Origin of the sequence: Shewanella aquimarina (genome assembly GCF_023349185.1) — a bacterium.
Classification (GTDB): Bacteria; Pseudomonadota; Gammaproteobacteria; order Enterobacterales; family Shewanellaceae; genus Shewanella; species Shewanella aquimarina.
Genome location: NZ_JAKIKY010000017.1, coordinates 1 through 57234, shown reverse-complemented (window position 1 = coordinate 57234; position 57234 = coordinate 1). Strand labels below are relative to the sequence as shown.

Annotated in this window: 53 protein-coding genes and 8 tRNA genes; 41 read left to right on the top strand and 20 right to left on the bottom strand. The window is 51.7% G+C overall.

All coding sequences use genetic code 11. The features are described from left to right. Nucleotides 1-80: 80 nt before the first annotated feature. Entirely contained in the window at nt 81-1505 is a 1425-nt protein-coding gene (gene miaB / locus L2731_RS17995; protein ID WP_239851931.1) for a tRNA (N6-isopentenyl adenosine(37)-C2)-methylthiotransferase MiaB, read from the bottom strand. Between the two features lie 98 nt (nt 1506-1603). Continuing rightward, entirely contained in the window at nt 1604-1906 is a 303-nt protein-coding gene (locus L2731_RS17990) for a hypothetical protein (RefSeq protein WP_249254739.1), read from the bottom strand. Nucleotides 1907-2161: 255 nt separating this feature from the next. On the opposite strand from L2731_RS17990, the gene L2731_RS17985 reads away from it, so the two are divergent. The 13 genes from L2731_RS17985 to L2731_RS17925 all read left to right on the top strand — a co-directional run bounded on the left by L2731_RS17985 (nt 2162) and on the right by L2731_RS17925 (nt 11228). Then, nucleotides 2162-3298, top strand: coding sequence for an FAD-dependent monooxygenase (locus tag L2731_RS17985; RefSeq protein WP_249254750.1), 1137 nt, complete (start codon nt 2162-2164; stop codon nt 3296-3298). A 104-nt stretch (nt 3299-3402) separates the two neighbouring features. After that, nucleotides 3403-3990, top strand: a complete 588-nt coding sequence (pth, locus tag L2731_RS17980; protein ID WP_041509040.1) for an aminoacyl-tRNA hydrolase — start codon at nt 3403-3405, stop codon at nt 3988-3990. Nucleotides 3991-4060: 70 nt separating this feature from the next. Continuing rightward, complete coding sequence (gene ychF, locus L2731_RS17975) at nt 4061-5152, top strand: redox-regulated ATPase YchF (RefSeq protein WP_239851925.1); 1092 nt, start codon at nt 4061-4063, stop codon at nt 5150-5152. A 268-nt stretch (nt 5153-5420) separates the two neighbouring features. After that, nucleotides 5421-5497 (top strand) — tRNA-Met (locus L2731_RS17970). A gap of 91 nt (nt 5498-5588) precedes the next feature. Then, nucleotides 5589-5673, top strand: a tRNA-Leu gene (locus L2731_RS17965). Nucleotides 5674-5721: 48 nt separating this feature from the next. Beyond that, nucleotides 5722-5796 (top strand) — tRNA-Gln (locus L2731_RS17960). 24 nt (nt 5797-5820) lie between these two features. After that, nucleotides 5821-5895 (top strand) — tRNA-Gln (locus L2731_RS17955). Nucleotides 5896-5915: 20 nt separating this feature from the next. Beyond that, nucleotides 5916-5992 (top strand) — tRNA-Met (locus L2731_RS17950). Between the two features lie 153 nt (nt 5993-6145). After that, nucleotides 6146-6230 (top strand) — tRNA-Leu (locus tag L2731_RS17945). Between the two features lie 44 nt (nt 6231-6274). Further along, a tRNA-Gln gene (locus L2731_RS17940) sits at nt 6275-6349 on the top strand. Between the two features lie 54 nt (nt 6350-6403). Further along, nucleotides 6404-6488, top strand: a tRNA-Leu gene (locus L2731_RS17935). Nucleotides 6489-7317: 829 nt separating this feature from the next. Further along, nucleotides 7318-9693, top strand: coding sequence for a multiheme c-type cytochrome (locus L2731_RS17930; RefSeq protein ID WP_249254738.1), 2376 nt, complete (start codon nt 7318-7320; stop codon nt 9691-9693). Between the two features lie 179 nt (nt 9694-9872). Beyond that, complete coding sequence (locus L2731_RS17925; protein WP_239851923.1) at nt 9873-11228, top strand: winged helix-turn-helix domain-containing protein; 1356 nt, start codon at nt 9873-9875, stop codon at nt 11226-11228. A gap of 80 nt (nt 11229-11308) precedes the next feature. Here the strand turns inward: L2731_RS17925 and L2731_RS17920 are convergent, their stop codons facing one another. The 3 genes from L2731_RS17920 to lolB all read right to left on the bottom strand — a co-directional run bounded on the left by L2731_RS17920 (nt 11309) and on the right by lolB (nt 13819). Further along, nucleotides 11309-12256 carry a ribose-phosphate pyrophosphokinase gene (locus tag L2731_RS17920; RefSeq protein WP_041407381.1) on the bottom strand — a complete coding sequence of 316 codons (948 nt, stop codon included), beginning with the start codon at nt 12254-12256 and terminating at the stop codon, nt 11309-11311. A 65-nt stretch (nt 12257-12321) separates the two neighbouring features. After that, nucleotides 12322-13176, bottom strand: coding sequence for a 4-(cytidine 5'-diphospho)-2-C-methyl-D-erythritol kinase (gene ispE / locus L2731_RS17915; RefSeq protein WP_249254737.1), 855 nt, complete (start codon nt 13174-13176; stop codon nt 12322-12324). A 4-nt stretch (nt 13177-13180) separates the two neighbouring features. Beyond that, nucleotides 13181-13819 (bottom strand): lipoprotein insertase outer membrane protein LolB, encoded by a 639-nt coding sequence (gene lolB / locus L2731_RS17910; protein ID WP_249254736.1) that lies wholly within the window; start codon nt 13817-13819, stop codon nt 13181-13183. 320 nt (nt 13820-14139) lie between these two features. Between lolB and hemA the strand changes: the two genes are divergently transcribed. From hemA to L2731_RS17890, 4 genes are all read left to right on the top strand, one after another. Then, nucleotides 14140-15390: a glutamyl-tRNA reductase gene (gene hemA / locus L2731_RS17905; RefSeq protein WP_239851918.1), complete on the top strand. Its 1251-nt coding sequence runs from the start codon at nt 14140-14142 to the stop codon at nt 15388-15390. 13 nt (nt 15391-15403) lie between these two features. Next, nucleotides 15404-16489, top strand: coding sequence for a peptide chain release factor 1 (gene prfA / locus L2731_RS17900; RefSeq protein WP_239851917.1), 1086 nt, complete (start codon nt 15404-15406; stop codon nt 16487-16489). Between the two features lie 38 nt (nt 16490-16527). Continuing rightward, complete coding sequence (gene prmC, locus L2731_RS17895) at nt 16528-17370, top strand: peptide chain release factor N(5)-glutamine methyltransferase (RefSeq protein ID WP_041509047.1); 843 nt, start codon at nt 16528-16530, stop codon at nt 17368-17370. A 694-nt stretch (nt 17371-18064) separates the two neighbouring features. Then, nucleotides 18065-20896, top strand: a complete 2832-nt coding sequence (locus tag L2731_RS17890; protein WP_249254735.1) for a TonB-dependent receptor domain-containing protein — start codon at nt 18065-18067, stop codon at nt 20894-20896. Between the two features lie 134 nt (nt 20897-21030). Here L2731_RS17890 and L2731_RS17885 read toward each other — a convergent pair whose 3' ends face one another. Further along, a complete protein-coding gene (locus L2731_RS17885; protein WP_249254734.1) occupies nt 21031-21462 on the bottom strand; it encodes a GNAT family N-acetyltransferase in 432 nt (143 codons plus the stop codon). A 122-nt stretch (nt 21463-21584) separates the two neighbouring features. Between L2731_RS17885 and L2731_RS17880 the strand changes: the two genes are divergently transcribed. The 5 genes from L2731_RS17880 to L2731_RS17860 all read left to right on the top strand — a co-directional run bounded on the left by L2731_RS17880 (nt 21585) and on the right by L2731_RS17860 (nt 26201). Beyond that, nucleotides 21585-21971, top strand: a complete 387-nt coding sequence (locus L2731_RS17880; RefSeq protein ID WP_249254733.1) for a SirB2 family protein — start codon at nt 21585-21587, stop codon at nt 21969-21971. Next, nucleotides 21971-22759 carry a transglutaminase family protein gene (locus L2731_RS17875; protein WP_249254732.1) on the top strand — a complete coding sequence of 263 codons (789 nt, stop codon included), beginning with the start codon at nt 21971-21973 and terminating at the stop codon, nt 22757-22759. Before L2731_RS17880 ends, L2731_RS17875 begins: the two co-directional genes overlap by 1 nt. A gap of 126 nt (nt 22760-22885) precedes the next feature. Continuing rightward, nucleotides 22886-24163 carry a DUF819 family protein gene (locus L2731_RS17870; protein WP_239851912.1) on the top strand — a complete coding sequence of 426 codons (1278 nt, stop codon included), beginning with the start codon at nt 22886-22888 and terminating at the stop codon, nt 24161-24163. Between the two features lie 71 nt (nt 24164-24234). Further along, nucleotides 24235-25083, top strand: a complete 849-nt coding sequence (kdsA, locus tag L2731_RS17865; RefSeq protein WP_041509052.1) for a 3-deoxy-8-phosphooctulonate synthase — start codon at nt 24235-24237, stop codon at nt 25081-25083. Between the two features lie 233 nt (nt 25084-25316). Continuing rightward, complete coding sequence (locus tag L2731_RS17860) at nt 25317-26201, top strand: DMT family transporter (RefSeq protein ID WP_249254731.1); 885 nt, start codon at nt 25317-25319, stop codon at nt 26199-26201. A 6-nt stretch (nt 26202-26207) separates the two neighbouring features. Here L2731_RS17860 and L2731_RS17855 read toward each other — a convergent pair whose 3' ends face one another. From L2731_RS17855 to L2731_RS17835, 5 genes are all read right to left on the bottom strand, one after another. Further along, nucleotides 26208-27647 carry a methyl-accepting chemotaxis protein gene (locus L2731_RS17855; RefSeq protein WP_249254730.1) on the bottom strand — a complete coding sequence of 480 codons (1440 nt, stop codon included), beginning with the start codon at nt 27645-27647 and terminating at the stop codon, nt 26208-26210. Between the two features lie 132 nt (nt 27648-27779). Further along, on the bottom strand, nt 27780-28442 hold the full coding sequence (locus L2731_RS17850; protein ID WP_249254729.1) for a phosphatase PAP2 family protein: 663 nt from the start codon (nt 28440-28442) through the stop codon (nt 27780-27782). A gap of 324 nt (nt 28443-28766) precedes the next feature. Further along, the gene (locus L2731_RS17845) at nt 28767-30758 is read right to left on the bottom strand and encodes a flavohemoglobin expression-modulating QEGLA motif protein (protein WP_249254728.1); all 1992 of its coding nucleotides are present in this window, start codon (nt 30756-30758) and stop codon (nt 28767-28769) included. Then, nucleotides 30745-31779, bottom strand: coding sequence for a glutathione synthase (gene gshB, locus L2731_RS17840; protein ID WP_041509057.1), 1035 nt, complete (start codon nt 31777-31779; stop codon nt 30745-30747). Before gshB ends, L2731_RS17845 begins: the two co-directional genes overlap by 14 nt. 3 nt (nt 31780-31782) lie before the next feature. After that, on the bottom strand, nt 31783-32142 hold the full coding sequence (locus L2731_RS17835; protein WP_041509058.1) for a MaoP family protein: 360 nt from the start codon (nt 32140-32142) through the stop codon (nt 31783-31785). Nucleotides 32143-32294: 152 nt separating this feature from the next. On the opposite strand from L2731_RS17835, the gene L2731_RS17830 reads away from it, so the two are divergent. Further along, on the top strand, nt 32295-33179 hold the full coding sequence (locus L2731_RS17830; RefSeq protein ID WP_249254727.1) for a LysR family transcriptional regulator: 885 nt from the start codon (nt 32295-32297) through the stop codon (nt 33177-33179). A 21-nt stretch (nt 33180-33200) separates the two neighbouring features. Here the strand turns inward: L2731_RS17830 and L2731_RS17825 are convergent, their stop codons facing one another. The 4 genes from L2731_RS17825 to L2731_RS17810 form a co-directional block, all read right to left on the bottom strand. Beyond that, nucleotides 33201-33317: a MetS family NSS transporter small subunit gene (locus L2731_RS17825; protein WP_152619090.1), complete on the bottom strand. Its 117-nt coding sequence runs from the start codon at nt 33315-33317 to the stop codon at nt 33201-33203. Beyond that, nucleotides 33314-34825, bottom strand: coding sequence for a sodium-dependent transporter (locus tag L2731_RS17820; RefSeq protein WP_249254726.1), 1512 nt, complete (start codon nt 34823-34825; stop codon nt 33314-33316). The genes L2731_RS17825 and L2731_RS17820 overlap by 4 nt, the downstream gene beginning before the upstream one ends. Nucleotides 34826-34942: 117 nt before the next feature. Further along, on the bottom strand, nt 34943-35974 hold the full coding sequence (locus tag L2731_RS17815; protein ID WP_249254725.1) for a ketopantoate reductase family protein: 1032 nt from the start codon (nt 35972-35974) through the stop codon (nt 34943-34945). Then, complete coding sequence (locus L2731_RS17810) at nt 35971-36396, bottom strand: VanZ family protein (protein WP_249254724.1); 426 nt, start codon at nt 36394-36396, stop codon at nt 35971-35973. Before L2731_RS17810 ends, L2731_RS17815 begins: the two co-directional genes overlap by 4 nt. 364 nt (nt 36397-36760) lie before the next feature. Here L2731_RS17810 and L2731_RS17805 point away from each other — a divergent pair, with 364 nt between their 5' ends. Beyond that, nucleotides 36761-37246: a YajQ family cyclic di-GMP-binding protein gene (locus L2731_RS17805; protein WP_041509061.1), complete on the top strand. Its 486-nt coding sequence runs from the start codon at nt 36761-36763 to the stop codon at nt 37244-37246. A 99-nt stretch (nt 37247-37345) separates the two neighbouring features. Here the strand turns inward: L2731_RS17805 and L2731_RS17800 are convergent, their stop codons facing one another. From L2731_RS17800 to L2731_RS17785, 4 genes are all read right to left on the bottom strand, one after another. Beyond that, nucleotides 37346-38764, bottom strand: coding sequence for an AmpG family muropeptide MFS transporter (locus L2731_RS17800; protein WP_239851902.1), 1419 nt, complete (start codon nt 38762-38764; stop codon nt 37346-37348). 137 nt (nt 38765-38901) lie between these two features. Then, nucleotides 38902-39234, bottom strand: a complete 333-nt coding sequence (locus L2731_RS17795) for a hypothetical protein (RefSeq protein WP_041509063.1) — start codon at nt 39232-39234, stop codon at nt 38902-38904. 165 nt (nt 39235-39399) lie between these two features. Continuing rightward, nucleotides 39400-39984 carry a peptidylprolyl isomerase gene (locus L2731_RS17790; RefSeq protein WP_249254723.1) on the bottom strand — a complete coding sequence of 195 codons (585 nt, stop codon included), beginning with the start codon at nt 39982-39984 and terminating at the stop codon, nt 39400-39402. Nucleotides 39985-40003: 19 nt separating this feature from the next. After that, a complete protein-coding gene (locus L2731_RS17785) occupies nt 40004-40570 on the bottom strand; it encodes a YajG family lipoprotein (RefSeq protein WP_239851900.1) in 567 nt (188 codons plus the stop codon). Between the two features lie 200 nt (nt 40571-40770). On the opposite strand from L2731_RS17785, the gene L2731_RS17780 reads away from it, so the two are divergent. Both L2731_RS17780 and L2731_RS17775 read left to right on the top strand, forming a co-directional pair. Next, the gene (locus L2731_RS17780; RefSeq protein WP_249254722.1) at nt 40771-41823 is read left to right on the top strand and encodes a DUF2804 domain-containing protein; all 1053 of its coding nucleotides are present in this window, start codon (nt 40771-40773) and stop codon (nt 41821-41823) included. A 63-nt stretch (nt 41824-41886) separates the two neighbouring features. Further along, nucleotides 41887-42789 (top strand): sterol desaturase family protein, encoded by a 903-nt coding sequence (locus L2731_RS17775; RefSeq protein WP_249254721.1) that lies wholly within the window; start codon nt 41887-41889, stop codon nt 42787-42789. 160 nt (nt 42790-42949) lie between these two features. On the opposite strand, the gene L2731_RS17770 is transcribed toward L2731_RS17775, so the two are convergent. After that, the gene (locus L2731_RS17770) at nt 42950-44119 is read right to left on the bottom strand and encodes a methyltransferase (protein ID WP_249254720.1); all 1170 of its coding nucleotides are present in this window, start codon (nt 44117-44119) and stop codon (nt 42950-42952) included. 131 nt (nt 44120-44250) lie between these two features. Here L2731_RS17770 and L2731_RS17765 point away from each other — a divergent pair, with 131 nt between their 5' ends. The 15 genes from L2731_RS17765 to dinB all read left to right on the top strand — a co-directional run bounded on the left by L2731_RS17765 (nt 44251) and on the right by dinB (nt 57095). Further along, the gene (locus tag L2731_RS17765; protein WP_415837081.1) at nt 44251-44904 is read left to right on the top strand and encodes an alpha-ketoglutarate-dependent dioxygenase AlkB family protein; all 654 of its coding nucleotides are present in this window, start codon (nt 44251-44253) and stop codon (nt 44902-44904) included. Nucleotides 44905-45033: 129 nt separating this feature from the next. Beyond that, on the top strand, nt 45034-45537 hold the full coding sequence (locus L2731_RS17760) for an ACT domain-containing protein (RefSeq protein ID WP_239851886.1): 504 nt from the start codon (nt 45034-45036) through the stop codon (nt 45535-45537). 125 nt (nt 45538-45662) lie between these two features. Then, the gene (locus tag L2731_RS17755) at nt 45663-45962 is read left to right on the top strand and encodes a BolA family protein (protein ID WP_144203703.1); all 300 of its coding nucleotides are present in this window, start codon (nt 45663-45665) and stop codon (nt 45960-45962) included. A 221-nt stretch (nt 45963-46183) separates the two neighbouring features. Continuing rightward, entirely contained in the window at nt 46184-46693 is a 510-nt protein-coding gene (luxS, locus tag L2731_RS17750; protein ID WP_239851883.1) for an S-ribosylhomocysteine lyase, read from the top strand. A gap of 567 nt (nt 46694-47260) precedes the next feature. Continuing rightward, nucleotides 47261-48595 (top strand): Na(+)-translocating NADH-quinone reductase subunit A, encoded by a 1335-nt coding sequence (locus L2731_RS17745; RefSeq protein WP_239882883.1) that lies wholly within the window; start codon nt 47261-47263, stop codon nt 48593-48595. Beyond that, the gene (locus tag L2731_RS17740) at nt 48595-49794 is read left to right on the top strand and encodes an NADH:ubiquinone reductase (Na(+)-transporting) subunit B (RefSeq protein WP_041509073.1); all 1200 of its coding nucleotides are present in this window, start codon (nt 48595-48597) and stop codon (nt 49792-49794) included. Before L2731_RS17745 ends, L2731_RS17740 begins: the two co-directional genes overlap by 1 nt. Beyond that, a complete protein-coding gene (locus L2731_RS17735; protein WP_041509161.1) occupies nt 49787-50581 on the top strand; it encodes a Na(+)-translocating NADH-quinone reductase subunit C in 795 nt (264 codons plus the stop codon). Before L2731_RS17740 ends, L2731_RS17735 begins: the two co-directional genes overlap by 8 nt. Continuing rightward, on the top strand, nt 50581-51213 hold the full coding sequence (locus L2731_RS17730) for an NADH:ubiquinone reductase (Na(+)-transporting) subunit D (RefSeq protein WP_041509074.1): 633 nt from the start codon (nt 50581-50583) through the stop codon (nt 51211-51213). Before L2731_RS17735 ends, L2731_RS17730 begins: the two co-directional genes overlap by 1 nt. A gap of 5 nt (nt 51214-51218) precedes the next feature. Continuing rightward, nucleotides 51219-51827 carry an NADH:ubiquinone reductase (Na(+)-transporting) subunit E gene (gene nqrE / locus L2731_RS17725; RefSeq protein WP_011866674.1) on the top strand — a complete coding sequence of 203 codons (609 nt, stop codon included), beginning with the start codon at nt 51219-51221 and terminating at the stop codon, nt 51825-51827. Between the two features lie 48 nt (nt 51828-51875). Next, nucleotides 51876-53123 carry an NADH:ubiquinone reductase (Na(+)-transporting) subunit F gene (nqrF, locus tag L2731_RS17720; RefSeq protein WP_220081535.1) on the top strand — a complete coding sequence of 416 codons (1248 nt, stop codon included), beginning with the start codon at nt 51876-51878 and terminating at the stop codon, nt 53121-53123. A gap of 104 nt (nt 53124-53227) precedes the next feature. Continuing rightward, nucleotides 53228-54244 (top strand): FAD:protein FMN transferase, encoded by a 1017-nt coding sequence (locus tag L2731_RS17715; RefSeq protein ID WP_249254719.1) that lies wholly within the window; start codon nt 53228-53230, stop codon nt 54242-54244. Nucleotides 54245-54378: 134 nt separating this feature from the next. Further along, a complete protein-coding gene (nqrM, locus tag L2731_RS17710; protein WP_011866671.1) occupies nt 54379-54603 on the top strand; it encodes a (Na+)-NQR maturation NqrM in 225 nt (74 codons plus the stop codon). Between the two features lie 270 nt (nt 54604-54873). Further along, a complete protein-coding gene (gene bfr / locus L2731_RS17705; protein ID WP_160797998.1) occupies nt 54874-55347 on the top strand; it encodes a bacterioferritin in 474 nt (157 codons plus the stop codon). Between the two features lie 10 nt (nt 55348-55357). Beyond that, nucleotides 55358-55825 carry a bacterioferritin gene (gene bfr, locus L2731_RS17700; protein ID WP_249254718.1) on the top strand — a complete coding sequence of 156 codons (468 nt, stop codon included), beginning with the start codon at nt 55358-55360 and terminating at the stop codon, nt 55823-55825. A 190-nt stretch (nt 55826-56015) separates the two neighbouring features. Further along, entirely contained in the window at nt 56016-57095 is a 1080-nt protein-coding gene (gene dinB, locus L2731_RS17695) for a DNA polymerase IV (protein ID WP_249254717.1), read from the top strand. Nucleotides 57096-57234 lie beyond the last annotated feature (139 nt).

Here is a 57234-nt window from a genome sequence, read left to right as displayed (position 1 = left end):
CGCTAATAGGGTTTACCGATTCGACGTCCAATAAAAAAGCGACCCCTAGGGTCGCTCTTCAATTAGGCCTTAAGTGAGGCCTAAGGGATAAACTGAGTCACCCCAAGATCGTCATCTTTCTTATGCTTGGCCAGGATGTCAGACGGGCGCAGGTCGCGGCGCAGATCCATCTCATCTTCGCCACGGATAAACTTACCGCGCAGCGAGTTGGTGAACACGTCGACGATCTCGACGTCGACGAAGCTACCTATATGCTTAGGATCGGCTTCGAAGTTCACTACACGGTTGTTTTCGGTGCGACCGCGCAGCTCCATCGGGTTCTTGACCGAAGGACCTTCAACCAGAATACGCTGCACTGTGCCGAGCATCTGACGGCTGTAGCGCATCGCTTGCTGGGTGATTCTGTCTTGCAGAATCGCCAGGCGTTCCTTCTTCTCATCGAGAGACACATCGTCAGGCAGGTCCGAGGCGGGCGTGCCAGGACGCGCGCTGTAGATAAAGCTGAAGCTGTGGTCGAACTGCACATCTTCAATCAGCTTCATGGTGTCGGCGAAATCCTGCTTAGACTCGCCAGGGAAGCCGACGATGAAGTCAGAGCTGATCTGGATATCGGGTCTTGCCTTACGCAGGCGGCGGATGATCGACTTATACTCGATGGCCATGTGGCCACGCTTCATCTGGGTGAGGATCAGATCAGAACCAGACTGTACCGGCAGATGCAGGAAGCTCACCAACTCTGGAGTGTCTTCATACACATCTATGATGTCCTGAGTAAACTCGATCGGGTGGCTGGTGGTGAAACGAATACGATCGATACCGTCTATGGCGGCCACATAACGCAGCAGCTCGGCGAAGGTACAGATATCGTCATCGTGGGTCGCACCGCGATAGGCGTTCACGTTCTGGCCTAGCAGGTTAACCTCGCGTACGCCTTGCTCGGCGAGCTGAGCGATTTCTAGGATCACATCGTCCAGCGGACGGCTTACTTCTTCACCACGGGTGTATGGCACCACGCAGAAAGAGCAATACTTGCTGCAGCCTTCCATGATGGAGACGAAGGCGCTTGGGCCCTCGGCGCGCGGCTCTGGCAGGCGGTCGAACTTTTCAATCTCGGGGAAGCTGACGTCGATAACAGCCTTGCCGCCTTGCTGGATCTGTTCGATCATCTCAGGCAGACGATGTAGCGTCTGTGGGCCGAAGATCAGGTCGACACATTGAGCTCTGTCTTTGATTGCCTTACCTTCTTGAGACGCCACGCAGCCACCTACACCTATGATAAGGTTAGGGTTCTTGTCTTTTAGCGTCTTCCAGCGACCCAGCTGGTGGAATACTTTTTCCTGTGCTTTTTCGCGAATCGAGCAGGTATTGAGTAGCAGTACATCTGCTTCTTCGGCCTCTTCGGTCAAGGTGTAGCCTTGATATTCGTCGAGCAGGTCGGCCATCTTTGATGAGTCATACTCATTCATCTGACAGCCCCAGGTTTTAATGTGGAGTTTCTTACTCATCAGTTTTGCGCCGTTGTTGCAACTACTGGGAAAAATAGCGCGACATTTTACCCTCTGCGCCGCCTGCTGGCTAGCTTTTGCACGTCATAAGGATGAATTTACTCGGTGCGCGCGGATCCTTTGACCGGGAAATCCACCAGGGCGACCTGCGCCTCGGGCGTCTGAGTAAAGAAGGCATCGGCCATCGCCTGGCTGCTGTTTTTGGCCTGACGCTGTATGCTTGTTTGGATCTCCGCCCTATAATGGCTCATTAATTCAATCGTATATTGATATAGGGCATAATCAAGCGAGTTGCGATAGGTTACAGTCATTCGCTCCATCCCAGAGGTGGGCGTGGCAAGGGCCGAAGCCGAGATTAGACTGGCGGCGGTGATTAGGCTGGCTAGCAGTAACTTTTTCATAGGACACTCCGTGACACTCAGCAGTAATGGTTAGCTGTATTGCAAGTTAGCTGTGAACTGAGAGTGTAAAGGCGCAAATGGCGTTATGCGCCGCGCCTTTGTAACTGAGTGTGAGTAGTTGCCTGCCTGGTAACATTTATACACGCAATCCGTCGATGTGACATATTTGGTAATAAGAAGTAGGGAGTCGAACCCAAGGTGAGTCAGAACCAGCGCAAGACCTTAGTGAAAGATGTTGTCGTGTTAGGCGGCGGTATGGTGGGGGCGGCGACGGCCCTCGGGTTGGCGCAGCTTGGCCTGTCGGTGGCGGTGGTTGAGGCCTATGGGCCCAAGGCCTATGACAGTGAGCAGGAACTGGATCTTAGGGTATCGGCCATCAGCGTGGCCTCAGAGCAGTTGCTCGAGCGCCTCGGCGCCCTGCCTGCACTCGGCGAGATGCGTCAGGTAGCCTACAAGGGGCTGGAGACCTGGGAGATGGAAGGCTGCATCACCCAGTTTCATAGCGACCAGATTGGCGCCTCTCATCTTGGTCATATCGTCGAAAACCGTCTGGTGCAGCTGGCCCTGTGGCAGCAATTTGACCGACATGACAATCTCAGTCTGCTTTGCCCTGCCAAGGTGAGCCAGTTTGCCCGCATGGAAGGCGGCATTCGCATCACCCTGGAGGATGGTAGCGAGATAGAGACGCGGCTGCTGGTGGGGGCCGATGGCGCTAACTCTCAGGTGCGCCAGTGGGCAGGGATCGGCGTGACGGGTTGGGATTACGCCCAGTCGGCCATGCTGATCAATATCGCCACCGAGCAGGAAGAGCAGGATGTCACCTGGCAGCAGTTTACCCCTAAGGGGCCGCGCTCCCTGTTGCCGCTGCCGGGTAAGCATGCCTCCTTGGTGTGGTACGACGATGCCAGTCGTATCGCTCAGCTGCAAAGTCTAAGTAACCAGGCGCTGTATGAGCAGATAGATGCCCACTTCCCTAAACGCCTGGCCCGTGAGTTTAAGGTGCTCTCTAAGGGAAGCTTCAAGCTGACCCGTCGCCACGCCCAGCGCTACTTTGACTATCACCTGGTGATCCTGGGCGACGCCGCCCATACCATCAACCCGCTGGCCGGCCAGGGCGTCAACCTGGGCTTTAAGGATGTCAGCGCCCTGATAGACACCTTCGCCGATGCCATCGCTAACCATAAATGCTGGTGGGATAACGAGGTGCTCAAGAGCTATCAGGCTAAGCGTTATACAGACAATCAGTTGATGATGACCACCATGGATCTCTTCTACGCCGGCTTTAGTAACGAGCTCTTGCCGTTGAAACTGCTTAGAAACGGCGCCCTCAAGCTGGCTAATATCGATGGGCCCATCAAACAGAAGGTACTCAAATACGCCATGGGGCTCTAAGCATCATGGCGTAGACCTCCCGCCCCGGATAAATTTGTTGCCGACTCGATTGAGTGCTAAAATGCCGCGTTTTTTATTGGCACTTGCGAACGGACAAGGGTGAAATGAGCAATATAAAGCTTATCGTAGGCTTGGCTAATCCAGGCGACAAATATGAGCGAACTCGGCACAACGCAGGTGCATGGTATGTCAACGAGCTGGCACGGGTTTGTGGTGTCAGCCTGGTGGCCGATAGCAAATACTTTGGCCTGACCGCCAGGGCGACCCTGTATGGTAAAGATGTACGCCTGTTGATCCCAACGACCTTTATGAACCTCAGTGGTAAGTCGGTGGGAGCATTGGCAAACTTCTTTCGTATCGCCCCCGATGAGATCTTAGTGGCTCACGACGAGCTGGATATGCCACCAGGCGTGGCTAAGTTTAAGTTGGGCGGGGGGCATGGTGGCCATAATGGCCTGAAAGATATCATCGCCAAGCTCGGTAACGACAAAGGTTTCTATCGCCTGCGTATCGGCATTGGGCATCCTGGCGACAAGAGCATGGTCAGCAACTATGTGCTGGGCAAGGCACCGCAGACAGAACAAGGCCTCATCGAAGAGGTGATTGACGAGGCGGTGCGTGCCACCGAGGTGCTTTTTAAGGAAGATATGAGTAAGGCGATGCACAGGTTGCACTCTTACAAGGCCGGCTAAGCCGAGAACTCGGCAGTGAACAGCTTCATTATCGCTTAGGCGATAAGATTAATTGAATAAAGGTAATAATATGGGTTTTAAATGTGGCATCGTCGGCCTACCAAACGTAGGTAAATCGACTCTGTTCAACGCCTTGACTAAGGCGGGTATCGAAGCGTCAAACTTCCCGTTTTGTACGATCGAGCCTAACACGGGTGTGGTACCTGTGCCGGATCCACGTTTGGAGGCCCTGGCGGAAATCGTTAAGCCTGAACGTGTTCTGCCGACTACCATGGAATTCGTCGATATCGCCGGCCTGGTAGCCGGTGCCTCGAAAGGGGAAGGCCTGGGTAACAAGTTCCTGGCAAACATTCGTGAAACCGATGCTATCGGTCACGTGGTGCGTTGTTTCGAAGATGAGAATATTGTACACGTGGCCAACAAGGTTTCGCCTGCGAGCGACATCGAGGTGATCAACACAGAACTTGCGCTGGCCGACCTGGACTCATGTGAGCGCGCCATCGTGCGTCAGCAAAAGCGTGCTAAGGGCGGCGATAAGGACGCTAAGTTCGAGGTGAGCGTACTTGAGAAGATGCGCCCCGTGCTGGACGAAGGCCACATGCTGCGTTCTATGGATCTCAGCAAAGAGGAGCTGGCGGCGGTTAACTACCTTAACTTCCTGACCCTTAAGCCGACCATGTATATCGCTAACGTTGCCGAAGATGGTTTCGAGAATAACCCGCATCTGGACGCGGTACGTGAAATCGCGACCAGAGAAAATGCGGTTGTGGTTGCTGTTTGTGCGGCGATCGAATCTGAGCTGGCCGAGATGGATGCCGAAGATCGTGACGAGTTCATGGCCGACCTGGGTCTGGAAGAGCCTGGTCTAGACCGTGTGATCCGCGCCGGTTACCAGCTGCTGGATCTGCACACTTACTTTACCGCCGGTGTGAAAGAGGTTCGTGCCTGGACAGTACCTGTGGGAGCCTGTGCGCCGCAAGCGGCTGGCGTGATCCACACCGACTTCGAACGTGGCTTCATTCGTGCCCAGGTGATGTCTTATGATGACTTCATCGCCTATAAGGGTGAGGCGGGTGCCAAAGAAGCGGGTAAACTGCGCGTCGAAGGTAAGACCTATGTGGTTAAAGATGGCGATGTGATGCATTTCCTCTTCAACGTTTAGTGGTTGACGCCGTTCTTGGCGGCGAAAACCAATAAACGCTTAAGCGGCTCGATACTCATTATCGGGCCGTTTTGCTTTCTGCAGCGGCTGAAAAAAGGCGTTAATTGCGGGTTTTTAGGGGCGAATTGCATAAGGCCTGTTCACTTTGGTGAGTTTATAGGCGAACGGCTAAGATAGTTTAAATTAGCGAAAAAAAGCTGTTGACCTGCCTACGCTGAATAAGCATAATACGCCCCGTTCCTCAGCAAGAGGGGCGCTAAATTACGATGGCTATGTAGCTCAGCTGGTTAGAGCACAGCACTCATAATGCTGGGGTCGCAGGTTCAAGTCCCGCCATAGCTACCATCCTTTCAAGATGCAAAACTGAACGAGTAGCAGGGCAGTGTCCCGATTTCAAAGGCTACCATCTCTTCAAGATGTAAAAATAGAAGCAAGTGCGGGAGTGGTGGAATTGGTAGACACGCCAGATTTAGGTTCTGGTGCCGCAAGGTGTGAGAGTTCAAGTCTCTCCTCCCGTACCATTTATTTTTGATTAGAGGTTGTCTACCTTTAGTCTTAAGCAAGAAAATTGGGGTATCGCCAAGCGGTAAGGCACCGGGTTTTGATCTCGGCATTCCTAGGTTCGAATCCTAGTACCCCAGCCATTTTCTCTTGCTTACTTTGATTCTTGGGGTATCGCCAAGCGGTAAGGCACCGGGTTTTGATCTCGGCATTCCTAGGTTCGAATCCTAGTACCCCAGCCATTTATCAGTAAGATAAATGTGGCTATGTAGCTCAGCTGGTTAGAGCACAGCACTCATAATGCTGGGGTCGCAGGTTCAAGTCCCGCCATAGCTACCACCTTATTCAAGGTAAATCCGCCGTTATCGGCGCCATCTGCTCGAGATGTTAAATTAGAGATTTGCTAGTTAGTTGAATGCTGAGTTGTTAAAGCTTAACCTTCAGACATATGACTAGAACTATCCTTGTCAGGATATAAAACATAGATGCAGTGCGGGAGTGGTGGAATTGGTAGACACGCCAGATTTAGGTTCTGGTGCCGCAAGGTGTGAGAGTTCAAGTCTCTCCTCCCGTACCATTATTTAGGCTTGCAGGTATCGCCTGTAACCCAAAAAAGCTTGTTGGGGTATCGCCAAGCGGTAAGGCACCGGGTTTTGATCTCGGCATTCCTAGGTTCGAATCCTAGTACCCCAGCCATTTTTATCTAGCTTAAGATTTAAAACTAAGCCATCTGATCAGATGTAAAGCGATGCGGGAGTGGTGGAATTGGTAGACACGCCAGATTTAGGTTCTGGTGCCGCAAGGTGTGAGAGTTCAAGTCTCTCCTCCCGTACCATTATAAAATACGAAGAGCCTGTCCAAGTGACAGGCTTTTTTGTATCTGAAGCCTGCTAGTTGTTGGCCGCTTCTTAGAGATTCGATACCAATTTATTTAAAAGAGTAGTTAATCAATGATTACTCAGCGCTTTATTGGAGCGTTCATTAAATTGAGATCGACGTCGGTATTTTCAGTAGCTAATCGATTTGTTGTCCGAGTTTAGCGCTTCTTTAGTTATATTCGCCAATAGTGCCTCTGCGCTTCCTATTTTATTCATCCCTTCATAAAGTGTCTTGTCAATAAAGAAGATAGGGGCGATCTACGCATGTTAATCGTACGAAGTGCCTAGATGATACTGATGAGGAGTAAGTGAATGAGATCTGGGAGCACAAACAATATCAGACGTGTTTAAAATTGCTTGTTATGTGTTTTGCTGTGCGCCCTTCGCAAGAAGTCTTTTTATCTTTGAGTCATGACATGGGGGCAGTGTCGGATATTGGGTACTTCTTCGAGATCAATTGTAATGGTTTGCTGGTGGGATAAGTGCTGAGCGGTAATAAATCCTAATGTTTGGTAACAAATCATCCTTTTGTTAACTTTTGTTAGCCGTTTTAGTGCTAACAATCACGCTTTTTTTGTTGTGATCAACATTTTTATAACCAATATGTTTGGGGTTGTTAACCTGTATTGGTTGGGTTGTTAACAATTTCACCTTTGTTTGTGCAGTATTTCTCGTTGAGTAATTTGTTCTAAAATGCAATCGAGACGGTCACACTTTAATTGCACTCGGTTAGTTACATTTCGCTTGCCCCAATAAAGAGGGCTAAATAAAAAGTGAGTGGAACAGATGATGAAACGAGTCAATATAAAAGTTACTGCTTTAGCAGCATTCATCGGGCTGGCCTTAACGGGCTGTGGTGGCGATGATGGCGCGCCAGGCGCAGACGGTGCTAATGGCACTGACGGTAAAGATGGTAAGCCTGGTTTAACTGTGGCGACCTCTGCAACCGACCTAGCAGTGAATGTCGATAAGGTATTGGTCGCCAGTGACAGTGAAGTGACCTTTACGGTTACTAATGAGAAAGACTTACCCGTTGTTGGCCTAGAGCACTTTGGCTTTATTTTATCTGGCCTAGAACAAGGTCAAAATGGTGATGCCAATAGCTGGAAGCTACTTAGCTCTGAGTCTTGCCCTGGCAGCAAGTATGCTAAATGTGGCACATTAACCGACAACCAAGATGGCACTTATACTTATAAGTTCCTAAAGGATGTGACTACAGAAACAGCCTTTAGTGTGACAGATGACAAGACACTACGTCTCATTGTCACAACGGGTGGCGATACACTGGGTGGAAAAACCTTAGCCTATGCCAACAAAAGCCATGATTTTCGTAATAATGGCGAAGCACCGCTTTACACTAAGAGTGTGATCAACAATCAAAACTGTACTGGTTGTCACGATGACTTCACCATTCATGGTGGTCACTACAAAGAAGTGGAAACTTGTATCTCTTGCCACACAGACAATAAAGTTAGCAGTGCCTCTAAAGTCTTTCCTATGCTTGCCCATGATAAGCATATTGGTGTGATTTCTGCGCCTGTAGGTGGTTGTGATAACTGTCACTCCGAAAATGAGCAGGCTGTCGATTACACTAACTGGAAGACAGTACCGACCCAAGAAACCTGTATTACCTGTCATACCGATGTGAACTTCAAAGAGGGCGTTAACCACTGGCCATATGAAGATAATGCTCAGTGTGCAAACTGCCATACGCCAGAAGTTGTTGAGACAGTGCATTTAGCGACCTATAAGGGACAGACCTCTCGTCGTGAAAATGTGCATCTGACTGTGACCGATGCCAAAATGGTGGCAGTACCTCAAGCTCAGAAAAACATTGATTCTGGTTTAGATACGGCTAAAACCGGTTATGTACAGCTTACCGTTGATATTCTCGACAAAGATGGTAAGTCGATGAATAAGCAACTAGATAAAGTCGACTTCTTCTATTACTCAGAGTTCTACATCAACTGGGGTGGTCAAGATATGGGAATGGAGCGTGGTAAAATCCTACGCGTATTCACCAATAAGGAGAACTTCCCTGGCTATGTAGAAGATCCTATCGTACTGAGCTATGAGAACGGTAAGACGACCTATGAGATAGGTCCTTTTGAGCTAGAAGATGAGTTCGAAGGTAGCCTAACTGATAGCTATGGTATGGTCACGCCGCGTATCTGGTTCTGTATGGATAATAAGGGGGAAAACCTCGAGTCTTGTAAGGAAACATCGAGTGTTTGGGGCCAAGGTGCCGCAGGCTTCAACTGGTTACACTTCTTTGATGATAAAGGCCTTATCCCTGAAAGACCTCGCCGTCAAATCGTTACCAACGAGAAGTGTGGTTCATGCCATGGTATGACGACTCGCGATAGCGATGGCATGGCTCAAATGACACTGAACTGTCGTAGCTGTCATGCTGTCACTAAGAATGATCCAGCATACTTCGGTACTACCTGTGCATCGGGCTCAGTGGATAACGATGGTGACGGTATTCTAGATGAGATGATTAAGCTGAAAAGCTTGTCTCCTCGTGGTGAGCGTGACTGGACAACTGCATCAAATGCCGGTGAAGAGTGCTTAGCTTGTCACAATGCGAATAACCCACCGACTCAGGTAGTACGTGACTCTCATACTAAGCAAGGTGATGCTGACTATGTTGAGCAGTTAACTATGAGCCACCCTGATCAGAAAGTATGGATTCACGCTATGCATGCAAACAACCGTGCAAACCAAGGTGGTGAAGGCTGGAAGCGTAATGTTGAGTATTCAGCTGATCTTGCTAACTGTGTGAAGTGTCACGAAGGTGATAGCTTTGATGCCAAGTACTTAGTGGGTCGTAAGCCATTGGCGCTGGATCTTGATTATATGGATACCTATGACGGTCTAGACCCTGCAAATGGTAAAGATACCAGCGGCAACAAGCGTTACGCGGTGGATGCTAAAGCTGATGCCTATGTATCACCAACCGCTGCAGTTTGCTTAAGCTGTCATGGTAAACGTGCCGCCGAAGAGGGTGAAGATCGCCGTCAAGTGCGTAAAGATGTTGTGAGTCATATGAAACAAAATGGAGCACAGTTCGGTGTGGAGCTAGGTCAGTACACAGGCGAAGAGTCATGTGCAGTGTGTCATGATTTAAATAACCTAAAGGAATCACATAACCTGAAATAAAGTTTTCATCCTGCAATATTTTTGGCCCTAGCTTTTTGCTAGGGTCTTTTTTTACGGGGATCACAAATATTAACAAAGCGTCAATTGTTTAATTGGAACTCAGCATTATGTCAGATTTAGGATTAATAAAGTGCCGTAGAATACTGCTTGGGGCTGCTAAAAGTAGTAGGGGTTAGGTTGTGAAGATTACTGAATTTCTAATTATTGATTTAGATGCCAGAGAGTTAGTCGATACTAGGTTATCGACTCGCTGCGCATTATCACTGTCTGAGCTAGAAGTACTAAAAAACTTAGTCGAGCACGTAGGTGAAGTTGTTAGTAAAGAGACTTTAAATGCCGTTGGTTGGCCAGGCAGAGTGGTCGCGCCTTCATCATTGACTCAGTGTATGAGTAGCCTAAGGAAAAAGCTGCATAGCCATACAGATGTCGAGATAAAAAATATCCCTCGCTACGGGTATAGCTTGTGCATTACTGAGACGGTAGAAACTGGATCTCCTGCGGTGGCAGCTAATGTAGGCACGCTAAGTTGTCAGGAAACTCCTGACAGAAGATCAACGACAGCGATTTCAATTCAGAGTGAAAGTGAACTTAAGTCAACCAAGCTGAGATTTTATCGTAATACAGTATTGAGTATTGTTATTGTGTTAATTGCAGGGCTGCATTTTTCAGGTGGATTAAAAGCCACCGTTAATTACCTTTCTTTGCTTACTGAACCTGATGTAGCTTCGATTACTGCAAAGCCTTTCTCATTGGCGCGAAACGAATCGTTGTTATACACAGTGCAATTAGATGACCAAGCAGAAAGTATTACCACCCAAGGTGTGATTGATAATTGGTTTAACTATGACAGTATTTTTAAAAATGCCAGCGAAAAACAGTTGTTTGCTTTTGAAAATGGTCGTTATGAATCTGTGGCGTTATGTAACCAATTTAATGGTCGTTGCACTGACAAACAGCCACTTAATTTAGTCAGATCTGTGGGTGACGTTACTCCACCTCTTGATATTCAATGGTTAGCGGATACTAAGCTCAGAATGGAGCAAGTGACCTATAACAACATCCTCTTAGATAAATTTGCACCAGCAGATAAAAGCGTGGTTGAAGACGTCTATCGAGCCGATGTTTACTACTACTCTGACAGTAAGAATATAGTTCGTGCAGATGTTCGCTTATCAATGATATTTGATTCTGCAAACCGAGGTAAGTTGGTTGCAGCAGCATGTATTACCGATGACATGCTTAAAGAGATCTCTATTCGTTATCAATTTAGTGGTGACTTTAAATTGACGCAAAGTGAAGTAGATGGCAAAGCTGTTCGCACTTTCCTTGTGGATGTAGATGATAGTTCCTTCACCAGTCCACAACAGATCTCGAAAGAGTCTGCGACTATATACCGCGAGATCCGCAAACATGTACTGCAGAATGAGCGAATGGTGTTGAGGCAACTTCATCAAGATGATGATAGCGGTGTATGGATGCTACCCTTGTGGGGGGAGACTATGGTATGGGCTCATAGGGAGCAAGTGTCACTCTAATGAAAAGAGAATTGGATTGGAGATGACACAAAAAAGCCACTCATAAGAGTGGCTTTTTTCGTCAAGCATGAAGCTTGTGATTAGTGCTTAAACATCGCAGAGATAGACTCTTCATTGCTTACGCGGCGGATAGCTTCAGCCATTACACTAGACATGGTCAGCTGAGTCACTTTATCCAGTGCCGCCATCTCTTCACTTAGTGGGATGGTGTCGGTCACGATAACTTCGTCGATCACAGACTCGGCGATGTTCTTAGGCGCGTTGCCTGAGAATACTGGGTGAGTGGCGTAGGCGAATACGCGGTTAGCACCGTGCTCTTTGAGGGCTTCGGCAGCCTTACACAGAGTACCGCCAGTGTCGATCATGTCGTCGACTATGATGCAGTCGCGGCCTTGAACGTCACCAATGATGTGCATCACCTGGGCAACGTTTGCCTGTGGGCGACGCTTGTCGATGATAGCCAGATCTGAGTCGTCCAGTAGCTTGGCTACGGCGCGGGCACGTACGACACCGCCGATATCGGGTGAAACCACGACTGGGTTGTCCAGCTGCTTGGCCAGCATGTCTTCCAGCAGCACAGGGCTACCGAATACGTTGTCTACAGGTACATCGAAGAAGCCCTGGATCTGCTCGGCGTGCAGGTCACAGGTCAATACGCGGTCAACACCAACGCTCGATAGGAAGTCGGCGACTACCTTAGCGGTAATAGGTACACGAGCACTGCGTACACGACGGTCTTGACGAGCGTAACCGAAGTAAGGAATAACCGCAGTAATACGGCCAGCAGATGCGCGACGTAACGCGTCTACCATAACGATAAGTTCCATCAGGTTATCGTTAGTAGGTGCACACGTAGATTGAATGATAAATACATCCGCCCCACGTACATTTTCGTTAATCTGGACACTGATTTCACCGTCACTGAAAACGCCAACCTCAGCGTCTCCGAGTTTACAAAATAGGCGATCTGCTATCTTCTTGGCGAGACTGGGGGTTGCGTTACCAGCAAATAGTTTAATGTCAGGCACTGTATGGACCTCAGGCGTATGCTTCATTGTAATTGTCGGGATAACCTAGGCTATCCCGCATGAACTTAGCGCTGCGTTAACCGCAACGCTAATGGTGATTTATTTGTCCCCTTGGCGATGAAACCGCACAAACCCGCCGGCAATTTGGCAAAAACCTGCTCTGCCTGCTGGCGTGTGTCGAAGATACCGAATACACATGCTCCGGTTCCCGTCATTCTGGACGGCGCATATTCTATCAGCCACGCCAATGCTTTGGCAACTTGGGGGTATCGCTCGGCGACTCTGGGTTGGCAATCGTTGTGCCAGTCACTGCTCATTAAATCATCCATGGAGAGCTTAGGCGTATCCCGTGGTAGCAGGGGATCGTTAAACACCTCGGCGGTGGAAACGTGAACATCCGGGGTCAGGATCAGGTACCAATTTTCCGGCGCCTCGACCGGGATCAACTTCTCGCCGACCCCTTCGGCAAATGCCGCTAAACCATTAATAAAAACAGGGACATCAGCGCCGAGAGCTAGACCAATTTTAGCCAGTTCATCCTGCGACAGTTGAGTATTCCAAAGATGATTCAATGCGACCAGTGTGGTCGCCGCATCGGATGAGCCACCGCCTATGCCGCCGCCCATTGGTAGTTTTTTATCCAACCAGATCTCGGCGCCCTGGTGGGTGCCGGTATAGTCCTGCAAGGATTTTGCAGCTTTTAGAATTAAGTTATCGCTATTTGCAACAACAGCTTCCATCTCTGAATGCAGGGTAAGGGTACCGCTGTCGTTGACGGCAAAATCCAGGCTGTCACAGTAGTCGATGAACTGGAACAGGGTCTGCAGCTCATGGTAGCCATCGACGCGGCGGCCGTTGACGTGGAGAAACAGGTTGAGCTTAGCCGGTGCCGGCCAGGCGGTGGATCTATTGCTTGTCATTTCTCTATTCCGGTTGTGATGCTCTGATGGGCGTCGGTGTCAGCGCCTGCCATTGGCTTACCTGCAACTTTAAGCGTATCTCGTCACGTTGCAGCTGTAGCTGTCTCGGTAGCTCGGCGCCGCTTTGGGTTTGCCAACTGCTGAAGCTAACGTGCCAGGGACTCTTGCCTGTGTGATTGAGTACTTCCTTGGGACGCCCTAGCTGATCCACCGCGACCACTTCATCCTGGGGGGAGATCTGCCCTGTGATCCACAGGGGCAGGGTGTCGACCGGAATCGACCAGCCGGTGAGGCGCCTAAGCAGTTCTTCGGCATCTGTGTCCTGATACACCTTGTCTTCGATCTCAAGGCTTGCCTGGCTGGGGGTCTTGTTGAGGCTCATCACTGTGGTGCCCAGCATAGTGGTTAGGGTCAGCTCGTCATTGGTTTGGGTGTGGAACCAGTAGAGGTTAGTGCTGAATTTGTCGTCTGGGGTGCGCACCGCCAACTTGCCCTGGAGTTCCCAAGCCTTTGCCTGGTTAGCGCTTTTTACCTGCATGGGGGCATAGTCGATCGGTTTATGGGAGGCGCAGCCAGCGAGGGTTATTAGGAATAAGGCTGTAATGCTTGCCGATATTTTTGTGAAGTAGTTCAAATTATTCATCTATGACTAAAAGACTTGCGCATATCATACGAGGGCTGCCTACAAATACCAATGGCTAAGGGGCAAAATTCCTGCCAGCCTAGGCTAGGGTTAGCAATGGCTAATTTTATCTCGGGAGTAAGGGCTTGATTTTAAGCCTTAGGTTTAATAGAAAAAAGTTGTGACAAGCCAGATTATTATTCGGTTTTGTTAAGCGTATTCTGTTTTTAGTCGACTCAATTGCGTAGAATGACTGCCATTAAGTGAGATGATTCGGGCCAGCGTGCCGGTAGTCAATGAACTCGCAAGATTAACAGACCCTAGAGACCAGAAAGAGTCAGATGAGCCTTGTAGCAATCGGTATTAATCATAAAACAGCCACTGTAGACCTACGAGAAAAGGTAGCGTTTGCGCCTGATAAAATTCATGAAGCGATGAAGAGTCTTGCCAGTCGGACTAAGACGGGGGAGGCGGTGATCGTCTCAACCTGTAACCGCACCGAGCTCTATTGCAACACGGGTGACGAGGCGGATGTGATCAGCTGGCTGGAGTCTTATCATCAGTTATCCCACGAAGATGTATTGCCTTGCCTGTACAAGTATCAGGGACAGCAGGTAGTACAGCATCTTATGCGTGTCTCATCGGGACTCGACTCGCTGATTCTGGGCGAGCCGCAGATCTTAGGTCAGGTGAAGCAATCTTTTGTGAAGGCCAAAGAGGCCGGCACGGTTGCGGTGACCATGGACAGGCTGTTCCAAAATACCTTCTCGGTGGCCAAGAAGGTGCGTACCGAGACAGAGATCGGCGCCGCCGCCGTATCGGTTGCCTTTGCCGCCGTGAGCATGGCCAAACATATTTTCTCGGCGCTGAGCGCCACTAAGGTGCTGTTGATCGGCGCAGGTGAGACCATTGAGCTGGTGGCACGCCACCTGAAAGACAATGGTGTCGACTCCATGATAGTCGCTAACCGTACCATTTCTCGCGCCGAAGCCATGTGTGAAGAGTTCGGTGCCACAGCAATTACGCTCGAACAGATACCAGATTTTCTCCCTAAGGCCGATATCGTGATATCCTCTACCGCCAGCCCATTACCTATACTGGGTAAAGGCATGGTAGAAAAAGCGCTTAAGCAGCGTCGTCATCAACCTATGTTATTGGTTGATATAGCAGTTCCTAGAGATATCGAGGCCGAAGTTGCCGATCTGGACGATGCCTTCTTATACACGGTTGACGATCTGCAAAGCATTATTGAACAGAATATGGCCTCCCGACGTGAGGCTGCCGAGCAAGCTGAATTAATTGTTGAAGAGGAATCTCATCAATTCATGGAATGGATTCGATCGTTAGAATCGGTCGACAGCATTCGTGAATACCGAAGCCAGAGTATGGCAATCAAAGATGAGTTGGTGGAGCGAGCCATCAATAAGTTGGCCCAGGGTGGTGATAGCGAGCAGCTAATACTGGAACTGGCGAACAAGTTGACCAATAAGTTGATCCACGCTCCGACCCAGGCGCTCACTCAGGCGAGCCGCCGCGGTGACCTCAACAGCCTAGGACAATTAAGATCAGCGCTCGGACTAGATAAAGACTAAGGTTAGCGTTGAAATGAAGGACAGTGTTATTCGCAAGCTCGAAGGCTTGCTGGAGCGTAATGAAGAGGTTTTGGCGCTGCTGAGTGATGCGGAAATCATCGCCGATCAGGAGCGTTTTCGCGCTCTGTCCAAAGAGTATTCCCAACTCGAAGAGGTGGTAAAGAGCTTCAAGGCCTACCGCCAGGCGGAAGATGATCTTGCCTCGGCGCAAGAGATGCTCGCCGAAGATGACGCCGATCTGAAAGAGATGGCGCAAGAAGAGATTAAAGAAGCCAAGGCTACCCTCGAAGCCCTAGAAGGTGAGCTGCAGATCCTGCTGTTGCCTAAAGATCCAAAAGATGACAATAACGCCTTCATCGAGATCCGTGCCGGTGCAGGTGGCGACGAGGCGGCGATCTTTGCCGGTGACCTGTTCCGCATGTACAGCCGCTACTGCGAGGCTAACCGCTGGCAGATGGAGATCATGAACGCTAACGAAGGTGAACATGGTGGCTTTAAAGAGATCATCGTTAAAGTCTCTGGTGATGGCGTCTATGGCAAGCTCAAGTTTGAGTCGGGCGGTCACCGTGTACAGCGTGTGCCTGAAACCGAGTCTCAAGGGCGGGTGCACACCTCGGCCTGTACCGTGGTGGTGATGCCTGAGATCCCAGAAGCCGAAGCGATTGAGATCAATCCTGCCGACCTTAAGGTCGATACCTTCCGCGCCTCGGGCGCAGGTGGTCAGCACGTTAACAAGACAGATTCTGCTATCCGTATTACCCATATTCCTTCGGGTATCGTAGTAGAGTGTCAGGATCAGCGCTCGCAGCATAAAAACCGCGCCCAGGCCATGAGTGTCTTGGCAGCCCGCATTCAGGCGGTGGAAGATGAGAAGCGTCGCAGCGAAGAGGAATCTACACGTCGCAACCTGGTGGCCAGTGGTGATCGCTCGGAGCGTGTGCGTACCTATAACTTCCCGCAGGGACGTGTGAGCGAGCACAGAATCAACCTGACCCTCTATCGTCTCAACGAGGTGATGGAAGGCGACCTAGATGCCATCCTCGGCCCCTTGATGCAAGAAAACCAAGCCGACATGTTAGCAGCCCTTTCCGAAGGTTAATCTTGCTATCATTGCCGCTAGGTGATTAAGGATAAGCTTTGTTTCAGACGTTAGCACAGGCCCTCGATTGGGCAACCACTCAACTTTTTGAGGTTTCCGACAGCGCTAAGCTCGATGCCGAGGTGATGCTGCTGCATATCATTCATAAGCAGCGCAGTTACCTCTACACCTGGCCTGATGAGCGTTTGACCAGTGAGCAGGTGACCGAATACAAACAGATGGTGTCTCGGCGTAAGATAGGCACGCCCATCGCCCATATTGTGGGCGAGCGGGAGTTCTGGTCGCTGCCCTTCATGGTCAACCCCACCACCTTGATTCCGCGTCCTGACACCGAGATATTGGTTGAAACCGCGCTCAACTTACCCCTGGCAGATAATGCCAAGGTGTTGGACCTGGGCACGGGCACAGGTGCTATCGCCTTGTCGTTGGCCTTCGAGCGCAATACCTGGCAGATCACCGCGGTCGATAAGGTCTCTGAAGCGGTAGCCCTGGCTAAGGCTAACCGAGACAATCTCAAGCTACCTCAGGTAGAAGTGCTACAGAGCGACTGGTTCGATGCCATCAACCGCTATGACTTTAATCTGATCGTCTCCAATCCGCCTTATATCGATGAAGAAGATGAGCATCTGTCTCAGGGCGATGTGCGCTTCGAGCCCCACAGCGCCCTCACCGCGGGTGAACATGGCTATGCGGATCTCTTCCATATTGCCGAGGCCGCCCGTGATTATCTGGCGCCCGGTGGCTACCTGCTGCTGGAGCATGGTTTCGGCCAGGCCCTGACGGTGCGCGATAAGATGATCGAGCTGGGTTATGAGGCCGTGGCGACGGTACGTGACTTTGGTAGTAACGACAGATGTACCTTAGGCCGCTGGCCAAGATAGCCGCCTTAGACTCTATCTGATTAAAACAAAAAACGCCATGGGCCTGAGCCTGTGGCGTTTTTTTATCAACTGCCGAATGAGCACTAGTCAACAAGTTAATCCTTAATTACCAAGCTCATAGGAGAGGTGTCGGAGCACTGCGTGAAAATGACGGCAATCTGACTGACATTTACAGGTGCTTAGTCATGAAGTATTTGCAGCCCGTCGCAGGATACTCCTCCTGGGTCCACTCCAGTCGATAGCCTCTGCCCTCACATAAGGGAAAGGAGAAGGCTGAATATACTTTCAGTCAAATGGCCGTGTTAATCACTATAGGTATTACTAATGTCTAGGCCATCTGATGGCTGCTTGCAATATTGGCGCTTGATCCTATCTATACGAAAATCACATTGTGCCCAAATAATCGACAGCTGTAGGGGACGCTGAACGTGGTTTATACCCCTATTTTGATTGTTTTGAATCTAGACTGATTAACCGTCCATTATTGGCTTTATGATTTGGGCACAATTTAAGAAGTAAAGTGAGGAGGGCTGTGTTTTTGGAAGAACAATGTTTTTTGTTTGTGTTTATTGTTGACTATTTGTTTTAACTGGGTAGTTTTGTTGTTGTCAGGTTAACTCCTTGATGTATTTAAGTTTGAGAACTCGATGTGATTAAGGAAATCGAGTGATAATAATTTAATGGAATGAAGAATATGACAGCAATAAGTAATATATCAAACGCGGTAAGAGTGGCTTTATTTGCTACTACTGGCGTGGCTTTGTTGGCAAGTACCAGTGTTTATGCTGAAGAAGAACAACAAATAGAACGTATCGAAGTTACTGGTTCAAAAATTAAGCGTATTGGTGAGCTATCTCCAACGCCAATTACAGTGATTACGGGTGCACAAATGATGGAGATGGGTATCACTAACGTTGCTGATATCTTAAACAAGCTTCCGTCTTCAACTGTTGGCATTTCGCCAGAAACTTCTAATAATACTATTTTTGCCAGCGGGTTAAATAAGACTAACCTGCGTGGTCTAGGTAGTGACCGTACACTTGTTTTGGTTAACGGCCGTCGCTTTGTGGCTGGCTCAAGTGGTGACTCAGCGGTGGATTTGAATACCATTCCTACCGCGATGGTTGCTCGTATGGAGGTCATTACTGGAGGTGCTTCTGCGGTTTATGGATCTGATGCAATCGCAGGTGTGATTAATATTATTACTCGTGACGATGTTCAAGGCGTGGAGCTTGATGCTTCTTATACGCAACCAGAACAGAGTGGTGGGGAAGAGAGCCAATTTTCTGTAACCGCTGGCGGCGAATTTCTTGATGACAAACTTTCAACTGTTTTCAACTTTACCTATGCAAAGCAGAAAGAGTTACGTCCTACCGACAGAGACTTTTTAAACAACCCTGTTAATAGTATTTATAATCCTGATATGTCGGAAGGTGCTCCTGCACGAATTCCATATTATGGACGTAAACCGCTTTCTTGGATTAATGAAGCTGGTACATTCTTTGCCAATGATGGTGAACAGTATACTTTTGATAAAGACGGAAACATGAAAATCTTCGATTATGGAGAAGGTTTGATTGAAGGTCCGGGTAACAATGGTAACTACTGTGGACCAAGCTGTGAAGGCTATGATCCTGTCGATTATGGACAAATCCGTACGCCGCTGGAGCGTAAGGTGTTCACATTAAATACCGATTATGAGATTAATGATAATCATAAGCTATTTTCTGAAATTACTTATGTAGATTATCAGTCTAATGGTGAGAGTACACCTGTTTTCCATACAAGCAATAGATTATACGCGGATAACGCTTTCCTTACAGATGAAGCTCGTCAGTTGATGACAGATACAGGTATGTCAAGCCTAAACCTTTATCGTATAGATAGAGAGTTTGGTAATCGTACTTATAATCAAGACCGTGAAACACTGCGTGTTCTTGTTGGTATCGAAGGTGTTATCAGTGAAAATTGGGATTACTCTTTCCACGCCCAACGAGGTCAGCTAGATGAGACGACTGTTTGGAAAGGTGAAATTTGGGCTGATCGTTACAATCAAGCTAAAGATGCTGTTTTTGCTGCAGACGGCAGCATAGTTTGTCGTGATGCTGACGCTCAAGCTGCTGGATGTGTTCCGCTAAATCTATTTGGTGAGAACCAGGCAAGCCAAGAAGCAATTGATTGGGTTAGCACGAGTGCTGGTCGTACAGCTAAGACAACGCAAACCACAGCAGGTTTAGTGATTAACGGTACAATGTTTGAGCTGCCTGCAGGATATGTCAGTGCTGCATTTAGTGCCGATTATCGTAAAGAAGAGTCGGAAACTACACCAGATCAGGCTCTTATCGATGGTACTATTTTTGGCAACACAGCTAACCCAATGAAAGGTGAGTATGATGTTACTGAGCTTGCCGTTGAATTTAGTATTCCACTATTGTCAGATACCTTCCTTGCGTATGATTTAGGCCTAGATCTAGCGTATCGCTGGATGGATTACAGTACTGCCGGTCAAGATGATGCGTGGAAAATCGGCTTAAACTGGGCACCTATTGAAGATCTTCGTATTCGTGCGACTAAGTCAAAATCGGTTCGAGCCCCTAACATTAGTGAACTGTTTGACCCAGCAGGGCAAACATTCTCTAGCTTCACAGACGTGTGTGATAAAATTAACGTCGAGTTAGGACCCAATGAGAATCGTAAGAAAAACTGTCAAGCTGCTGGTTTACCAGCAGGCTGGAACCCAAGTGATGAGTGGTATTTAAGTAATCACCCGGGTAGCAATGCTGGTAACCCAGATCTAAAAGCTGAAACTTCTAACGATTACACAATTGGTGCTATCTATACCCCAAGCTATGTTGAAGGATTGTCTTTAACTGTCGATTACTGGGCTTTTGAGATCACCGATGCGATTGAGTATATTGACGTAGCTACTGCAGTTCGTTATTGCTACGACTCTGAATCATTGGATAATGTTTACTGTAGCCGCTTTACCCGTGACGCCTCCACTGGTGACATCATCGACTTCGTACAATCGCCAGTTAACTCAGCATCATTTGACGTTAAGGGTGTAGATATTGAAGCCGTATACGATATTCCAACGGATAATTTTGGTGACTTCAAGGTTCATGTTATCGCAACATATCTAGAGAAGTGGGAAACGAATCCAACAGGATTTGATGCAGATCTTCAGGTCGATGTTGGTGAGTATACTGATCCACGTTGGAAGGCGATGTTTAGTCTTGGATGGGAATATGATGCGCTAAGCCTAGAGGCTAGAAGCAACTACCGTCATTCAGCAGTCGCCTCTAATGATTGGAAGCCTGAGAACAACAACTATAACGACATTCCGTCGCATACAGTTTGGGACTTCACAGGTGCATATGATTTCACCGAATCGTTTTCTCTTCGTTTCGGTGTGAAGAATGTGTTCGATATCGCGCCGCCACGTAATCCATATGTTTATGATGGAGACGGTTATTATGACACTAACGGGCGTGCATTCTTCCTAGGTGCAAACTATAAGCTATAACCTAATTTTTAGGATGTAAGTTATAGAAACAGAAAAACCAGTTGTTCAAAGCAACTGGTTTTTTTATTGCAAATCAGAAAGCAAATACTATCGATGCGCCTTAGTTTTTAGCTGTAGTCAGAAATTAAAAATCACTACTTTGATAAACGCTTAGTCATGAAGTATTTGCAGCCTGTCGCAGGATACTCCTCCTGGGTCCACTCCAGTCGATAGCCTCTGGCCTCGTAGAAGGGGCGCGCCTGAAAGTTTAGGGTATCTAAGATGGCATAGATGCAGCCGCGTTCCCTGGCGATACGTTCGGCCTCTTCCAGCATTTGGCTGCCGACCTGTTGTCCTCTGAGCGATTCGCTCACCCAGAAGTTATCTATCATCAGCCAGTTGCCGAAGGTGCGAGCCGACAGGCCGGCGAGCAGCTCGCCCGCCTCATTCTCAAGCTTTAGGCCCAGAGGTAAGCGCTCGCTTACCTCCCAACGTTGCCAGTTAAATTCGGCGATTTTCTGTTTGACGGTATCGGCAAATTCGCTGGAATCGTCATGGGTAAAGTTGATTTTGCTATCTGTGTTCAAGTGACATTTCCTTTATGAAAATTATCTAGAGGCATTATCGCTAAGAATCAAGAGTATGATATTGGTGCCCCGGCCTTTGATCGGGTACACTAGCGCCTTTGTGAGCCACGAAAGAAGATATAATGGACAGTTTATACCCAGCTATTAAGCATATACACCTCACCCTGATTGCCGTGAGTGTGCTGTTTTTTATCGTACGATTTGTGCTGCATCTTAAACAATCAGCCATCATGGACAAGAAATTTGTTAAGATTGCGCCCCATGTGATCGATACCTTCCTGCTGCTCTCCGGCCTAACCTTATGCTTCATCATCAAGCAGTATCCGTTGCAGGATGCCTGGTTGACCGAGAAGATAGGCGCAGTGATCGCTTACATCTTCCTGGCTGCTATCTCGCTCAAGGCTAACCGTAACAAACTCTTCAAGACCTTCGCCGCCCTGGGCGCGCTGGCTTGGGTGATGTACGCTGCGAAAATTGCCATGTTTAAACAAGCAATATTAATGAGCTAATGACAAACCTGATCTTAAACGAGGCGCTCTCTCTGCCAGAGAGCGCCTTTGATATTTCCGAGCACCTGGGATTTTCCGATAAGGAAGCGGCTAAGTGGGCCTGGTACGAGCTGGCGGGTGCTGTACTTAGCCACTATTTGGTCGACAGAGAAGCCCGTCTTGAGGCGCTGCTGCAATGGTTCTATCAGGATCTCGGCTTCTGTGCTCGAGAGTCCTATTTCAGTATAGAGGCGGCAGATCTGGCCAGCTGTATCACCACGCGTCAGGGCAACAGTACCACGCTGGCGACTGTGCTTATGCTGCTGGGTAAGCAACTGGACCTGGTATTGCAGCCGCTGCTGTTGCCGGGCACCACAGTGCTAAGCTGTCGTATCGACGACAAGGTGCGCTATATCGACCCGCTCACCGGGCAATCGCTGACTCGTCATCAACTGCATGTGTTGGTGCGCGGCGAGTTAGGCAATGGCGCGCCCTTTAAGCCACGTTATCTGAAGCCCGCGAGCCTCAAGCGCCTGCTGTCACGCATGCTGCACGAACTCAAGGCCGGAGCCATTCTCGCGAGCAAGTTTGAGAGCGCCATGGAGTGCTGTAACTTGCTGCTGCAGTGGCACGAAGATGACCTGAATCTTAACCGGGAGCGGGCCTTTATCGCCCAGCAGCTAGGTTGTATCAGCGTCGCGGCGGCGGACCTACGACACTTTGTCGATAACAGTCCCCACGACCCTGTGACCGAGCTGGTCAAATTACAGTTAAAAGAGCTCAACGACGAGGTTGAGGTCTATCATTAACCCTCAGGGGCCAGGCCGGGAAGGCCTGACCCGGGGCTAAATTTACCATGGGCGCCACAAGCTGCCTGCGGCCATCGCTATAACTACAACAATAAATAACGAATAGAAAAATAAAAGGGAGATGAGATGAGCAGTACCGCATTAGTCAGCAATGACGCCGCAGCCTTAGTCACCAATGACGCCACGGGCCTGGGCCTGCTGGCGGTGATCTTAGGATTCGTGTTTTACACCAACAGCAGCCAACACCCATTCTGGGTGAAGTTCTACCGTTTTATTCCTGCGCTGCTGCTGTGCTACTTCTTGCCTTCACTGCTTAACTCATTCCATATTCTGGATGGCGATACGTCAAACCTCTACTTTGTCGCCTCCCGCTATCTATTGCCTGCCTGTCTGGTGCTATTGATCTTAAGTGTCGACCTCAAGGCGATCCTAAGCCTGGGCCCCAAGGCGATTGTGATGTTTTTAACCGGCACAGTCGGCATAGTGATAGGTGGCCCCATCGCCTTGCTTATCGTGTCGACCCTCAACCCAGAGATCCTCGGGGTGAGCGGCCCCGACGCGGTATGGCGCGGCATGACCACCCTGGCCGGCAGCTGGATCGGCGGCGGCGCCAACCAGGCGGCGATGAAGGAAATCTACGAGGCCGGTGGCAACATCTTTTCCATCATGGTGACGGTCGATGTGATCGTGGCCAACATCTGGATGGCCGTGCTGCTGTTTATGGCCTCTAAGGCCAAGGAGATCGATGCCAAGACGGGCGCCGATACCCGTGCCATCGAGACGCTTAAGTTGAAGGTGGAGAAGTATCACGCCGAAAATGCCCGTATCGCCAGCCTGAGAGATCTGATGATGATCGTCGCCGTGGGCTTTGGTATCACGGGTCTTGCCCATGTGATCGCCGATTTCCTGGGGCCCTTCTTCGAGGCGAACTATCCCTGGACCCGCGACTACAGCCTGACGTCTAAGTTCTTCTGGCTGATCGTGACAGTGACTACCATAGGTCTGGCCATGTCGTTCACCCCTGTGCGCCATCTCGAGGCGGCTGGCGCCTCTAAGGTCGCCTCGGCTTTCCTCTATATTCTGGTGGCGACTATCGGCCTGCATATGGATGTGTTGAAACTATTCGACCCGGCCAACCTCTGGTATTTCGCCATCGGCATCATCTGGATGGTCGTCCATGCCGGTTTCATGTTGCTGGTGGCCAAGCTGATTCGTGCACCGCTGTTTTATATGGCGGTGGGCAGTCAGGCTAACGTGGGCGGTGCCGCTTCGGCGCCCGTGGTGGCCGCAGCTTTCCATCCGGCTCTGGCACCTGTCGGTGTACTCCTGGCCGTATTAGGCTATGCTGTAGGCACCTATATGGCCTGGGTGTGTGGTCAGATTTTGCAGGTCGTCGCCCAGTAATAGGGCTCGAAATGCACTAACGTATTTGATTCCTGCCGGGGTTGCCCCGGCTTCTTAAGAGAGAAGTAGCGATGAGTAATAAAACCATAAAGTTAGGTAGCATTGAAATTGCAAACGACAAGCCTTTTGTCCTGTTTGGTGGCATGAATGTGCTCGAGTCGCGAGACCTGGCCATGCAGATCGCCGAGACCTATGCGGAAGTTACTCAGAAGCTGGGGATCCCTTATGTGTTTAAGGCATCGTTCGACAAGGCGAACCGCTCATCGGTTAACTCCTATCGCGGCCCTGGCATGGAAGAGGGACTGAAGATCTTCCAGGAGATCAAAGACACCTTTAATCTGCCACTGATCACCGACGTGCACGAGCCGTACCAGTGTCAGCCTGTAGCCGAGGTGGTGGATATCATTCAGCTACCGGCCTTCCTGGCGCGTCAGACAGATCTTGTGGTGGCCATGGCCAAGACAGGTGCCATCATCAACGTGAAGAAGCCACAGTTCCTGGCGCCCCATGAGATGCGCCACATCATCACCAAGTTTAACGAGGCGGGTAACGACGAGATTATCCTGTGCGAGCGCGGCTCTTGCTTCGGCTACAACAACCTGGTGGTCGACATGCTAGGCATGGATGAGATGAAGCAGTCAGGCTACCCTGTGATCTTCGATGCTACCCATGCCCTGCAGCGCCCAGGTGGACGCAGTGACAGCGCGGGCGGTCGTCGTGCCCAGGCCACAGAGCTAGCTCGTAGCGGCATGGCGCTGGGCTTGGCGGGTCTGTTTATCGAGGCTCATCCGGATCCAGACAATGCCAAGTGTGACGGTCCATGTGCCTTGCCACTGCATCAGCTGGAAAACTACTTGACCCAGATGAAGGCGATCGACGATCTGGTGAAGTCTTTCGACCCAATCGATACCAGCAAGTAAGCTAGACTTCACTCAGACTGCTGTAAACCGAGGTCGACATTGAGGTCGACATAATGCTGAAGCCCCGCCTGTGCGGGGCTTTTTGTTGTTCGTTAAATTGTCTCAGGCACCTGCGCTTTAGCCTGCCATCGTCCTAAAGCTTAATCACATGACTCACTGTCCATGAGCCATTTTCACTCGCACCAAGGCTGTTTAAGCGCTAGGCTAATACCCCCTTTATCTGAGTAGCGCCTATGTGGATCGTATTTACCTTTCTCGCCGCCTTCATGCAGTCCTGGCGAAATGCTCTGCAGAGTCAGCTGAGTCGTGATGTCAAGGTGGCCGGGGTGACACTGGCGCGCTTTATTTGGGCGGGTCCTATCGCCGCCTGTTATCTCATGGCCCTCTATCTCTGGCTGCCGCCTGAACAGGCCATTGGCGCCTCGCCGTTTCCCGCCCCTTTCTGGAGTTTCGTGCTCGGCGCCGCCTTGATGCAGATTGTGGCCACGGGTTTGATGGTGAAGCTGTTTCAGCTAAGAGACTTCGCCATAGGGGCGGGTCTGGCCAAGAGTGAGGCAATTGTCGCCGCTGTGTTTGGCGCGCTGTTTTTTGGTACTCAGTTAAGTTTACTTGGCTGGCTCGGCGTGGTGATTGGCGCAGTGGCCGTACTTTTGATGAGCAAGGGGGCGGGCGTTGCCAGACTTTCACCTCAAGTGTTACTGCTGGGGCTTGCCTGTGGCAGCGCCTTTGCGCTCACCTCACTCTGGGTCAGAGAGGCGAGCCTGGTGCTGGCCTTGCCCTTTCCTCACAGCGCCGCCTGGGTGCTGTTTTGGGTAATAAGCCTGCAGACAGTCATCTTGTTGCTATTTCTCTGGTGGCGGGACCATCAGACCCTGGCCGCGCTGTGGCGCAGGCCTAAGTTGACTCTGGCCATCAGCATCACCAGCTGCTTGGGTTCTATCGGTTGGTTCAGTGCCATGGCCTTAGAGGCGGTGCCTTATGTGAAGACCTTAGGGCAAGTTGAGGTGTTCTTTACCCTAATCGTGGCGGGGGGCTATCTTAAACAGAAGGTCAAGCCGAAGGAGATGACCGCCTTACTGCTTATCGCAGTGGCGGCCATCTTGGTGATCTGGGGATGATTTAGTTTAGGCGGTCTGGTAGCGGGCCAGGATGGTGCCCAGACTCTCAGAGGCCTGTGATAGCTGACTGACACCGATTGAAGACTGGTTAGCCAGCTCCTTGATCACGTTAGCCTGCTGTCTAATCTCACTCAGCTCCGAGGCGATATCGTTGGCCACGGCGCTTTGCTCCTCCGAGGAAGCCGCTATCTGGAAGCTCATGTCGATCACCGATTGCGATGATTCGTTGATGGCGCTGACGTCTGTGCCTATCTCGGTGATCAGCGACTGGCTGGATTGGGCCTGCTTAACCGTGCGCTGGGTGATGTTGTCGATATTGTTGGTTTCCTGCTGCAGGTTCTCGATCATCGCCTGGATCTCTACCGTCGCTGACTGCGTACGGCTGGCCAGGGTTCTTACCTCATCAGCAACCACGGCGAAGCCGCGGCCCATCTCTCCGGCGCGGGCTGCCTCGATGGCGGCGTTGAGCGCCAGCAGGTTGGTCTGCTCCGAGATGGCGTTGATGGTGGTGATCACCTCGTTGATCTTGGTGGCGTTGACCTTGAGGGTGCTAACCGAGTCTGAGGTCTGCTCGATGAAGCCCGAGAGCTGCTCGATATCCTTGATCGCCTTCTGCACCCGCTCGTAACTCTGACGCACAGATTGCGAGTTTTGCTCTACCTTTTCCACCGAGCTGTTGGAGATGTTAGAGACCTCTCCGGCGGAAGCCGTCATCTCTTCCATGGCGGTGGCCACTGAGTCGAGAGAGAGGTACTGCTGCTCTATCTGGCGCTCACTTTCTTGGTTTTCTGAGGCAAATGAACTGGCTGTATTATGCAAGGTCTCGGCGCTATCCTTGACCGTCACCACGAGTTCGGTGAGTGTGTCCATGGCGTTATCCAGGGCACAGCCTATGGTACCAAACTCGTCGCGGCCCGGGTGGAAGCCCAGGCGCGAGGTGAGGTCGCCCTTGGCGATATTCTTGGTGGTGGTCCACAGCACCCAGAGGGCGCCGCCGATAAAGGTGGCGTTCCAGTAGAGCAGGACGGAGAAGGGCAGCAACCAGAGATAGGTCAGCAGCAGGCTGTAGAGGGCCGATTGTCTGGCGTCTCGCTCACGGCTGGCGACATTCTGCGTCAGGGATAGATTCTGCCCCGAAGCGCTGCGCACCACGGCGGTAATGCTGTCTTGGGTGCGGCTGGAGCTGACCTGACCGCTCTGCTGGATATTCAGGCTGGCAAACTTATCGGTTTGGCCGCTGGCCTCTAGGGCGCGAACCATGCCCGATAGTTCGCCCTCTAGCGCCATCATGGAGCCTTGCTCTATGGTGTCTATGCTCTCCTGGTAGCGGCTGACGCCGAGACAGGTGATGGCGATGAAAAATAGCGCCCCGATGACCCAGAATTTATCGTTAATAGACATCTTGATGAAGAGTTTGTCTATGGTGCGAAAATTAACTTCTCTCATAGTTTTTTCCGTCTCAATTTAAGGCTGAGGCCTTAGACAATAGTAGAATAAAATGCGGCGACACCCTTAAAATTACGCCTTTTTTACTAATAAATACAGGATGGTTTAACGTTTTTTTTACATAGATCTAGGCTAGGTCGAGATTCCCATGCGTCCCTTGAACCAAGGGGGCAGCGTCAGCGCCAATTGGCTGGCGAGCAGGCCAAAGCTGGCCCCGGCGAGCAGATCCCCAAGATAGTGATAGTTCAGGCTCAATTGCCCGGCGATGACGGCCAGCATACAGCCTATCCAGAGGAGCATCAGCTTGGGCATATGGCGCCAGAAGGTGAAGGCGAGGGCGAAGGTCAGCAGGGCATGACCCGAGGGGAAGGAGTCGTAGGCAAGTCCCTGGGCAAAGGGATGAAAGGCCTCGATGCGATCGGCGACCCAGGAGGGATTGTGGCCATCGCCCAGGGTTATCCAGCTCTCAGGCCAGGTACGACCGAAACTCCATTTGGCGACCCAGCGAATGGAGAAGGCAAATATTAGGGTGAGCACCAGTTCCAGTGCCAGGGCCTGAAACCTGGCGCGAAATCGCTCGCTAATGCAGGCGAAGATAGTCAGCCCCGCGAGAAACTCCAGCAGCAGTGGCATCTTACTCAATAGTTTTAACCCTGGGTGAGAGAGCTCTTGTGCATGCATCAGATCGGCCAGCTGGCGGTCGATAAAATGAACCGAGAACAGCACCAGGGCAAGTAGCAAACCATAGAGGATCAGGGCGCCTTTGGGGCTACTGGGAAAGAGGTGTTTTAGCATGGATTTGGGTATCTATGGGAGAAGGAAGCTCTAGCCTAAGGGAAATCTGAGGGCTTGCAAAGCTTGTTGCCTCACAGTCTGCACAACTCTTGGCACAACTCTCGGCTTAACCCTCAGCCCAACCCTCAGCTTTAGTCTCTGCTGAGCTGAGCTGAGCTGAGCTGAACTGAGCTGAGCTGAGTTGGACAAGGCGATAGCTAAGCGAATGGTGATGTTCAGGGGATTGGCTTGGTAAAACTGCCTGTAGGCTAGCGAGGTGAATCGAGGATGTGAAATGGTTGGCGTCATGGTGGCTGGGCGATGCCGAGCCACCATGACGGAGGGTCAAGTGCGCAGGCTCTCGATCAGGTAGTTGAGGCTAGGGCTCTCTTCTAAGTTACTGGTCGGGAAGACGTTGTACTTAGGTGGAATCAGCCAGTCGCGCTGCACCAGCTCATCGAGCAGATCCAGGTATTGCACGCTGGTCTTACCCACGAGCAGGTTGTCCAGGCTGCGAGTCTTAGACAGGTGCAACATGTCGAGGAAGCCACTCAGGTAGAGATGATCTTTGGTGAAGCCTCCACCGCGATAGACACGGGCCGTGGTCGAGAAGGCATCGTCCTTGTCCATCTCAAGTTCATCGATCAGATAGCTATAGGTGAGGTAGAAGTCCTGCTCCTTGAGCATGGAATCAACTGCCAGCACACGCGCGGCCAGAGTATTGAGACGAGAATGTGCCATGAAACCCGCCTTAAGTTCGGCCAGGATCGCCAGGCCTTCCTGGGTATAGGTCGAACCGGGCAGTCCCAGACGCAACACCTTGAGCGATTGCTGCTTGGCGTTGAGAGTGGTGGCCATATGCACCCCCAGCTCATGCTGGATCAGCCGCTGTACCTCGCTCTCGTGAAACTGGGCATGGCTGCTGATCGCCAGCTGCGCCGGGTTTGAGCTGACCATGGCGCGGGCGACGATGGCGCCGCTGAGGCCTATCTTACAGCGCATCTGCCACTGCTCGGCGCTCTGCTTCATCAGCTCACATACCTGTTGGGCGTTAAGGCTTTCCCCTCTATCTTCTGGGATCTCCTTGGCGTACAGCAGGAACTTGGCGTTGGCAATCGCGCTCTTATCCGGGCGGCCATGGTAACGCAGCGAGTTGTAGACGAAGCCTTCCTGGCCGACACTGGTCAAGAGGTCTATCTGTTCGCCCAGCTTGTTGACGATATCCTTGTAGAGCTGCTTGAGCGCGGGATCGGCAATATTGTCTATGGGCAGACGATAGAGGCGATATTTAAACTCGTTGGCATCTATGGGGAGCTGACGATAGGCGAAGTTTGGCTTGAAGCGACTCGGAGCCTTCATGAAGCGTCGACGCTCGGCCGCCAAATTGGTCGGATTGACATATTTTAGGGTGTCGACCTTCTGCGCCAGGCGGAATAGGGCGGCATCTATCTCCAGTACCTCGGGCTCGATGGCGCTGCTGAGCATGTCGGCGCGGCGGGTCTTGCTTTGACGATTGAGCTTACGCTGGAAGTAGGCGCTGGTGGCACTAAAGGCGTTTTTCAGCCCCAGCTTAAGATCGTCCAGCACTATGGGGTAGACCTCACCGGTCAGCTCGTCCATAAACACCTTCTTGATCTCCGTCGGCAACACTAAGGTGCGGTCGAAGCGGGCGTTGGTGTGGGCGATCAGGTAGCCGCGGCCCTCGAAGGCCACGTCCAGTTCGGCATCCAGCTCTATGTTGGGCAGCGTGATGGTCTTCAGCTCTCGCTTGAACTTGTGGACCACGCTGCCCCAGCGCTCCATATCGATCTGCGAGGTGCCTATGTTAAACACGGGCGTCGGCTTCTCGATGCGCTTGTAGTTGTAGGAATGCAGGTCGAACACTATTACCATGCCGAACATGCTCTCAAGCTTGGCGATCAAGGCCTCGTACAGGCGATAGAAATCCTGGTGCTTGGCATGGCTGATGGCGCGCTGCTTGGCGCTTAGCGGCTTGCGCCAAACCTGTTTCATCCAGGCGGACTTGTAATAGGTACTCAGGCTCTTGGGGCGGTTGAGATCGTACTCGAAGCGCGAATCGCTGCCCGCCAGGGTGATCGGCTGCGAGGCGATCACCTCGTCGGTGAAGGGATCTTCTTCGAAGTAACGCTCCTCGGCGCTGAGCTGGCACTGCTTGACCAACTCAGGGCGCAGGTTGTGCCCCGCATGAATCGCGGTGCACACGACGGGCAGATACTCTTGGATGGTGATCACACAGCCGGAGGAGGCTAGCTGGCCAGAGAATGTCTCCCCGCGTTTAATCAGGGAGAGCATCTGGTCGAGACTATAGGTTTGCATTTTCTACCGCTTGACGATATGCACTCTTACGTTGCATCAATAGCTCTTTGGAGTTGATGATGTTCTCGGCGAAATCGATCACTTGTTTCTGCAGACGTACGCGGTTGAGTTTGTTGATACGCGTGATGCCTCCCGGACTGAGGACGTTTACCTCGACCAGCTTATTGCCAATCACATCCAGACCTGTGAAGTAGAGGCCGTCGCGCACCAGTTTTGGGCCGATTGCGGCGCACAACTCGCGCTCTTCACGTGTAATAGTGTGTCTGACCACGCTGCCGCCGGCATGGACGTTAGATCTGAACTCGCCCGAGGCTGGCACGCGGCGCATGGCGCCAATGGGCTCACCGTTGAGCATCAATATACGCTTATCGCCTTCCTCGGCGCCCTCGATGTAATCTTGCAGGATCACATAGTTGCTCTGTTCATCCGTGCCGATGTAGAAGTCCAGCAGTGAGCTGAAGTTTTGGCGGGCGCTCTTTTCGATCACGATAACGCCATGACCGCCGAAGCCGTTCAGCGGCTTTAGGATCATCTTATCGCTGTCGCTCTCTTCCAGTACCCTTTGCAGGTAGTCGCGGTTCTTCGACACATGGGTGGTAGGAATGTACTGGCTCGCCGCACCGCTCATGCTGGCGGTGTAGAGTTTGTTGTTTGCGACCCTGAGCCCCTCGAGATCATTGATGATCAGGGTGTCGCCTTTGACCGAATCCAAGAAGTTGAGCGCCAGGTTATCCAGTGGCGGATTGGCGCGCATAAAGATGCAGTCGAAGCCGGCCATGGGCAGGCGCGCCTTATGAAATTCGGCGGTGCGATAAAAGCGGGGAATGTTGTCCGATATCTTCATCCCTTTCTTGATGATTTGACAAAACCCGTAGACGCTACTGTCACGAATGGTCAGCCCACTGGTAGTGGTGATGGCAACGGTATGACCACGCTGCGCGCACTCATGAACTAATCTCAGGGTGGTATCTGATTCAGGATCGATACGCTCCCACGGGTACATCAAAAAACAGATGTGCATTCTTTAAGCAACCTCATCTTCTGGGGGAGATTCCACATATTCATACTGCTCAACACGCTTGTTACTCGTGCTGTTTAGGGTGTGGAACTTTTTGGGCTCGCGGGTAAGCTTGATGTACTTCAGCCATACATGCTCAAGCTTGGTATTTGCCTTGTTGGGGTGTTTTAGTACCTTAACAAAGTGTTTTTCCTCTGCAGTTTCAGGCTCAAGATCGCCTGCCTCAAAGGCTTGCATAGTGTCGCCATATAGGCTTAACAATTCAGCTTCAGACAAGGTAAACTCTCCGGACTTACTGAAGCCGCGGGGAAAGTTTTTGTCATCAAAAAAACGCTTTTGACCAAAACGAAATGACTCTTCTGACATAACAACCTCTCACTGTGATAGCAACGCTGTAACTACAGGGTTTTTCGATCGCGAAATTATGATTTTTGTCGTTAAAAGAGAAACAAAACTTTTTTATCGTCACCATTAGGATTAGTTGTTATTCTCTCGGTGAAATTGACCGAGAGACCAAAATGGACGTCAAAGTATTTAAGACCTTTCTAGAGGTGGCCAGAACAAGGCATTTCGGCCGTGCGGCAGAGAATCTCTATATCACTCAGGCGGCGGTGAGCGCCCGGATTAAGCAGCTGGAGTCCTTCTTCGATTCCGCCCTGTTTGTGCGTAATCGCAACAGCATTCAACTCACCACCTCGGGCGAGCGCCTGGTGCCCTATGCCGAGGTGATGGTGAGTACCCTGGAGCAGGCGAAGAACGAACTGGCGCTGACCAGTCACAAGGCGTTGCAACTGACCATGGCGGGCACGCCCAATATTTGGGATGCCTATTTGCAGCACTGCCTGAGCAAGGTGACCGACGCCTTCGGCGGCTACGGCTTCCTGGCCGAGGCGCTCAGTCGCGAGCAGCTAAACCGTAACTTACTTGAGCGTACCTTGGATATGGCCTTTGCCTTTGACCCGCTTAAGTCTGAGGAGTTGGTGTGCAAACAGGTCGCGGATCTTATCTTGGTGTTGGTCTCGACCCGTCCCTGCGATCAGTCAGAGGCCCTGAGCGAAAAGTATGTTTATGTGGATTGGGGGACACGTTTCGCCTCGGAGCATGCAGAGAGACACTATCGTATGCCGCCACCTTACCTGCGTACCTCTACCGGACGTATCGCCCTGGACTTTATTCTGGATAAGGCGGGGTCGGCTTATCTGCCGTTGTCGATCGTGGAGCCATTTCTACAGTCGGGTCAGCTTTATCGCGTCGATGGGGTAGAACCCTGGAATCGCCCCATCTATCTCTCCTACCGTAAAGACAGCGGCTCGCTGGAGGCGATCATCAAGATTGAGGAGCTGGTTAAGGAGATCGATCCCCTGACCGCCTTCAGTCTGCAACAGATTGGCCAGCTTGGCTGATAACCAAATAGAGGAGGCAGACTAATCGTCGGCCTCATCCCTCTGCTTGCGCCTGATGGCGATGCCGATACAGAAGGCGGCGCCCCCCCAGGTCAGGCTTAAGGCAAGCAGCATCATGATAAGGGCACTTTGACTCATGACTTGTCTCCCGGGTGTTTATCTGGATAGCCTGGTGATTTGCTGGTGAAGTTAATCAGTACGGCGAAGAAGAGCATGGTGCCCACTAAGCCCCAACCTAAGAAAAGTTGATCGGCAATGGGATAATCGCCATAGCCGTTGACTAAGGTGTTGTAGAGATTCTTTATCAGTATGGTGGCTAAGATAGCCGGGCTGATGAAGCGCAGGCAGACGACAAACCAAGCGCCTACCCTGAACTCCGAGTTTTCATTGGCATGCTCATGAATCACAGTTACCTTCAGTAGCCAGGTGATGATCAGCAGCTCCAGCAGGCAGCTCAGCAGCAGGGCGATGTTGTTGATAAAGTAGTCCACCAGATCCAGTAGCAGTAGGCCGCCATTGGTGGCAAAAGCCATGGAAACCAGATAGCCAATGCTGCACACCAGTACCGCGGCGGGCCTGCGGCGCGCATGGAACTTGTCGATGACCGCGCTGGTGACCGCTTCTATGATGGAGATGTGCGAGCTTAATCCGGCGATCACCAGGGCGATGAAGAAGAGTGGTCCCAGAATGTAGGGGGCCGGCATCAGGTTGATCGCTGTGGGTATGGTGACAAACGCCAGGCCTATGCCCGAGCTGACCACCTCGGTCAGGGGCTTCATCTGCTCCTCGGCCATGTAGCCCAGTACACCGAAGATCAGTATGCCCGCCAGAATCGAGAAGCCACAGTTGATCAACACCGTCATGAAGGCGTTGTTGTTGATGTCGGCCTTGCTGGGTAGGTAGCTGGAGTAGGCGAGCATGATGGCGAAGCCGACGCTGAGGGTGAAGAATATCTGGCCGTAGGCGGCGGACCAGACCTGGGCGTCCAACAGCCGGCTAAAGTCCGGTTCAAATAGATAGTTGAGCCCAGATAGCGCCCCAGGTAGAAACAGGATACGACCTATCAGCACCAATACCATGATAAACAGCATGGGCATCATGATCTTGTTGGCGCGCTCAATCCCTCCCTTGACCCCGGTAAAGACCGCCATGAAGGTCATCAGCCAGGCGATGCTCATGGCGATGGCTATGCCGACTTGAAAGTCACCCAGATGGGAAGGTGAGTTGTTTCCTAGTTTAAGATATTGATTAAAAAAGAAGTCATTGGGATTGTCTCCCCAGGCCAGGCTGAAGGAGAAGCCGAGATAGGAGAGGGTCCAGCCGATGACGGCTACATAATAGACGGCGATCACCGCGGCGATGAACACCTGGAACCAGCCGAGCCATTCGAGCCTGAAACCGAGGGTATGACCGAGCTGGGCGAAGATACGTGGTGAGGTCTTCTTTAGCTTATGGCCCAGGCTAAATTCCATGATCATAAAGGGGATACCGGCGGTGAGCATGGCGAACAGATAGGGAATAAAGAAGGCACCGCCGCCGTTGTCATAGGCCATATAGGGGAAGCGCCAGATGTTGCCCAGTCCTATGGCCGAACCGACCGCCGCCAATATAAAACCTACCCTAGAGTTCCACTGCTCTCGTTTCATCTATCACCTCGAGCCTCGCGCCTTTTAAGAATAATTCTAGACGCTTATGTCGAGGTCAGGGCAGAAAATCTCCTGCCTTATATATGACTTATGTGTGGCTTGATGTGCAGACGCATTTCAGGCCTTGTCGTCGCACTCGAGAGATTTAAGCTGCCGGTAGATGGCCTCATTGACAGGAGCCGCTATGCCATGGACGGCGGCGCGGCTCAGCAGGTAGCCGGTGATCGCCTCAATCTCTGTCTGGCGGCCGTGGTGGATATCCTGATGCATGGAGGAGTAGTTGCCTGCGGTCAACTCGATCACCCGATAGACGCGCTCGGTCAGCTGCTGTCGCTCCAGTGCAATCCCTTCGGCCTTTGCCACGGCGATCACCTCCCCAATCAGAGCCAGTATGGTCGGCCTGAACTGTGCATCGGCCAGTTTACCGTTAGGACAGTCATTAATGGCGGTTAGCGGGTTGATGGCGATATTGATGGCGAGTTTCTGCCACAGCATGGGCAGGATGGGCTCGCACCACTCGCTGTTGCTGATGGCCGCGAGCAGGGCCTGGCGTAGATTCGCCGCAAGGGGGGCACCCTGGGCATGGCCAAGCTGTGTCAGGCCGGCACCCGTCTGTTTAATCTGCCACCTGCCGAGTTTCAGGGCGCCCTGGGAGGTGGTGCCCAGGCTAAGACCGCGGCCTGCCAGATGTGGTGCCACACTCAGGTGGGGCCCCAGGCCGTTGTGCAGCAACAATATGTGTGTGTCGGTAGAGAGAGTCTTTAACAGAGGCAGTAGCGCCGCCTCGACCTGATAGGCCTTGACGCAGACTATTAGTAGCTCACAGCTTGCCAGCCCTGTTTGGTCGATGAACTGCGCTTGACGCTTTAGCGTCTCGCCATCGAGGTCGGTCAGCGCCAGCTCTTGGCTGCCGGCCTCAGCGTCTCTGGCCATTAGCACAGGCGCGAGCCCGTGGATGGATAGCTGGTGGAAGATAAGCTGACCTATGGCCCCGGCGCCCAGGATGACTATTTTTCCTGGCTGAGCTTCACCGGAGTGAGCTTCATCGGGCAGGGTTTCATCGGGCAGGGTTTCACCGGGATGAGTTTCACCGCCTTGAGTCTTGTCGGGTCGCATCTCGTTTTGCCTAGCCTTATTTAAAGTGGTCATGATTGGGTCTTGGCTCTGGCTTTGTTGGACTCGGCTTTATTGGCCACGTCTTTATTAGCCCCGGTTTTATCGAGCATGCTGGCCTTGATATAGCGGCGGTAGAGCCAGAGGCCGAAGTAAAACAAGAGCACACCCACCATGTCGGCGACGAAGTCGGCGGTGGAGGCGCTGCGATAGGGCAGGCGAGACTGCACCAGCTCGATAAAGAGGGCGTAGCCGGCTAGTATGCCCGCCAGGCTGTACCACTTAGGTTCGAAGGCGAGATGGGTCAATAGCGCCAGACCGAAGAAGCTGCCTAGATGACCAAGCTTATCCATGTGTGGGATCACTTGTGGGTAGTTAGGGCGGGAGAATACCAGGTAACTGATCACTATGATGGAAAGAAGAAGCGCTATCTTAAAAAAGGTTTTTCGAGAATTCACGGGTCGCTTAGGTTAAGTGGCTTTGCCCAATCATAGGAAAATGTCATCTTAAAGTCATTAAGAAACGCCTGTTGAAACATTAAGAAATTTTGGCGCTCTCTGGCCCGAGCGGGTAAACTAGCGGGCAGATAAAGTGGTTAGGGCCTATTGAACTTTTAGGTTTCATTTTTGTTCAACCTAAACGTGTTTAGATGAACCCCTTGGGCAGCGTTTGTAGGCAATTTCTACGGCGTTATCGCCAGTTTGTGTAATTTTGGTTTATAAAAAACACTACACGACACAGGCCCTACCTTGTATAAATCACCTGCAGCTGCTGTAAAACCAACAGCAAAGATCAACAGGCCTTAAATAGAGGATGATAAATATGCCTTCGATGGATATCGTATCGGAAGTAAACGAAGTTGAACTTCGCAACGCCGTAGACAATACGCGCCGTGAACTGGATAGCCGTTTCGATTTTCGTGGTGTCGAGTGCGAAGTCACCTATAAAGATCATCAGGTGACCCTGTCATCTGAGTCCGATTTCCAGTGCCAGCAGATGGTGGATATGCTGCGTAACCAACTGAGTAAGCGTAACGTAGACCCGGCTTCCATGGACGTGGCCGAGAAGGCGATTCACAGCGGTAAGACCTTCTCGCTTAAGGTGACCTTTAAAGAGGGGATCGACAGCCTGGTAGCCAAGAAGCTGGTGAAGCTGATCAAAGACAGCAAACTTAAGGTGCAGGCAGCCATTCAGGGCGACTCGATTCGAGTGACCGGCAAGAAGCGTGATGATCTGCAGGCGGTGATGGCCATTGCCCGCGAATCGGATCTGGGCCAGCCGTTCCAGTTCAATAACTTCAGAGACTAATCATAGTCAATGATGTCAAAAGCCCCGCCGATTGAGCGGGGCTTTTTTATAGCCTGTTTTCATTGCCTGTTTTTAGCGGCCTACTCGGTAAATGATGTGCTAGTCGCTTGCCTGTCGCTCCTCGGACGGATTTAAGGGGGCGGCCTGCTCGTCACCGTTGGGATGCGGCGCATATTTCTGCACCAGTAGGATGAGTCCCAGCACAGGGAAGCCGATGACGCTGGCGGCGACGAAGAAGTTCACATAGCCGTAGGCATCGATATATTGGCCCGAGAAGCCCGCTACAAACTTGGGAAACAGCAGCATGATGGAGGAGAGCAGGGCATATTGGGTGGCGCTATAGCCGCTGCTGGTCAGGCTGGAGAGGTAGGCGATAAAGGCGGCGGTGGCGACTCCGGCGCTGAAGTTGTCGATGGAGATCACCACCGTCAATAGTTCTAGGTTGTAGCCGATCATCGCCTGATAGGCGAAGAGTAGGTTGGTGACCGCCACCATGAAGGCGCCGAGGAAGAGGATCTTCATGGTGCCGTAGCGGGCCAGCAGCATGCCGCCGGCACCGGCGCCCACCAGGGTCATGATCAGGCCATAGACCTTACTTAGGGTGGCGATCTCCGTCTTAGAGAAGCCCATGTCGACATAGAAGACATTAGCCATGATCCCCATGACGATATCCGAGATCCGGTAGCAGGAGATCAGTAGTAGGATCAGCAGGGCGCTGCGGCCGTAACGCTTAAAGAAATCGACGAAGGGCAATATGCTGGCGGTATAGAGCCAGGAGGCGGCGGCCGCCACAGGTTTGGGGTAGCGCGCGGATAGGCTCTGCTGCATGGCCGATTCAATCGCGTCAGCCTCCTTGGCCTCGACCTTAGGTTCGCTGCTCATCAGTGTGGTGAAGATGCCGATGAACATGAGCCCGGCCATCACCAGATAGGCGGTCTGCCAGGAAGCCAGATCATAGGCCTCGCTGTTGGGGTCGACCCAGGCGGCTATGGTCAGGGCCCCTGCGGTAGCGACAATCATGGCGCTACGGTAGCCCACTTGATAGGCGGCGGCGAGGGCCGCCTGCATCTTCTGCGGCGCGGACTCGATACGAAAGGCGTCGATAACAATATCTTGGGTGGCCGAGGCAAAGGCGACCATGAGGGCGAACAGCGCCAGGCGCTCCAGGTCGGCCAAGGGGTCACTCTGGCTCATGCCTAAGATGGCGAGCACCAGCAGGGTCTGGGCAAATAGCATCCAGCCGCGGCGCCGTCCCAATATTTGGGTGAAGAAGGGCAGCGACATGCGATCGACCAGAGGCGACCAGGCCCACTTGAAGCCATAGGCCAGGGCTATCCAGCTGAAGTAGCCGATGGCGGTGCGATCTATGCCGGCCTCTCTGAGCCAGAAGGAGAGTGTCGAAAACACCAGCATCAAGGGCAGGCCGGCGGAAAATCCGAGAAACAGCAGGATCAATACCCGCTTGTGGAAATAGATGGTGAGGGCGTCTCGCAATCGGGAAACTCGGGATGCAATCAAAATAGCAGTCGGCTTTGTCAGGCTAGGTGGGGTTAGCTTAAACGCTGACGCGGCAAATAAAAAGTGAAAATTCGGTCATGAAAAAAGCCCAGTCCCGAGAGACTGAGCTTGGCTTTTTACGACTAGTAAAGCATTGGTTATGACATTGAGCTTGGCCTGGTACCGACACAACAACTTGGGCAGGTGCCGCCGAGACTGAGAAAGTCGCAGCAATCGTCGATCTGCTTTCGCAGGAACTGATTGCCCCGTATGGTCCAGTCGGGCCACCTGTCAAAGGCGTGTATCAAGTGCCAAAACACTCGCTCTATATCGGTTTGCGCGTCACCCTGATGATTGAACTGAGCCCACTCTTCTAGGGTGTCCCATAAGTAAAGCTGGATCTCATTGGAATCGAGTTGATTATTTAAAAACGCTTTTCCATATTGAGCCAGCTGGGGCGCTTTATTATCGATGAACTCATTTGCTGTCATCGTTCGCCTCCTTGCTACTACAGGCCTAAGTATAGCCAGTGGATTTGCCGCCAGTTGTCTGAGATAAAAAACTGTGCGTTCTGTTTTTATGGCACTTAGATGAAAGTGCCATTAATTTTGAATGAATGCAAAGCCTTATGTTTATCTTAGGCCGCTAACCTATACTTACTGTCTAGGTAGCAAGGTTGCCTTCTTGAGGATGATCGGCTGCACCGGGAAGTCGGGCCAGCCAAGCTTGGTGTTGATCTGCGTCTCTACCTCGGCCATGGCCTCGAGTACTTCCATGCCTTCCATCACTTCACCGAAGACGGCGTAACCCCAGCGGCGCTTAGAGGGATCCAGGCGCTTGTTGTCGCCCACGTTAAAGTAGAACTGTGCGGTGGCCGAGTGGGGATCGTCTTCGCGGGCCATGGCGATGGTGCCCAGGCTATTGCTCAGGCCGTTGCCTGACTCGTTGACGATAGGCTTGCCATAAGGCTTCTCTTCCAGCTTAGGATTGAGGCCGCCGCCCTGTACCACGAAACCTGGGATGACGCGATGGAACAGGGTGTTGTCGTAGTGGCCTTTGACCACATAGGTGAGAAAGTTATCGACCGTGATAGGGGCGCGTTTACGATCCAGCTCGACCACTATGTTGCCCATGGTGGTTTCCAGTTTGACCTTGGGGTAGATGGTATCGCTTTGAATGTCCAATGCCTGCGCCAGGCCGGAAAATGCGAGTAATAGTAGGGCGCCAAGCCAGATTCTCATGTGAACTTCCTTATCTTAGTTATTGTTGGATGAACTGGTTGAGTTCGGGGTCGTTGATGATCTTCGCCGTCAGGTCGCTGAGCAGATCGTTGACCGACAGCTCTAAGGTGGCAAAGTCGGCGCTAAAGGGACCGGAAACCAGGTTACGGGCCGTGTAGCGCTTGGTAAAGGTCTTGCTGGTGTTACTGGCGATGACATTGATGATGATGTCGTTGGTCGCCTGATAACCAAAGGTGGTGTCGCTGACATCGGTCAGCAGTTTTTCCAGTTGCAGCTGCATATGATTGACTGAGCTTGGGTCGATACGATATCCCGCCTTGGTAAATCCCTCTCGAAACACCTGTTCCAGCTGACGACGAGGCGACTCTGACGGGCTGACCAGCCTGGCGGCATCCCCTTCATTATTAAAGCGGGCAACAAAGTTTGCCGAGCGGGTATCTATCATCTCGATGGCGATGGGCTTAGCCGGGATCCCCTGAGATTCCACCACAGGCAGCTGTGGATTGAGCGCCATATGGGTCGGGGTATGGGTGGCGCAGCCAAAGAGCAGGCCGGCACAGGCGATGATGGGAATAATTCGTTTCATAGCGGAAAATCAAGCTGTAAAAAGGTGGCATCAGCATACCAGAATCCTCATTGGATGCCAGTGTGAGGCGAGTTTGTTAAGGCTTTGTTGTTCGCCGGGGTTTTAACTTAAACCAGAAAGCGTTAGAGTAAAAATTCCACTAAAAAGGCGCGGCCAAGTTGCCGTCAGCCAGATAACAAAGATAAGAAAGATAACAAGCAATGAAGATGGATATTCAACCCGGCGCGGTGCAGACCCTGGGGGCGCCGGATAGCCTGATCTTAAGTTCGGGCCAGGTACAGTATGGTCATTTCGACGGCCCGGTCAAATCCTTTGGCCTGGAGCACTTTCGCTATACCAATGTAATGGACAAGCCTGCCAGTCATCTCGCCCGGCATTTTCATTTCAAACAGTTCCAGTTTGTCTCTGTGGTAACGCCAAGGTATGTGATTGGGGTCGCCATCGCCGATATCCGCTACGCCGGCACAGGTTTTTGTTACCTCTATGACATAAAGGCCAATCGGCTGATGGAGACCACCTGGCTCAAGCCCCTCGCCATCGGCTGTCAACTGGCAGATTCGCCTTGGTCCGGTCGGGCGCAGCTTGCCAGCGGTAAGGGCAAGGTGACCATAGAGATAGTCGAGGGAATTTGGCAGCTCAATATCGACACGGCGCAGATAAAGGCCGACTTGCAGCTCACCCCTATGCCGCTGAGCCTGCCGATGGCCATGTGTAACCCGACCGGCTATAGCGGCTGGACCTATACCCAGAAGCACAATGGCCTCAAGGTGGGCGGCAAACTGACGATTCACCACGAGCCCCAGCCGCTCAATCGCACCCTGGCGGGCTATGACTTTTCGGCTGGCTATATGCGCCGGGAGACCAGTTGGCGCTGGGCCAGTATCAATGGCTATCAGGGGGATGCGCTGGTTGGTCTCAATCTGGCGGCCGGGGTGAACGAGACCGGCTGTAACGAGAATGTATTTTGGATCAACGGCGAGCGTCATCTATTGGGGCCTGTGCATTTTGCGTTTAGCCGCGCGCCCGAATCCGCTGATGATGTCAGCTGGCAGATCAGTTCTCAGGACGGCCGGGTCGCGCTGAACTTCCGACCGCTCAATCGTCGCCAGGAGAAGCTCAATCTCTGGTTGCTCAAGAGCAACTTCAGGCAGTATCTGGGCTACTTCGACGGTGAGATCCGCGACGGCCTGGGACGCACTCACCACATCGATAATCTGCTTGGCTTAACCGAAGATCACTTTGCACGCTGGTAAGGACTTTGCCCGCTGGTAGGGCGTGCTTAGGAAATAACTTAGGGAATATAAAGGAATAACTAGATGGATTTTAATTCACTCATCGAGCACCCCGAGGTGCTCTTACTGGTGCTCGCGCCGCTGTTTTTTGTCTGTATCCTGGCCGAATGGTATCTGGGGGATCGTCGCGGTCGCCTGCCGGACAATGCCCGTTATCATCTGCCCGAGGTGGTGTGTAACTTCACCCTGGCGGGCCTGCATCAGGGGGCGGATATTCTCACCGGGCTGCTGATCGCCAAGCTCTATCTGTGGGCATTCGGCTGGCGCCTCTTCGATATTCAGATGGGGCTGGGCAGCTTTATCGCACTGATTATTGCCCAGGACTTCTGTTATTACTGGTTCCACCGCGCTAGCCACAGGGTGCGCTGGATGTGGGCGGCGCACGTGGCGCACCACAGCTCTGAGCGAATGAACTTCAGCACCGCCTTCAGGCAGAGTCTGATGTACCCCCTTGCCGGCATGTGGATCTTCTGGCTGCCGCTGGTCCTAGTCGGCTTCGATCCTAACTGGGTGGTGTTTGCCGTGCTGCTTAACCTGGGACTGCAGTTTTTTGTCCATACCCAGGCGATCAAGACCCTTGGGCCCCTGGAGTGGGTGTTTAACACGCCATCCCATCACAGGGTGCACCATGGGCGCAACCCACAATATATCGACAAGAACTACGCCGGGGTGTTGATCATCTGGGATCGCCTGTTTGGCACCTATGTTAAGGAAGAAGAGACGGTGGAGTATGGTATCACCAAGCCGGTGAACAGTTTTAATCCGCTGGTGGTGACCTTCAGTGAGTGGCGCGACATGTTTCGTGAGGCCTTTGCGCCCGGACTCAGTATGAAGCAGAGGTTAGCGCTGCTGTTTGCGCCGCCGGCGGCCGCCGAGGCGGGTGAAGAGGTGGACGATGCTGGGCCTGAGCACAAGCTGGTCTCTTAGTATGTTGGTTTAAGAAGAGAGGGATTTAGCGAAAACTATCGCTAGGTCGAGGTCGTCAGTCTAAGCGTCACTCAGCTTTATCCAGCAAATAAAAAACAGGGCTAAGGCCCTGTTTTTTGTATTCGCTTCGATGGCTGGAGGCTCGGGCGGGTTCGCCGCGTTACTTGTCTGCCCCCTGAGGAGACTTGATGGCCCTTAAGATCACAAACTTGCCGTTAGCTGCCGCGGTTGTGCAGTTCTTAAAGATCCGCTTGAGCTTGACGTGGTACCCCAGATGGCGATTGCCGACCACCTGCAACATGCCGCCCGGCCTGAGCCTATGGTAGGCGTCTAAAAACATCTGCCAGGCGATATGGTCTGTGATCGCTTCCCCCTGATGAAAAGGCGGGTTACAGAGTACCAGATCCGGTTTCACCTCATCGCCCAGATGTGTCAGGCAGTCGTCCCAGTGAAAGTGTCCCTGAGGTTGTGGCTGCTCAGGGTCATCGAGCTTATTGGCCTGCCAGTTTTGTTTCGCCGAGGTGATGGCCATCTCAGAGTCATCCACAAAATGTACCTGTGCATTTGGGTAGCACTGCTTGGCCCTCAGCCCCAGGATACCGTTGCCGCAGCCAAGATCCACTATGGTGTCGAACTGTCCCTCTGGCAGGTTATCCAGCATGATGCGCGCCCCGATATCCAGCTTGTTGGCGGCGAAGACATTGCTGAGGTTGCTGATGGTGAGGTTAAACTCCTTCACCGGCCAGCTGACCTCTTTCGGTAGCGCTCTGGGCTTGCCGTCGGCGATACAGGTGATCACCCGGGTCTTCTTCCAGGCCAGACTGGCGGTGGCGGGGCCCAGGTGCTTGGTGATGGTCTCCAGCAGTGTCTTGTTGATTGCCTTGGTCTTGGCACCGATATAGACAGGCGTATCGGGCGCCAGGCTTTGTGACAGGCGTTGTAGCTGGTGGACAAAATAGTTGAGGTTTTTAGGCAGCTTCATCAGCACCAGGGCTATGCATTTAGGCGGCAGTTCACGACTGTTGAGCCAGGCGAGATTGGTATAGCTTAACCCATTGGCACTGAAGTTATGCAGCGTACCTAGCTGGCTGGTCTTGGCATCTGTCTCGACCCAGATGGGCCAGTCGGCCTCACTGGAAGTAAGGGCGGTGCACAGGGCGCCGAAACTGTCGTTGACAACGGCCGTGTTGGCTTTGGGTTGCTCAATCTCCTTTAGGTGTTTTATCAGGTGCTCGTCGGCCGCATCCCAGGCCTGCAGGTTAGAGACCTGATTGGCGGGATAACGGGAGAGACTCAGCTCGATATCGGCAACGGAGAATTGAGTTGTCATGGCTAGGCTGCTACTTTGAAAATTGGGGCCGAGATTATCGCAGATTTGCCCCGACAGGTATATGCCTGGCGAGATGTGATTGAGTGAGATGTGATTGGGCGAGGTATGAGCGCGTAAGCAGGAAAAGACAGATGCAACAGCGACAGAAAGGGTTTGAGTTTGGCGATATGGAGAACCAGGCCGCAGATGAAGGCGGCGAGGCGGAGCTAGCCTCTAAGCCGCCTATTACCCTGATACCAGGCTATCTCAATCAGGCGCAGCAGCAGGCGTTGATCCATGAGGCTGAACACTACCCCTTCACTCGCCCCGAGATAAGGATTTTCGGCCGCACTCATCCTATCCCCAGACGCCAGGTATGGTTTGGCGACGACGGCTGCGACTATCTCTATTCTGGCCTCTTCATTCGCGCTGAGCCCTGGCCCAAGTATGCCCTGCGACTGCGGGAAAAACTTCAGCGCGACTTTGGCCTGGTAAGCAACGGCGTCTTGGTCAATCACTATCGTGACGGTAGCGATACCATGGGCTGGCACAGCGACGATGAGGCGGAGATAGTGCCAGGTTCGGATATCGCCTCTGTAACCCTGGGGGTCAGCCGCCCCTTCTTTCTGCGCCACAACGAGAGCAAGACTAAGGTCGAGTTGATGCTCAATAGCGGCGATCTGCTGATCATGCACTGGCCCATGCAGTCGAGCTGGCAACATGCGCTACCCAAACGAGCCAAGGTGACTCGGCCTAGGCTAAACTTGACCTATCGGCATTTAATTCCACACTTTCATCAGGGATAAAGTGATCGCGCCGAGGCGGGAAGTGTAAGCTAGCTCTCACCTTTGAGTTGGTGAAAGTTTTATTCTCATCGTGAGCAGGTGTGTCGCACAATGTCTGTGGGACCCGATAATCACCAGAAGGAGTTGCTTATGAATAAGATGTTCGTGACCACGGTAACGGGTGTCGTTACCCCTGGGGTTGTTAAGGCGATGGCTAATCTGACCCGAGAGGCAGGTGGCGAGTGGTTAAGCAGCAAGGTGATCAAGATGGATGCCTGGTTTGCCGCCATGATGAAGGTGGCGATCGCTCAGGATAAGGTCTCCTCACTGCAGGCCGATTTTGTGCAGCAATTTCCTGAGCTGACCTTTAGCTTTAGCGACATGGCCGAGGTTTTGAGTGAGCACACCCGCAGCCTGAGATTCAATGTCGACTGCTCAGACAGGCCCGGCCTGACCCGGGAGATCGTCGATATCCTCTCTAACCTGGATCTCGAGGTGGAGCAGATGGAATGCAACCGGGTCCATGTGTCTACCCTGGGGCAGACGGTATTCTCCGCCAAGTTGGCCGTATCCGTGCCCGATGAGATCAGCGGCGACAGCATCATCGAGCTGTTGGAAAACGTCTCCCAAGATGCCAGAGTCAGCCTGACCTAAGCTAGAGGCAAGGGCTGTGGGTTAAGTGATCACCTGCGGAGTCTGGGTGATGAAGAGTTGATCTTTGTTGCCACTCACAGTACTCTGCGGCCACTTAAGTTTTCTATTCGATAGAGACGATAGCCATGTCAGTAAAACAGCAGATAATCGATACGCTCACCCAAGTCTTAGCCCCTGTTCATCTTGAGGTGATCAACGAGAGCGACAACCATCATGTGCCGCCGAATTCGGAGACCCATTTTAAGGTGATCGTCGCCAGCGCCGTATTTGAAGGCCAGCGCCTTATCGGCCGTCACCGAGCGGTTAATGAGGCGCTGAAGGCGCAGTTTGACGCCGGGCTGCACGCCTTGTCTATGCATACCTTTACGCCCGAAGAGTGGGACCAAGAAGTACAGGTACCTAACTCACCTAAATGCAAAGGCTAATGCCTAAATCTGGGCGATAATTGAAGACCACAAGGGCTAGCACTCTTGTGGTTTTTGTCTTTATGGCCTTGAGCTAAGTTCACTTTACTTTCCCCGGCACCTACCGCATATTGTGTAGGTCTATCGTGGCGCAAGGGAGCATCTTGTCGCCGCACGCCATACTGGTGCTCGGCATGTCGGCCAATCGATAGTTTGAGCATCACTATTTTGGGAGAATAATAATGCCGTTACTCGACAGCTTCACCGTAGATCATACCCGCATGAACGCACCTGCCGTGCGCGTTGCCAAGACGATGACCACGCCTAAGGGCGATACCATTACCGTCTTCGATCTGCGTTTTTGTGTACCCAATAAAGAGATCCTGAGCGAGCGCGGCATTCATACTCTGGAGCATCTCTTTGCCGGATTTATGCGTGACCACCTCAACAGCGATCGCGTCGAGATCATCGATATCTCCCCCATGGGATGTCGTACCGGCTTCTACATGAGCCTTATCGGCACGCCAAGAGAGGCAGAGGTGGCCGAGTGTTGGCTGGCCGCCATGGAAGATGTGCTCAAGGTAAAACAGCAGTCGGAGATCCCTGAGCTAAACGAATACCAGTGCGGTACCTATCAGATGCACTCGTTAGAGCAGGCCAAGGAGATAGCCAGAAACATCATCGCCGCCGGGGTGAATGTGAATCTCAACGATGACCTTAAGCTCAGCGATGAGATCCTAAAAGGCTTGTAATTCCGTTTGGGGAATTGGCTTTATCTGGGTGGTTAAACGTCATAAAAAGCAGCTTAGGCTGCTTTTTATCTCTCAGTATCTTCTTTTGGGCGGTTAGAGGTCGCTGCGCCAAGCGGCATTATTGCTCAAGTTAACACCGACTTCTGGATGAGTTTGGCTTATCGGGTGGTTAAACTTTAGTCGAACAGTCCGGCTTTTTGTTGGTTTTTTATGCGGTAAAAATGGGCTAAAAAAGATGCCCTCGGCGGCGCCATTTTGCTTCGTAAATCCATATAACCCTGCTAGGACAGGGGGCTAAATTAATTTCCGTTTACCTAAATCATAAAAATCTCTCTAACTGTGATCTATTCCTCACTGTAAAAATCCCCGCATCCCTTTTAAAACACCCGTATTTTTCATGGCGATAAGCATTTATTTACGGTAAAATGCGCCCGACCAGCGTGATTGCGATCGCATTTCTGTAATAAATCTGCGCTAGCTCAATGCGATAGCTGATGTTTGAAATCTATCTCATTTAGCAGGAACGCGACGCATTATCTTTCCTTCATAAACGTAGTGCTTGTGGATATGATTACAATAAAGAAAGGATTGGACCTGCCTATAACAGGCGGACCAGAGCAAGTTATCCATAATGGCCCAGCCATTAAACACGTAGCTACTTTGGGTGAAGAGTATATTGGCCTGCGCCCCACGATGAAGATCAAAGTGGGTGATAAAGTGCAGAAGGGTCAGGTGATTTTTGAAGACAAAAAGAATCCTGGCGTTAAATATACTGCTTTAGCCAGTGGCACCATCTCAGAAATTAACCGGGGCGCCCAGCGTGTTCTTCAGTCTGTCGTGATCGACGTAGAGGGAGACGACAGCGTTTCCTTCGCTAAGTACGATGCCGCAGCGTTAGACACCCTAGAGCCGCAACTTGTACGCGACAACCTGATCGAGTCAGGTATGTGGCCTGCATTGCGTACGCGTCCTTTCAGCAAAGCACCAGCAGTTGACTCAACGCCTGCCGGTATTTTTGTGACCGCTATCGATACCCAACCGCTTGCTGCCGATCCTGCCGTTATCATTAACGAGCACAAGGAAGACTTTGCCAATGGCTTAAGAGTCCTTGCACGATTGACAGAAGGTAAGGTGTATCTGTGTAAGGCACCAGGAGCCGATATTCCTGCGGCCAACGCACAAGTCGAAGAGTTTGCCGGTCCGCACCCTGCGGGTCTAGCTGGCACTCATATCCATTTTGTTCTGCCTGCATCGGCTAAGCGTACCGTTTGGCATGTTGGCTATCAAGATGTGATCGCAATCGGTCAACTATTTACTACTGGTGAGCTAAACACTCAGCGCGTGGTGGCGGTTGCAGGTCCTAAGGCGCTTAAGCCTAGACTCGTTCGTACTCAGAGCGGTGCTTCTATTACCGAGCTTACTGCCGGTGAGGCTGCCGACGGTGATGTACGCGTTATCGCAGGTTCTGTGCTTTCTGGTAAGACAGCGACCGGCCCACACGCCTACTTGGGACGTTTCTTTAACCAGGTTTCTCTGCTTGAAGAAGGCCGCGATCAAGAATTTATTGGCTGGGCAATGCCTGGTGCCAATAAGTTCTCTATCACGCGCGCTTTCCTGGGTCACCTGTCACCGTCTCGTCTGTTTAACATGACGACCAGTACAGGGGGCTCTGATCGTGCCATGGTGCCTATCGGCAACTATGAGCGCGTTATGCCTCTCGACATTCTTCCTACCATGCTATTGCGTGACCTAGTGTCAGGCGATACCGACGGCGCAGCTGCCTTAGGCGCGTTAGAGTTAGACGAAGAAGATTTGGCACTATGTACTTTCGTATGTCCTGGTAAGTATGACTACGCGTCGTACCTACGCGACTGCCTAGATACGATTGTGAGGGAAGGCTAATGGGCTTGAAACAGTTTTTCAAAAGTATTGAACCCCAGTTTGAAAAGGGCGGGAAATACGAGAAATGGTATGCGCTGTTCGAAGCGGCATACACGGTATTTTATACCCCAGGTCACGTAAACAAGGGTCGTACCCATGTGCGTGATAACTTAGACCTGAAGCGTATGATGATTACGGTTTGGGCCTGTGCATTCCCTGCGATGTTCGTGGGTATGTACAACGTAGGTCTTCAGGCACAAGAAGCCCTGATGGCTGGCTTTGCCACGCCTGATACCTGGCAGGTGGCTCTGTTTGGCCTGTTCGGTACCGAACTGACGGCTGACTCTGGTGTGGCTGCCCTGATGTGGTATGGCGCCTGTTGGTTCCTGCCTATCTACGCGGTGACCTTCGCCGTCGGTGGTATCTGGGAAGTCCTGTTCGCCACAGTGCGTGGTCACGAAGTTAACGAAGGTTTCTTCGTTACCTCTATCCTGTTTGCCCTGACACTGCCGGCAACCATTCCACTATGGATGGTCGCACTAGGTATCACCTTCGGTGTGGTCGTGGCTAAAGAGATCTTCGGTGGTACCGGACGTAACTTCCTTAACCCAGCATTGGCCGGTCGTGCCTTCCTGTTCTTCGCTTACCCGCTAAACATGTCAGGCGATACCACTTGGGTGGTTGCTGACGGTTTCTCTGGTGCGACGGCGCTGAGTCAAGCGGCACAGGGCACACTGGAATATGGCTTTAACCAAGCTTGGTGGGATGCCTTCCTAGGTTTCATTCCTGGTTCTGTTGGTGAAGTTTCTACTCTGGCGATTCTGCTGGGTGGTCTGGTGATCATCTACACCCGTATCGCATCATGGCGCATCGTTGGTGGTGTGATGGTCGGTATGATTGCCGTATCACTGCTGCTTAACGCAATCGGTAGCGACACTAACCCAATGTTTGCAATGCCTTGGTATTGGCACATGGTACTGGGTGGCTTTGCCTTCGGTATGATGTTTATGGCGACTGACCCAGTTTCTGCGTCTTTCACCAACCAAGCGAAGTGGGCGTACGGTATTTTGATTGGTGCTATGGCCGTATTCATCCGTGTCATTAACCCTGCTTTCCCAGAAGGTATGATGTTGGCCATCCTGTTTGCCAACCTATTTGCGCCGCTATTCGACCACTTCGTGGTTCAAGCGAATATCAAGCGGAGGATTGCTCGTGGCTAGTAATAAAGATTCGTTCGGTAGAACGCTGTTTGTTGTTGTTGGATTATGTTTTATCTGTTCGGTATTCGTTTCTACTGCGGCCGTACTGCTTAAGCCAACTCAGCAAGAAAACAAATTGCTTGATAAGCAAAAGTACATTCTTGAAGCCGCTGGCCTGGTAGACACTAAGTCTGGTGAAGTCAGCAAGGCTGAGATCCTCAAGACTTACGACAAGTATGTAGAAGCTAAGCTGGTTGACCTTAAGTCTGGCGACTGGGTTGAAGGCGATGCCAACACATTCGACACCGAAAAGGCGGCTCGTACTGTAGAGACCTCTTTCAAGCCAGAGAACGACATCGCTTCTGTTAAGCGTGTGGCGAACAAGGGCGTGATTTACCTGGTACGCGATGACGCTGGTGCACTACAGACAGTGATCATCCCTGTTAAGGGTTATGGCCTGTGGTCAACCATGTATGCCTTCCTGGCCGTTGAGTCTGATCTGAACACGGTTCGCAGCCTGGTTTACTACGACTTTACCGGTTCGGGTGAAACTCCTGGTCTGGGTGGTGAAGTACAGAATCCTAAGTGGATCGCCAAGTGGAAGGGTAAGAAGCTTTATGATGACCAAGGCAACCTGGCTATCAAAGTCACTAAGAACCCTGCCGTTGCAGAGACAGTTCACGGTGTTGACGCACTATCTGGTGCAACACTGACCAGTAACGGTGTACAGCACTCACTGGATTTCTGGTTGGGTAAAGAAGGTTTTGCACGTTTTCTTGAAAAGGCGCGCAACGGAGGGCTTAGCTAATGGCTGACGCAAAAGAACTTAAACAGGTTCTGACTGGACCTATCATTAGTAACAACCCGATTGCGTTGCAGATCCTGGGTGTATGTAGTGCCCTGGCGGTAACCAGTAAGATGGAAACTGCCTTGGTAATGACCATCGCTCTGACTGCCGTAACGGCCTTGTCTAACTTGTTCATCTCTATGATACGTAACCACATTCCAAGCAGTGTGCGTATTATCGTTCAGATGACCATTATCGCTTCGCTGGTGATCGTGGTTGACCAGGTACTGCAAGCTTACGCCTATGACGTGGCTAAACAGCTGTCGGTATTCGTGGGTCTGATCATCACCAACTGTATCGTAATGGGTCGCGCCGAAGCTTACGCTATGAAGACGCCGCCTATGATGAGCTTCATGGACGGTATCGGTAACGGTCTGGGTTATGGTGCCATCTTGTTGTCAGTTGGCTTCGTGCGTGAATTGTTTGGTAACGGTTCGCTATTTGGTGTCGAGATCCTAAGCAAGATCTCTGACGGTGGCTGGTATCAGCCAAACGGTCTGCTCCTGCTGCCACCAAGTGCGTTCTTCCTGATTGCATCGTTGATCTGGATTATCCGTACCATCAAGCCAGAGCAAGTTGAAGCAAAAGGATAAGCGTAATGGAACATTATATTAGTCTATTAATCCGTTCTGTTTTCATTGAAAACATGGCGTTATCCTTCTTCCTTGGTATGTGTACCTTCTTGGCTGTGTCTAAGAAAGTCACCACGGCCATGGGCTTAGGTGTTGCCGTAATCGTGGTATTGGCAATTTCAGTACCTGTTAACCAAATCATCTATCAGGGTATTTTGGCACCGGGCGCCTTGGCCTGGGCTGGCGTACCCGATGCAGACCTGAGCTTCCTTAAGTTCATCACCTTCATCGGTGTGATCGCGGCGCTGGTTCAAATCCTTGAGATGGCATTGGATAAGTATTTCCCACCGCTATACAACGCGCTGGGGATCTTCCTACCGCTGATCACAGTAAACTGTGCGATTTTCGGTGCGGTTTCTTTCATGGTTGAGCGTGACTACAACCTGGGTGAAAGTTTAGTGTTTGGCATAGGTTCAGGTATCGGTTGGGCACTTGCAATTGTGCTGCTAGCTGGTATCCGTGAGAAGTTAAAATATGCTGATGTCCCTAATGGTCTGCGTGGTCTAGGTATTACCTTCGTGACTGCGGGTTTGATGGCGCTAGGTTTCATGTCGTTCTCAGGTGTGTCTCTGTAAAAGAGACACCTTAACGGCTTCTGATTTTGAACCTTTAAGGATAAGTTAATGGGTATTATTGAATCTACTCCAATCGATGTATACCTCGGTGTGAGTATGTTTACAGCCATCGTACTGGTCTTGGTATTGGTGATTCTATTCGCCAAATCAAAACTGGTTCCGAGTGGCGATATTACTATCGGCATCAACGAAGATGCAGATAAAGCAATTAAAACACCTGCGGGCGGCAAACTACTGGGCGCACTGGCTGATAACGGTATCTTCGTATCGTCGGCTTGTGGTGGCGGTGGTTCTTGTGGCCAGTGTAAGGTGATCGTTAAGTCTGGCGGCGGTGATATTCTGCCAACAGAACTCGACCATATCTCTAAGGGCGATGCCCGTAACGGTTGTCGTCTGTCTTGTCAGGTCAACGTTAAGTCAGATATGGAGATCGAACTGGAAGAAGAGATCTTCGGTATCAAGAAGTGGGAATGTGAAGTTATCTCTAACGATAACAAGGCAACCTTCATTAAAGAGCTTAAGCTGGCTATCCCTGATGGCGAGTCTGTGCCTTTCCGTGCCGGTGGTTACATTCAGATCGAGGCGCCTGCGCACCATGTTAAGTACGCCGATTTCGACGTACCAGAAGAATATCGTGGTGACTGGGAGCACTTTGGCTTCTTCAAGCTGGAGTCTAAGGTAGACGAAGAGACAATCCGTGCGTACTCAATGGCGAACTATCCTGAAGAGGAAGGTATCATCATGCTGAACGTACGTATCGCGACACCGCCTCCACGTAACCTGTCTCTGCCTTGCGGTAAGATGTCTTCATACATCTGGAGCCTGAAGGCTGGCGACAAGGTGACTATCTCTGGCCCATTCGGTGAGTTCTTCGCGAAAGACACCGATGCCGAGATGGTATTCATCGGTGGTGGTGCAGGTATGGCACCAATGCGTTCACACATCTTCGACCAGCTCAAGCGTCTTAAGTCTAAGCGTAAGATGAGCTTCTGGTACGGTGCGCGTTCTAAGCGTGAGATGTTCTACGTTGAAGATTTCGATGGCCTGGCGGCCGAGAATGATAACTTCGTATGGCACGTGGCCCTGTCTGACCCACAACCCGAAGATAACTGGGATGGTTACACAGGCTTCATCCATAACGTACTGTATGAAAACTACCTACGTGACCACGAAGCGCCAGAAGATTGTGAGTTCTACATGTGTGGACCTCCAATGATGAACGCGGCGGTTATCGGCATGCTTAAAGATCTTGGCGTTGAAGATGAAAACATCCTGCTGGATGACTTCGGCGGCTAAGCAATCATTCTTGTGATACTATTGCCGTGATTATCGTGCTCCCTAAGGCGCCAATGGCCCTTAGGGAGTGTGTTACCGGGTTATCATTAAGGACAGTGGTCAATATGTATAAGACCTTTATCAAGGGGTTAGTCCTGGCGGGACTAGCCTTTTTTATTTCGGCCTGTAGCCAACCTGTCAAGATGATTACTATGTCTGGACAGACCATGGGCACCACCTACCACATCAAATTTGTCGGCGATAAACAGATGCCCGACGAGCAGCTGCTGCAGGCGGAGATCGACCTGGCGCTGGAGCAGGTGAACGATCAGATGTCCACCTACCGTAAAGACTCTGAGCTGTCGCGCTTCAATCAGATGACACTCGAATCTAGCCTGGCGGTATCGCCAGACACGGCCAAGGTAGTGCAGACGGGGATCGACCTCTACCGTAAGACCGACGGCGCCCTGGATATCACCCTGGGCCCGCTGGTAAACCTCTGGGGCTTCGGTCCCGACAAGCGTCCGACTCGCGTGCCGAGCGCCGAGCTGATCGCCGAAACCAAGGTCAAGACGGGTATCGAGTATCTTAAGGTCGATGGCCTTAAGCTGAGCAAGACCAATCCTGCCCTGTATGTCGACCTTTCCTCCATCGCCAAGGGCTTTGGGGTCGACAAGGTGGCCAGCCTACTGAGCAAGTATCACCCCAAAGGCTATCTGGTGGAGATTGGCGGCGAGATTAGCCTTTATGGCGTCAAGGCCGATGACAGCCCCTGGGTGATCGCCGTCGAGCAGCCAGATGAAGATGAGCGCGTGGTGCAGCAGGTGATTGAGCCGGGCAATATGGCCATGGCAACCTCGGGCGACTATCGCAACTATTACGAGGAAGAGGGGCAGCGCTTTACCCATATTATCGATCCCCGTAATGGCTATCCTATCGACCATAAGCTTGCCTCAGTTACCGTGCTGGCCAAGGAGAGCATGATTGCCGACGGTTATGCCACCGCCATGATGGTGCTGGGTACCCAGGCTTCGCTGGCACTGGCCGAGCGTGAGCATCTGGCAGTCATGTTGATCGAGAAGCAAGCGCAAGGTTTCAAGGTCTACTATAGCGATGCCTTTAAGCCCTACGTGGGTTTGTGATAGAATAGGCGCCACTGGTGCGCGGGCTCGTTTAAACATGGTGGCCGGGCGCATTCTAAAATGTTAGTTGAATAGCTAGTCAAATAGTTAGACACATAAGCGCAGCAGTGACTTATGTGTATCTGGAGTCAGTGATGAGCACTTTTTTAGCGGCTTTTGTGGTATTGCTACTGTTTTTCGTTCTTATGTCTATCGGCTACTTGGTGAAGCAGAAGGCTGTCGCCGGCAGTTGTGGTGGCTTGGGTGCCCTCGGTATCGAGAAGGCCTGTGACTGTGACGACCCATGCGATAAGCGTAAGGCGAAGATGGCCGAAGAAGAGGCCCGTCGCGAGAAGCTGGCCAAAGATCGTATTATCTAGCGAACGCCAGTGAGCGTCTGAACTAAAGGTCCCATTCGGGGCCTTTTTTGTTACCCCGTTTTTCTGCTCATGCCTATATCAAGCCCCATCTTTTTTGGGCATCGTCCTTAAGACTCTGGATTCATTGTCTTTAATCATCTTGCTAATCAAAGCGCGAATGAGAATGATTTTCTTTGGTAACCGATTGAAACTTAATGTTTATTTGTAATTGGGTGAAAATTGCTCTAGGCTTAAATATTGATTTAGATCAAATCTTACTAAGGAGATCAAATGAAGGGTCATCCGAACGTCATTCGTCAGTTAAACAAGATACTGACCTTCGAATTGACGGCCATTAACCAGTACTTTTTGCACGCACGCATGTACAAAAATTGGGGTCTGGAAGAGCTCAATGAGAAGTGCTACAAGAAGTCGATCAAAGATATGAAGCATGCCGACAAGTTGATTGAGCGTGTGCTGTTTCTCGAGGGGCTCCCTAACCTGCAACAACTTGAGAAGTTGCGCATAGGCGAGAATCCAGAGGAGATGTTGCAGTGTGACAAGACCATGCTCGAAGAGCAGTTGGTCGAGCTGCGCAGCGTGATCGCCCTGTGTGAGACGGAGCGGGATTATGTGAGCCGTGAGATCCTCGAAGACCTGCTCGAAGATGAGGAGGAGTATCTGGACTGGATAGAGGCCCAGCAAGATCTCATTAAGATGACAGGCATTCAGAATTACCTGCAGTCGCAGATAGAGTCGGAATAGGGAGAGAAGAATGAAAGGCAATCAGGAAGTGATCGACACCCTCAACAAGCTGCTCACCGGTGAGTTGTCGGCGATGGATCAATATTTCGTCCACGGCTTGATGTATGAAGACTGGGGCCTTGACGAGCTGCACGAGCGTATCTCCCATGAGTCTGACGACGAACGTGAACACGCCAAGAAGCTGGTTCAGCGTATCTTGTTCCTCGAGGGTAAGCCGGATGTCGCCAGTCGCGAGGCGCTGAACATAGGTAAAGATCCCCAGGAGATGTTGCAGAATGATCTCAACTATGAGTATCAGGTGGCGGCCAACCTGCGTGAAGCCATCGCCCTGTGCGAGGAGAAACAAGATTACGTCTCCCGTGAGCTGCTAGAGGTCTTACTGGAAGAGACCGAATCTGACCATATGTACTGGCTAGAGAAACAGCTAGGCCTCATCGACAAGGTTGGCCTGCAGAACTACCTTCAGTCTAAGATGTAAGCGGCCCAAGGCGCGCCGCTTCACCTTAGTCATCAAAGATGAAATCGAGATAAAGCCACCTTAGGGTGGCTTTTTGCTGTCAGTCATTCAATGCCTTATTGGCTGCTATTCGAGCTTAGGCTATCAACCGCTCGGGAAGTGATTGAATACTGTTTAAATGCACAGTATTCTTGGCGATGGAGGTATTAAGGTGAAAAAGATTATTCATGTAGACATGGACTGTTTCTTTGCGGCGGTCGAGATGCGTGATTTTCCCGAGCTCAGGGGCAAGCCCATCGCCGTGGGTGGACGCAGCGATCGCCGTGGCGTCATCAGCACCTGTAACTATGAGGCGCGCAAGTTTGGTGTGCGCTCGGCCATGGCCTCCGCCTATGCCCTCAAGCTCTGCCCGGATCTCATTCTGGTGCCCGGGCGTATGTCAGTCTACAAGGAGGTATCGGCGCAGATCCGTGAGGTGTTTGCCCGCTATACCGAATTAATCGAGCCGTTGTCGCTGGATGAAGCCTATCTGGATGTCAGCGATTGTAGCCGGCATCAGGGTTCGGCCACATTAATTGCCGAGGCGATTCGTCGGGAGATCTTCGAGGCTACCGGACTCACCGCCTCCGCCGGTATCGCACCGGTGAAGTTTCTGGCCAAGATCGCCTCGGATCTCAACAAGCCTAATGGCCAGTATGTGATCACCCCACAGATGATCCCCGAATTTGTGAAGACCCTGCCGCTGATTAAGATACCCGGCGTCGGCAAGGTGACGGCCGCTAAGCTCGAAGCCATGGGGCTCAACACCTGCGCCGACGTGCAGGCCTGCAGCCGTCAGAGTCTGGCGGATCGCTTCGGCAAGTTTGGTGGCGTGCTTTACGACAGGGCGCAGGGGATAGACCCCCGCGGCATTTCCCCGCACAGGGAGCGCAAATCGGTTGGGGTAGAGACCACGCTCGCCAAAGATATCTATACCTATGAGCAGTGCCAGGCGGTGATGCCCCAGCTTATCCAGGAGCTGTCCGGGCGTATCAGTCGCAGCGCCAAGTCGCGCCGCATTCATAAGCAGGTGGTTAAGCTTAAGTTTGACGATTTCAAGCAGACCACCATAGAGCAGCGTAGCGACGAGGTATCGGTGAAGCTGTTTTACGACCTGCTCACTCAGGCACTGGAGCGCCGCGCCGGCCGCGGTATTCGCCTGCTTGGGGTGTCGGTGGGACTCGAGAGTGAGCTCGCTCATGCAGGGCTGGATGAGGCCGAGCATGGTGCGCAGATGGATCTCGGGTTTTAGCGTTAACCCTATTACCCTTTTTAGCTTGTAGCTTGTAGCTTGTAGCTTGTAGCTTGTAGCTTGTAGCTTGTAGCTTGTAGCTTGTAGCTTGTAGCTTGTAGCTTGTAGCTTGTAGCTTGTAGCTTGTAGCTTGTAGCTT

Bases quoted from the DNA above. Each gene is read 5' to 3' on its own strand.
- L2731_RS17880 (WP_249254733.1), top strand. From the start codon at position 21,585: ATGGACAGTTTATACCCAGCTATTAAGCATATACACCTCACCCTGATT.
- kdsA (WP_041509052.1), top strand. From the start codon at position 24,235: ATGAGTAATAAAACCATAAAGTTAGGTAGCATTGAAATTGCAAACGAC.
- L2731_RS17850 (WP_249254729.1), bottom strand. From the start codon at position 28,442: ATGCTAAAACACCTCTTTCCCAGTAGCCCCAAAGGCGCCCTGATCCTC.
- L2731_RS17730 (WP_041509074.1), top strand. From the start codon at position 50,581: ATGGCTGACGCAAAAGAACTTAAACAGGTTCTGACTGGACCTATCATT.
- L2731_RS17875 (WP_249254732.1), top strand. From the start codon at position 21,971: ATGACAAACCTGATCTTAAACGAGGCGCTCTCTCTGCCAGAGAGCGCC.
- nqrE (WP_011866674.1), top strand. From the start codon at position 51,219: ATGGAACATTATATTAGTCTATTAATCCGTTCTGTTTTCATTGAAAAC.
- ychF (WP_239851925.1), top strand. From the start codon at position 4,061: ATGGGTTTTAAATGTGGCATCGTCGGCCTACCAAACGTAGGTAAATCG.
- hemA (WP_239851918.1), top strand. From the start codon at position 14,140: ATGAGCCTTGTAGCAATCGGTATTAATCATAAAACAGCCACTGTAGAC.
- L2731_RS17760 (WP_239851886.1), top strand. From the start codon at position 45,034: ATGAATAAGATGTTCGTGACCACGGTAACGGGTGTCGTTACCCCTGGG.
- L2731_RS17715 (WP_249254719.1), top strand. From the start codon at position 53,228: ATGTATAAGACCTTTATCAAGGGGTTAGTCCTGGCGGGACTAGCCTTT.
- L2731_RS17990 (WP_249254739.1), bottom strand. From the start codon at position 1,906: ATGAAAAAGTTACTGCTAGCCAGCCTAATCACCGCCGCCAGTCTAATC.
- bfr (WP_249254718.1), top strand. From the start codon at position 55,358: ATGAAAGGCAATCAGGAAGTGATCGACACCCTCAACAAGCTGCTCACC.
- L2731_RS17795 (WP_041509063.1), bottom strand. From the start codon at position 39,234: ATGACAGCAAATGAGTTCATCGATAATAAAGCGCCCCAGCTGGCTCAA.
- L2731_RS17740 (WP_041509073.1), top strand. From the start codon at position 48,595: ATGGGCTTGAAACAGTTTTTCAAAAGTATTGAACCCCAGTTTGAAAAG.
- L2731_RS17780 (WP_249254722.1), top strand. From the start codon at position 40,771: ATGAAGATGGATATTCAACCCGGCGCGGTGCAGACCCTGGGGGCGCCG.
- L2731_RS17930 (WP_249254738.1), top strand. From the start codon at position 7,318: ATGATGAAACGAGTCAATATAAAAGTTACTGCTTTAGCAGCATTCATC.
- L2731_RS17790 (WP_249254723.1), bottom strand. From the start codon at position 39,984: ATGAGAATCTGGCTTGGCGCCCTACTATTACTCGCATTTTCCGGCCTG.
- L2731_RS17830 (WP_249254727.1), top strand. From the start codon at position 32,295: ATGGACGTCAAAGTATTTAAGACCTTTCTAGAGGTGGCCAGAACAAGG.
- L2731_RS17835 (WP_041509058.1), bottom strand. From the start codon at position 32,142: ATGTCAGAAGAGTCATTTCGTTTTGGTCAAAAGCGTTTTTTTGATGAC.
- L2731_RS17890 (WP_249254735.1), top strand. From the start codon at position 18,065: ATGACAGCAATAAGTAATATATCAAACGCGGTAAGAGTGGCTTTATTT.
- pth (WP_041509040.1), top strand. From the start codon at position 3,403: ATGAGCAATATAAAGCTTATCGTAGGCTTGGCTAATCCAGGCGACAAA.
- luxS (WP_239851883.1), top strand. From the start codon at position 46,184: ATGCCGTTACTCGACAGCTTCACCGTAGATCATACCCGCATGAACGCA.
- L2731_RS17985 (WP_249254750.1), top strand. From the start codon at position 2,162: ATGGTGGGGGCGGCGACGGCCCTCGGGTTGGCGCAGCTTGGCCTGTCG.
- L2731_RS17745 (WP_239882883.1), top strand. From the start codon at position 47,261: ATGATTACAATAAAGAAAGGATTGGACCTGCCTATAACAGGCGGACCA.
- L2731_RS17870 (WP_239851912.1), top strand. From the start codon at position 22,886: ATGAGCAGTACCGCATTAGTCAGCAATGACGCCGCAGCCTTAGTCACC.
- lolB (WP_249254736.1), bottom strand. From the start codon at position 13,819: ATGAATAATTTGAACTACTTCACAAAAATATCGGCAAGCATTACAGCC.
- L2731_RS17855 (WP_249254730.1), bottom strand. From the start codon at position 27,647: ATGAGAGAAGTTAATTTTCGCACCATAGACAAACTCTTCATCAAGATG.
- nqrF (WP_220081535.1), top strand. From the start codon at position 51,876: ATGGGTATTATTGAATCTACTCCAATCGATGTATACCTCGGTGTGAGT.
- nqrM (WP_011866671.1), top strand. From the start codon at position 54,379: ATGAGCACTTTTTTAGCGGCTTTTGTGGTATTGCTACTGTTTTTCGTT.
- ispE (WP_249254737.1), bottom strand. From the start codon at position 13,176: ATGACAAGCAATAGATCCACCGCCTGGCCGGCACCGGCTAAGCTCAAC.
- L2731_RS17860 (WP_249254731.1), top strand. From the start codon at position 25,317: ATGTGGATCGTATTTACCTTTCTCGCCGCCTTCATGCAGTCCTGGCGA.
- bfr (WP_160797998.1), top strand. From the start codon at position 54,874: ATGAAGGGTCATCCGAACGTCATTCGTCAGTTAAACAAGATACTGACC.
- L2731_RS17815 (WP_249254725.1), bottom strand. From the start codon at position 35,974: ATGACCACTTTAAATAAGGCTAGGCAAAACGAGATGCGACCCGACAAG.
- L2731_RS17845 (WP_249254728.1), bottom strand. From the start codon at position 30,758: ATGCAAACCTATAGTCTCGACCAGATGCTCTCCCTGATTAAACGCGGG.
- L2731_RS17775 (WP_249254721.1), top strand. From the start codon at position 41,887: ATGGATTTTAATTCACTCATCGAGCACCCCGAGGTGCTCTTACTGGTG.
- L2731_RS17805 (WP_041509061.1), top strand. From the start codon at position 36,761: ATGCCTTCGATGGATATCGTATCGGAAGTAAACGAAGTTGAACTTCGC.
- L2731_RS17770 (WP_249254720.1), bottom strand. From the start codon at position 44,119: ATGACAACTCAATTCTCCGTTGCCGATATCGAGCTGAGTCTCTCCCGT.
- gshB (WP_041509057.1), bottom strand. From the start codon at position 31,779: ATGCACATCTGTTTTTTGATGTACCCGTGGGAGCGTATCGATCCTGAA.
- L2731_RS17765 (WP_415837081.1), top strand. From the start codon at position 44,251: ATGCAACAGCGACAGAAAGGGTTTGAGTTTGGCGATATGGAGAACCAG.
- L2731_RS17825 (WP_152619090.1), bottom strand. From the start codon at position 33,317: ATGAGTCAAAGTGCCCTTATCATGATGCTGCTTGCCTTAAGCCTGACC.
- prfA (WP_239851917.1), top strand. From the start codon at position 15,404: ATGAAGGACAGTGTTATTCGCAAGCTCGAAGGCTTGCTGGAGCGTAAT.
- L2731_RS17820 (WP_249254726.1), bottom strand. From the start codon at position 34,825: ATGAAACGAGAGCAGTGGAACTCTAGGGTAGGTTTTATATTGGCGGCG.
- L2731_RS17785 (WP_239851900.1), bottom strand. From the start codon at position 40,570: ATGAAACGAATTATTCCCATCATCGCCTGTGCCGGCCTGCTCTTTGGC.
- miaB (WP_239851931.1), bottom strand. From the start codon at position 1,505: ATGAGTAAGAAACTCCACATTAAAACCTGGGGCTGTCAGATGAATGAG.
- L2731_RS17755 (WP_144203703.1), top strand. From the start codon at position 45,663: ATGTCAGTAAAACAGCAGATAATCGATACGCTCACCCAAGTCTTAGCC.